Annotated in this window: 43 protein-coding genes and 1 pseudogene; 16 read left to right on the top strand and 28 right to left on the bottom strand. The window is 73.2% G+C overall.

Features of this window, described 5'->3' with window-relative positions:
- Window positions 1-760 (bottom strand): helix-turn-helix domain-containing protein (locus tag VFZ92_RS08085; RefSeq protein WP_330875178.1); only part of this gene is annotated, 760 nt, incomplete at its 3' end.
- 206 nt (window positions 761-966) lie between these two features.
- Between VFZ92_RS08085 and VFZ92_RS08080 the strand changes: the two genes are divergently transcribed.
- Window positions 967-2,541 carry a long-chain-fatty-acid--CoA ligase gene (locus tag VFZ92_RS08080; RefSeq protein ID WP_330875177.1) on the top strand — a complete coding sequence of 525 codons (1,575 nt, stop codon included), beginning with the start codon at window positions 967-969 and terminating at the stop codon, window positions 2,539-2,541.
- A 16-nt stretch (window positions 2,542-2,557) separates the two neighbouring features.
- On the opposite strand, the gene VFZ92_RS08075 is transcribed toward VFZ92_RS08080, so the two are convergent.
- From VFZ92_RS08075 to VFZ92_RS08060, 4 genes are read right to left on the bottom strand one after another with little or no spacing between them, the layout of a single operon-like run.
- Window positions 2,558-3,721 carry an acyl-CoA dehydrogenase family protein gene (locus tag VFZ92_RS08075; protein WP_330875176.1) on the bottom strand — a complete coding sequence of 388 codons (1,164 nt, stop codon included), beginning with the start codon at window positions 3,719-3,721 and terminating at the stop codon, window positions 2,558-2,560.
- A 34-nt stretch (window positions 3,722-3,755) separates the two neighbouring features.
- The gene (locus VFZ92_RS08070; protein WP_330875175.1) at window positions 3,756-4,808 is read right to left on the bottom strand and encodes an alcohol dehydrogenase catalytic domain-containing protein; all 1,053 of its coding nucleotides are present in this window, start codon (window positions 4,806-4,808) and stop codon (window positions 3,756-3,758) included.
- Complete coding sequence (locus VFZ92_RS08065; protein WP_330875174.1) at window positions 4,805-5,287, bottom strand: DUF4334 domain-containing protein; 483 nt, start codon at window positions 5,285-5,287, stop codon at window positions 4,805-4,807. The genes VFZ92_RS08070 and VFZ92_RS08065 overlap by 4 nt, the downstream gene beginning before the upstream one ends.
- On the bottom strand, window positions 5,284-6,909 hold the full coding sequence (locus VFZ92_RS08060) for a succinic semialdehyde dehydrogenase (RefSeq protein WP_330875173.1): 1,626 nt from the start codon (window positions 6,907-6,909) through the stop codon (window positions 5,284-5,286). Before VFZ92_RS08060 ends, VFZ92_RS08065 begins: the two co-directional genes overlap by 4 nt.
- A gap of 180 nt (window positions 6,910-7,089) precedes the next feature.
- Here VFZ92_RS08060 and VFZ92_RS08055 point away from each other — a divergent pair, with 180 nt between their 5' ends.
- Complete coding sequence (locus VFZ92_RS08055; protein ID WP_330875172.1) at window positions 7,090-8,286, top strand: oxygenase MpaB family protein; 1,197 nt, start codon at window positions 7,090-7,092, stop codon at window positions 8,284-8,286.
- 10 nt (window positions 8,287-8,296) lie between these two features.
- Here VFZ92_RS08055 and VFZ92_RS08050 read toward each other — a convergent pair whose 3' ends face one another.
- Both VFZ92_RS08050 and VFZ92_RS08045 read right to left on the bottom strand, forming a co-directional pair.
- Entirely contained in the window at window positions 8,297-8,911 is a 615-nt protein-coding gene (locus VFZ92_RS08050) for a hypothetical protein (RefSeq protein WP_330875171.1), read from the bottom strand.
- A 108-nt stretch (window positions 8,912-9,019) separates the two neighbouring features.
- Window positions 9,020-9,919 carry an SAM-dependent methyltransferase gene (locus VFZ92_RS08045; protein ID WP_330875170.1) on the bottom strand — a complete coding sequence of 300 codons (900 nt, stop codon included), beginning with the start codon at window positions 9,917-9,919 and terminating at the stop codon, window positions 9,020-9,022.
- Window positions 9,920-10,092: 173 nt separating this feature from the next.
- On the opposite strand from VFZ92_RS08045, the gene VFZ92_RS08040 reads away from it, so the two are divergent.
- Window positions 10,093-10,857 carry a GAF and ANTAR domain-containing protein gene (locus tag VFZ92_RS08040; RefSeq protein WP_330875169.1) on the top strand — a complete coding sequence of 255 codons (765 nt, stop codon included), beginning with the start codon at window positions 10,093-10,095 and terminating at the stop codon, window positions 10,855-10,857.
- Here the strand turns inward: VFZ92_RS08040 and VFZ92_RS08035 are convergent.
- Window positions 10,854-12,497, bottom strand: a complete 1,644-nt coding sequence (locus tag VFZ92_RS08035; protein WP_330875168.1) for a methyltransferase — start codon at window positions 12,495-12,497, stop codon at window positions 10,854-10,856. The two genes, VFZ92_RS08040 and VFZ92_RS08035, sit on opposite strands and share 4 nt — an antisense overlap.
- Window positions 12,498-12,514: 17 nt before the next feature.
- A complete protein-coding gene (locus VFZ92_RS08030; protein WP_330875167.1) occupies window positions 12,515-13,684 on the bottom strand; it encodes a 4-hydroxybenzoate 3-monooxygenase in 1,170 nt (389 codons plus the stop codon).
- A 223-nt stretch (window positions 13,685-13,907) separates the two neighbouring features.
- On the opposite strand from VFZ92_RS08030, the gene VFZ92_RS08025 reads away from it, so the two are divergent.
- The gene (locus VFZ92_RS08025; protein WP_330875166.1) at window positions 13,908-14,360 is read left to right on the top strand and encodes a hypothetical protein; all 453 of its coding nucleotides are present in this window, start codon (window positions 13,908-13,910) and stop codon (window positions 14,358-14,360) included.
- A gap of 34 nt (window positions 14,361-14,394) precedes the next feature.
- Here the strand turns inward: VFZ92_RS08025 and VFZ92_RS08020 are convergent, their stop codons facing one another.
- The gene (locus tag VFZ92_RS08020; RefSeq protein WP_330875165.1) at window positions 14,395-15,873 is read right to left on the bottom strand and encodes an amidohydrolase family protein; all 1,479 of its coding nucleotides are present in this window, start codon (window positions 15,871-15,873) and stop codon (window positions 14,395-14,397) included.
- Window positions 15,874-16,250: 377 nt separating this feature from the next.
- On the opposite strand from VFZ92_RS08020, the gene VFZ92_RS08015 reads away from it, so the two are divergent.
- Window positions 16,251-16,844 carry a DUF4232 domain-containing protein gene (locus tag VFZ92_RS08015; RefSeq protein ID WP_330875164.1) on the top strand — a complete coding sequence of 198 codons (594 nt, stop codon included), beginning with the start codon at window positions 16,251-16,253 and terminating at the stop codon, window positions 16,842-16,844.
- Between the two features lie 55 nt (window positions 16,845-16,899).
- On the opposite strand, the gene VFZ92_RS08010 is transcribed toward VFZ92_RS08015, so the two are convergent.
- Complete coding sequence (locus VFZ92_RS08010) at window positions 16,900-17,724, bottom strand: helix-turn-helix transcriptional regulator (RefSeq protein WP_330875163.1); 825 nt, start codon at window positions 17,722-17,724, stop codon at window positions 16,900-16,902.
- 129 nt (window positions 17,725-17,853) lie between these two features.
- Here VFZ92_RS08010 and VFZ92_RS08005 point away from each other — a divergent pair, with 129 nt between their 5' ends.
- Window positions 17,854-18,873 (top strand): NADP-dependent oxidoreductase, encoded by a 1,020-nt coding sequence (locus VFZ92_RS08005; RefSeq protein WP_330875162.1) that lies wholly within the window; start codon window positions 17,854-17,856, stop codon window positions 18,871-18,873.
- 36 nt (window positions 18,874-18,909) lie between these two features.
- Here VFZ92_RS08005 and VFZ92_RS08000 read toward each other — a convergent pair whose 3' ends face one another.
- The 3 genes from VFZ92_RS08000 to VFZ92_RS07990 form a co-directional block, all read right to left on the bottom strand.
- Complete coding sequence (locus VFZ92_RS08000; protein WP_330875161.1) at window positions 18,910-19,341, bottom strand: hypothetical protein; 432 nt, start codon at window positions 19,339-19,341, stop codon at window positions 18,910-18,912.
- Window positions 19,342-19,374: 33 nt separating this feature from the next.
- Window positions 19,375-19,992, bottom strand: coding sequence for a TetR/AcrR family transcriptional regulator (locus VFZ92_RS07995; RefSeq protein WP_330875160.1), 618 nt, complete (start codon window positions 19,990-19,992; stop codon window positions 19,375-19,377).
- 235 nt (window positions 19,993-20,227) lie between these two features.
- The gene (locus VFZ92_RS07990; RefSeq protein WP_330875159.1) at window positions 20,228-21,076 is read right to left on the bottom strand and encodes an LLM class F420-dependent oxidoreductase; all 849 of its coding nucleotides are present in this window, start codon (window positions 21,074-21,076) and stop codon (window positions 20,228-20,230) included.
- Window positions 21,077-21,315: 239 nt separating this feature from the next.
- Here VFZ92_RS07990 and VFZ92_RS07985 point away from each other — a divergent pair, with 239 nt between their 5' ends.
- Entirely contained in the window at window positions 21,316-22,476 is a 1,161-nt protein-coding gene (locus VFZ92_RS07985) for an alpha/beta hydrolase (protein ID WP_330875158.1), read from the top strand.
- Between the two features lie 49 nt (window positions 22,477-22,525).
- Here VFZ92_RS07985 and VFZ92_RS07980 read toward each other — a convergent pair whose 3' ends face one another.
- Complete coding sequence (locus VFZ92_RS07980) at window positions 22,526-22,987, bottom strand: hypothetical protein (protein WP_330875157.1); 462 nt, start codon at window positions 22,985-22,987, stop codon at window positions 22,526-22,528.
- A 331-nt stretch (window positions 22,988-23,318) separates the two neighbouring features.
- Here VFZ92_RS07980 and VFZ92_RS07975 point away from each other — a divergent pair, with 331 nt between their 5' ends.
- A complete protein-coding gene (locus tag VFZ92_RS07975) occupies window positions 23,319-24,452 on the top strand; it encodes a hypothetical protein (protein ID WP_330875156.1) in 1,134 nt (377 codons plus the stop codon).
- Between the two features lie 12 nt (window positions 24,453-24,464).
- Here VFZ92_RS07975 and VFZ92_RS07970 read toward each other — a convergent pair whose 3' ends face one another.
- The 4 genes from VFZ92_RS07970 to VFZ92_RS07955 all read right to left on the bottom strand — a co-directional run bounded on the left by VFZ92_RS07970 (window position 24,465) and on the right by VFZ92_RS07955 (window position 28,569).
- The gene (locus tag VFZ92_RS07970; protein WP_330875155.1) at window positions 24,465-25,292 is read right to left on the bottom strand and encodes a nitrilase-related carbon-nitrogen hydrolase; all 828 of its coding nucleotides are present in this window, start codon (window positions 25,290-25,292) and stop codon (window positions 24,465-24,467) included.
- A gap of 5 nt (window positions 25,293-25,297) precedes the next feature.
- Window positions 25,298-26,437 carry a hypothetical protein gene (locus VFZ92_RS07965; protein WP_330875154.1) on the bottom strand — a complete coding sequence of 380 codons (1,140 nt, stop codon included), beginning with the start codon at window positions 26,435-26,437 and terminating at the stop codon, window positions 25,298-25,300.
- Between the two features lie 21 nt (window positions 26,438-26,458).
- Window positions 26,459-27,457 carry an ester cyclase gene (locus tag VFZ92_RS07960; protein ID WP_330875153.1) on the bottom strand — a complete coding sequence of 333 codons (999 nt, stop codon included), beginning with the start codon at window positions 27,455-27,457 and terminating at the stop codon, window positions 26,459-26,461.
- Between the two features lie 116 nt (window positions 27,458-27,573).
- The gene (locus tag VFZ92_RS07955; RefSeq protein WP_330875152.1) at window positions 27,574-28,569 is read right to left on the bottom strand and encodes a LacI family DNA-binding transcriptional regulator; all 996 of its coding nucleotides are present in this window, start codon (window positions 28,567-28,569) and stop codon (window positions 27,574-27,576) included.
- Window positions 28,570-28,691: 122 nt separating this feature from the next.
- On the opposite strand from VFZ92_RS07955, the gene hisD (VFZ92_RS07950) reads away from it, so the two are divergent.
- The 3 genes from hisD (VFZ92_RS07950) to VFZ92_RS07940 are packed head-to-tail and all read left to right on the top strand — an operon-like array spanning window position 28,692 to window position 31,482.
- The gene (gene hisD, locus VFZ92_RS07950) at window positions 28,692-30,002 is read left to right on the top strand and encodes a histidinol dehydrogenase (protein ID WP_330875151.1); all 1,311 of its coding nucleotides are present in this window, start codon (window positions 28,692-28,694) and stop codon (window positions 30,000-30,002) included.
- Entirely contained in the window at window positions 29,999-30,748 is a 750-nt protein-coding gene (locus tag VFZ92_RS07945) for an SDR family oxidoreductase (RefSeq protein WP_330875150.1), read from the top strand. Before hisD (VFZ92_RS07950) ends, VFZ92_RS07945 begins: the two co-directional genes overlap by 4 nt.
- Complete coding sequence (locus VFZ92_RS07940) at window positions 30,748-31,482, top strand: HpcH/HpaI aldolase family protein (RefSeq protein WP_330875149.1); 735 nt, start codon at window positions 30,748-30,750, stop codon at window positions 31,480-31,482. The genes VFZ92_RS07945 and VFZ92_RS07940 overlap by 1 nt, the downstream gene beginning before the upstream one ends.
- Here the strand turns inward: VFZ92_RS07940 and VFZ92_RS07935 are convergent.
- From VFZ92_RS07935 to VFZ92_RS07905, 7 genes and pseudogenes are all read right to left on the bottom strand, one after another.
- Window positions 31,469-32,155: pseudogene (locus VFZ92_RS07935) on the bottom strand (alpha/beta fold hydrolase); the annotation flags it as partial. The gene VFZ92_RS07940 and the pseudogene VFZ92_RS07935 overlap by 14 nt on opposite strands.
- Window positions 32,137-32,805 carry a carbohydrate ABC transporter permease gene (locus VFZ92_RS07930; protein WP_330875179.1) on the bottom strand — a complete coding sequence of 223 codons (669 nt, stop codon included), beginning with the start codon at window positions 32,803-32,805 and terminating at the stop codon, window positions 32,137-32,139. The gene VFZ92_RS07930 and the pseudogene VFZ92_RS07935, both read right to left, overlap by 19 nt.
- Before the next feature lie 227 nt (window positions 32,806-33,032).
- Window positions 33,033-33,902 (bottom strand): sugar ABC transporter permease, encoded by an 870-nt coding sequence (locus tag VFZ92_RS07925; RefSeq protein WP_330875148.1) that lies wholly within the window; start codon window positions 33,900-33,902, stop codon window positions 33,033-33,035.
- Between the two features lie 25 nt (window positions 33,903-33,927).
- On the bottom strand, window positions 33,928-35,250 hold the full coding sequence (locus VFZ92_RS07920; RefSeq protein ID WP_330875147.1) for an ABC transporter substrate-binding protein: 1,323 nt from the start codon (window positions 35,248-35,250) through the stop codon (window positions 33,928-33,930).
- A gap of 51 nt (window positions 35,251-35,301) precedes the next feature.
- On the bottom strand, window positions 35,302-36,627 hold the full coding sequence (gene hisD, locus VFZ92_RS07915; RefSeq protein WP_330875146.1) for a histidinol dehydrogenase: 1,326 nt from the start codon (window positions 36,625-36,627) through the stop codon (window positions 35,302-35,304).
- Window positions 36,628-37,035: 408 nt separating this feature from the next.
- Window positions 37,036-38,538, bottom strand: a complete 1,503-nt coding sequence (locus VFZ92_RS07910; RefSeq protein ID WP_330875145.1) for a multicopper oxidase family protein — start codon at window positions 38,536-38,538, stop codon at window positions 37,036-37,038.
- Window positions 38,539-38,612: 74 nt separating this feature from the next.
- On the bottom strand, window positions 38,613-41,837 hold the full coding sequence (locus VFZ92_RS07905; RefSeq protein WP_330875144.1) for a BTAD domain-containing putative transcriptional regulator: 3,225 nt from the start codon (window positions 41,835-41,837) through the stop codon (window positions 38,613-38,615).
- Between the two features lie 129 nt (window positions 41,838-41,966).
- Here VFZ92_RS07905 and VFZ92_RS07900 point away from each other — a divergent pair, with 129 nt between their 5' ends.
- The 5 genes from VFZ92_RS07900 (at window position 41,967) to VFZ92_RS07880 (ending at window position 48,058) form a co-directional block, all read left to right on the top strand.
- Window positions 41,967-42,686: a DUF998 domain-containing protein gene (locus VFZ92_RS07900; protein WP_330875143.1), complete on the top strand. Its 720-nt coding sequence runs from the start codon at window positions 41,967-41,969 to the stop codon at window positions 42,684-42,686.
- Between the two features lie 375 nt (window positions 42,687-43,061).
- Window positions 43,062-44,249, top strand: a complete 1,188-nt coding sequence (locus VFZ92_RS07895; RefSeq protein ID WP_330875142.1) for a sensor histidine kinase — start codon at window positions 43,062-43,064, stop codon at window positions 44,247-44,249.
- Complete coding sequence (locus VFZ92_RS07890) at window positions 44,246-44,923, top strand: response regulator transcription factor (protein WP_330875141.1); 678 nt, start codon at window positions 44,246-44,248, stop codon at window positions 44,921-44,923. The genes VFZ92_RS07895 and VFZ92_RS07890 overlap by 4 nt, the downstream gene beginning before the upstream one ends.
- Before the next feature lie 125 nt (window positions 44,924-45,048).
- A complete protein-coding gene (locus VFZ92_RS07885; RefSeq protein ID WP_330875140.1) occupies window positions 45,049-46,299 on the top strand; it encodes a serine hydrolase domain-containing protein in 1,251 nt (416 codons plus the stop codon).
- A 478-nt stretch (window positions 46,300-46,777) separates the two neighbouring features.
- Entirely contained in the window at window positions 46,778-48,058 is a 1,281-nt protein-coding gene (locus tag VFZ92_RS07880) for a phospholipase D-like domain-containing protein (RefSeq protein ID WP_330875139.1), read from the top strand.
- 81 nt (window positions 48,059-48,139) lie between these two features.
- Here the strand turns inward: VFZ92_RS07880 and VFZ92_RS07875 are convergent, their stop codons facing one another.
- Window positions 48,140-48,964, bottom strand: coding sequence for an extensin family protein (locus VFZ92_RS07875; RefSeq protein ID WP_330875138.1), 825 nt, complete (start codon window positions 48,962-48,964; stop codon window positions 48,140-48,142).
- Window positions 48,965-49,094: 130 nt separating this feature from the next.
- Window positions 49,095-49,298: hypothetical protein (locus tag VFZ92_RS07870; RefSeq protein ID WP_330875137.1), on the bottom strand; the 204-nt coding region annotated here is incomplete at its 5' end.

The following is a 49,298-nucleotide window of genomic DNA, read 5'->3' as shown; positions in this document are numbered from 1 at the left end:
TGTCGGCTTTGCCTGCGAAGTAGCGGTAGAGCGCGGAGGGGACCAGCCCCACGGCCTCGGCGATCCTGCCGTTCGTGACGTTGGCGAACCCGTCCCGCTCGAACAAGGGGATGGCGGCCGCGAGAATCTCCGCGCGTCGAGTGCGGGGCACGGGCTGCGTGGGGAGCTCGACGCGGCGGGCGCGTCCGGTGGCGGCTGCGGGGTCGGTCCCTGCCGCGCCCATGGCGGACTTCACCAGCAGTTCTTCGGCCCGGCGTGGTGCGATCGAGGTGTGGTGCATCGTGATGGACCCGATCACGCCGAGGGCCGCCACCGCGCGCAGGTGCTCGTCGGGCAGCGGGTGCTCGCGCCGCACCGCGTCGGCCACCCGCTCCACGACGATCGCGAACTTGCCCCTGAGGACGTGGCGGTCCTCGCGGTTGAGGTACCGGGCCTCCCAGCGGTACACGCCGCCCGAGGCGCGGTGGGCGACGGTGACGCCGGTGATGACGGCGAGCACGTCGGTCAGCGCCGCCGCGGGCGGCACCTCGTCGAGCGCGGCGACGAGCCGGTCCGCCATGACGTTCGCGCACTCGGCGAACAGCGCGTACTTGTTCGGGAAGTGCCGGTACAGGGCCGCCGCGGTGATGCCCACGACGGCGGCGATCTCCTCCATGGACGCGGCGTGGTAGCCGTGTTCGCTGAACACCCGTCCGGCCGCGTCGACGATGAGCTGCCTGCGGTTGCGCGGGCGGACGTCCGCGGTCGACCCGGCGGTCACGACGGCACCTCGGCGGACGGAGGAGGGCACGGAGCCATGCGGGCCAGTCAACCACGAACCGGACCACCGCTCCGGAGCCATCCCGGCACCTGCTCGCGACCACCCGGCCGCCGCGTGACTCTCGATTAACATAATCCTTCTCAACCAGCCACTCGACCGGCATACTGACGCCGCGACCCCACCGATCCGGCGCTCAAGGAGTGGCCATGTCGATCCCCGAGGTTCCCGCCTGGTCCTTCCGCCACCACTGGATGGCGCACGCGGCCACCCACGCGGTGATGCGACCGGACAAACCCGCGCTGCGCCACCTCGGGCGGACCACGACCTGGTCCCAGCTGTCGCGGCGGTCGCTGAGGCTGGCCGCCGCCCTGGCGGACCGGGGTGTCGGCGAGGGCGACCGGGTGGCGCTGCTGACCCTGAACCACCCGTGGTTCGTGGAGAGCGTGTTCGCGGCGAACAGCCTGGGCGCCATGGCCGTCCCGCTCAGCTTCCGGCTCGCGCCGCTGGAGCTGGACCACGTCCTGGTCGACTGCGAGCCGTCGGCCGTCGTCGTCGACGAGCGCCTGCTGCCGCTGCTCGACGCCGCCCCGTTCGCCGCGTCGATCGGCACGGTGGTCGTCGTCGGCGGGTCGGGCGCGACCGACGGCCGCCTCGCCTACGAGGAGTTCCTGGCGGGCGCCGAGCCGATGGAGCTGCCCGACGTCAGCGAGGAGTCGACGGCGCTGATCATGTACACCTCGGGCACCACCGGGGAGCCCAAGGGGGTGATGCTGTCCCACCGCAACCTCCAGTTGCAGGCGCTCACCTGCATCCGGGCGATGACGATGGTCGACGACTCCGACGTGGCCTTCCTGACCGCGCCGTTCTTCCACATCGCGGGCCTGGGCTCGATCGTGGCTAACTTCCTCCTCGGCAGCACCGTCGTGATCCACCCGCTGGGCGCCTTCGACCCGAGGGCGGTGCTCGACGCCTACGAGCGCGAGGGCGCCACCGTCGTGTTCAACGTCCCCCAGCAGTGGGACCTGCTCTGCGCGCAGCCGGACGTCGCCGAGCGCGACCTGAAGCTGCGGATCATCAGCTGGGGCGCCGCGCCCGCGAGCCGGGCGACGCTGCTCGCCATGGCCGAGAAGTTCCCCGGCGCCGTGAACGTGGCCGTGTTCGGCCAGACCGAGACCTCGCCGATCACCTGCGTGCTCAGCGGGGAGGACTCGGTGCGCAAGCTCGGCTCCGTGGGCAGGGCGATCCCGACCGTCCAGTACCGCGTCGTGGACGACTCCATGCGGGACGTCGCCCCCGGCGAGGTGGGCGAGATCGTCTACCGGGGGCCCACCGTGACGAAGGGGTACTGGCGGAAGCCGAAGGAGACCGCGGAGGCGTTCGCCGGCGGCTGGTTCCACTCCGGCGACCTGGTGCGGCAGGACGACGAGGGCTTCGTCTGGGTGGTCGACCGCAAGAAGGACATGATCATCAGCGGCGGGGAGAACATCTACTGCGCCGAACTGGAGCACGCCATCGTCGAGCACCCGTCGGTGGCGGAGGTCGCCGTGGTCGGCAGGGCGGACGAGCGCTGGGGCCAGGTCCCGGTCGCGTTCGTCTCCGTCGTGCCGGGGGCCGACCTCGGCCTGGACGACCTGATCGGGTTCCTCGACGGCAGGCTCGCCTCCTTCAAGATGCCCAAGGACCTGGCGGTGGTCGCCGCGCTCCCCCGCAACGCGGGCGGGAAGGTCGTGAAGGGCGCGCTCCGCACCCTGGACGAGGAGCGGGTGCGGGAACGCGTCTGAGGCCGCCGGCCGGGACCTACAGGCCCAGGTCCCGGCCGACGATCTCCTTCATGATCTCCGTGGTGCCGCCGTAGATGGTGCTGATGCGCGAGTCGAGGTAGTCGTGCGCGATGCGGTACTCGGTCATGTACCCGTACCCGCCGTGCAGTTGCAGGCACCGCCCGACGACGTCGACGTACTGCTCGGTGGTCCAGAACTTCGCCGCCGCGGCGTCGGCCGCGCCGAGTTCGCCGCGGACGTGCCTGGCGAGCAGGTCGTCCACGTAGGACCGGCTCACCCGCACGGCCGTGACCATCTCGGCCAGTTCGAAGCGGGTGTTCTGGAAGGACCCGATCGGCTTGCCGAACGCCGTGCGCTGCTTGACGTAGGCCAGGGTGCGCTCCAGCACGCCCTCGGCGGACGCCACGGCGTTGGCGGCGATCGAGATCCGCTCCTGCGGCAGGTTGCGCATCAGGCCGAGGAAACCCGACCCCTCCTCGCCGAGCAGGTTGGCGGCGGGCACCCGCACGTCCTGGAAGAACAGCTCGCTGGTGTCCTGGGCGTGCAGGCCGATCTTCTCCAGGTTGCGCCCGCGCGAGAAGCCCTCGCGGTCGGCCTCGACGACCAGCAGGCTGATCCCGCGGTGCCGGTCGGGTCCGGTTCGGACGGCGGTGACCACGAGGTCGGCGTTCTGCCCGTTGGAGATGAAGACCTTGCTGCCGTTGACGACGTAGTCGTCCCCGTCGCGGACGGCGGTGGTGGCGATCCCGGCCAGGTCGCTCCCGGTGCCCGGTTCCGTCATCGCCACCGCGACGATGAGCTTGCCCGCGGCGATGCCCGGCAGCCAGCGGGCCTTCTGCTCGTCGTCGGTCAGATCGGTGAAGTAGGGCACCACGATGTCGTTGGACAGCGCCACTCCCGCGAGCCCGTCCGACACCGGGTTGCGCGAGAACTCCTCACCGATCACCGCGTTGAAGCGGTAGTCGGTGATGCCACCGCCGCCGTGCTCCTCGGGGATGGTGAAGCCGAGGATGCCCGCCCTGGCGGCCTCCTCGAACAGCTCGCGGTCGACCTTGCCCTCCGCCCGCCACCGCTCGGCGTGGGGAGCGGCGTGCTTGTCGACGAAGGCGCGGACCGTGTCGCGCAGCAGTTCGTGGTCGTCGTCGTAGAGCGACCGCTCGGTGGGGAAGACACTCGTCATCCGGACTCCAATCCAGAACTCTCGTGCTCGGGGTTCACCGGGGCGGCAGGAGCACCGGCTTCAGCGCCGCGCCCGCCCGCTGGTCGGCGACCGCCCGGTCGAAGTCGGCCAACGGGTACGTCGTCACCAGGTGGTCGAGGGGGAGGCGGCCCCGCCGGTACCGCCGGAGGAGTTCGGGCACGAGGATCGACGGCTCGGCGTCGCCCTCGACGCACCCGCGCACCTGGAGCCCGCGCAGCACCAGCGACCGCACGTCGAGGGTCGCCCGCGAGGGCCCGAGCCCGACCAGGGCCAGCACACCGCGCGGTCGCAGCAGACCCAGCGCTCGGGGGACGGCCTCGGGGCGGCCCGTGGTGTCGAGCGCGTGGGTCACCTCCGGCACCGGGTCGTCCAGGGACGCGACGGCCGTGGCCCCGAACCGCGCGGCGAGGTCGCGGCGGGCCGCGACGGGCTCCACCACGACGACCTCGACGCCGTCGGACAGGGCGGTCAGCACCGCGGCGGCGCCCACTCCCCCGCAGCCGACCACCAGCAGCCGGTCGCCGGGCACGGGGCGCAGGACGTTGAGGACCGCGCCTGCACCGGTCAGGAACCCGCACCCCAGCGGCGCGGCGACCTCCGGCGGCACGTCGCCGACCGGGACGCAGGACCGGGCGTCGGCCACCGCCGCCGCGGCGAACGACGACTGCCCGAAGAACGCCCCGAACACCGGCTCACCGTCGACCAGGATCGTCGGCGACCCGTCGGGCCGCCGCCCCGAGCCGTTGAGCGCCGTCGCCGACGCGCAGTGCGCGGGCAGGCCCGCTCGGCACGACCCGCACCCGCCGCAGGACGCGAAGGAGATCACCACCCGGCTCCCCACCGCCGGGGAGGCGACGTCCGCGCCCCGCCGCTCGACGACCCCGCACCCCTCGTGGCCCAGCACCGCGGGCCGGTTCCCGAGCGCCCGCCGGGTGCTGAGGTCGGTGTGGCACACCCCAACCGCCTCGATCCGGACGACCACCTCGTTCGGGCGCGGACCGTCCAGTTCGGCCTCGACGACCTCGCTGGGCGCGGAGCCGCGCGAGAGCAGGACCGAGGTCCTCACTCGCGTTCCAGGCCGAAGTAGAAGTGCTCGCCACCGCCGCCGAGCACGAGGCTCGGCTTGCCGTTCATCACGCCCATCAGGGTGTTGTCGTCCACCCGCTTGAAGTGGTCGAGGACGGCCATGCCGTCGTAGACCATCGTGGCGGTGACCTCACCGCGGAACTCGACGTTCCACAGGCTGGCCTCGCCACCGCCCGCGGCGGTGTCGGAGTAGAGGCTGCCGTCCAGGGCCTGGCAGATCAGCGGTTGGGCGTCGTCCAGCGCGGTGAAGCGCTTGCCGTACCACCGGCTGCTGGTCAGCATCCGCTCGACGTGGTGGCCGGTCGGGAAGGCGAAACCCCGCCAGGAACCGAGGACCGACGACGCGTCGACGACGTCGAGGTCCGCCCACAGGGCGTCGAGCAGGCGCGGGTCGACCGGGCCCGGCGCGGTGCGCAGGTCCGACCACCGCTGCCGCACCGACTCCCCGGCGCCGTTCACCGCAGCCCCAGGCGGCGCAGCAGGACGAGCTGCCGGTTGGTGCGGTGCACGAAACCGGCGGCGGACGACGTCGGCGGTGGACCCAGCGGCCTGAGCCGCTGCGCGGCGATCGTCCGGCTGTCGGTGTACTTGCGGATCCCCTCGGCCCCGTGGCGCCTGCCGAGCCCGCTGTCGCCCATGCCGCCCATGCCCGCCTCGACGCTGCCCGCCGCGGCGGCGGCGCCGTCGTTGATGTTGACCGCCCCGGAGCGGATCCGCTCGGCCAGCCGGTGCGCCTCGCGGCTGTCGCGCGACCAGATCGACGCCGACAGGCCGTAGGTCCCGAGGTTCGCCAGCGCGACGGGGTCGCCGCCCGCGGCGTAGGGGTACAGCGAGACCACCGGGCCGAACGTCTCCTCCGCGAAGACGGCCATGTCGGGCGTGACGCCGTCGAGCACCGTCGGCTCGTAGAACAGCGGGCCGACGTCCGGCCGCGCACGGCCGCCCACGAGCACCCTCGCCCCCTTGGCCACGGCGTCCTGGACGTGCGCCTCGACGGCGGCCAGCCGCGCGGGCGAGACCAGCGACCCGATGTCCGAGGAGTAGTCGTAGGACCGCCCGAGCCGCAGCGCCCCGGTGATCCGCACCAGTTCGTCGCGGAACGCGTCGTGGACCGCCTCGTGGACGTAGACGCGTTCGACGTGGACGCACATCTGCCCGCTGTTGGTGAAGGCCGCGACCGCCGTGCCCGCCGCCGCGGCGGCGACGTCGGCGTCCTCCCGCACGATCAGCGGGTTCTTGCCGCCCAGTTCGAGGGACGCGCCGACGAGCCGCCGCGCCGCGCGCTCCGCCACCGCGCGACCGGTGGCGGTCGAGCCGGTGAAGCACACGAAGTCGACCGCGTCGACCAGTGCCGTCCCCACCACGGACCCCGACCCGGTCACGACCTGCCACAGGTCGTCCGGCAGGCCAGCCTCGGCCATCAGCGCCCTGGTCCACAGCACGGTCAGCGCGGTCTGGGAATCCGCCTTCGAGACGACGGCGTTGCCCGCGAGCAGCGCGGGCAGCACGTCACCGACCCCGAGGTAGAGCGGGTAGTTCCACGGCGAGATGACGCCGACGACACCCTTGGGCACCCGCACCTCCCTGACCTTCGTCAGGCCGGGCACCATCCCGCGCACGCGGCGGGGTGCCAGGTAGTGCCGGGCGCGGCGCGCGTAGTGCCGGGCGATGGCCGCGACCTGGGCCACCTCCTGCCAGGCGTGGTAGCGGGCCTTGCCCGTCTCCCACTGGACCAGGTCGAGCACCTGCTCCTGCCGCCGCAGCAGCAGGTCGTGGAAGGCGAGCACGACCTCGCGGCGGCGCGCGGCCGACGTCGCGGCCCACTCCCGCTGCGCCTTCCCGGCCGCCGCGACCGCGAACTCCACGTCGGCCGGTGCGCAGGCGGGGACGGACGCGGTCGGCGACAGGTCGTAGGGCGCGACGGCGGTCACCGGTTCCGGTGCGGGCCCCCCGTGCCGCGTCACGTCCCGGCGCACCCACGCGCACCAGCGGGCGACCACCTCGTCGGTCACCCACCCCGGTCGAGAAGCCGCCGCCGTGGCGCGCTCGGGCGCCGCGATCCGGACCTGTTCCCTGGCCATGCGGGCTCCTCTGGAGTAGCGGACCGGTTCGGGTTACCTGGCAGATGCCCTTGCCGACGGGCAGCCAGCTTCGATATGTTAACGAGAAATCTCGTCTCGGATCAAGAGTCTCAACAGCTCCAGTACGGCGAAAACCCTTGCCTCAACTGCATATACCTACCAGGGAAGTTAGGTATGTAAATGAGCGATCTCAGCCGTAGGAACGTACTTTCACTCGGCGTCGCGCTGGGTCTGGTCGGGGTGGCGGGCGTTGCCCCGGCCCTGGCCTCCCCGGCGGGGGCCTCAGCGGCCGGTGCCGACCCGTGGTGGGTGTGGGACGACGAGATCGACCGGATCATGGCGACGCTCCTCGACACCGGCCGGGTCCCGGCGGTCAACACCGCGATGCGCCCGTGGGTCGACAACAACGACCCGCTGCCCAGCGGCCTGCCGACCGACCTCGCCACCCACCTCCAGCGGGCGAACACCCTGCCCTCCTGGGCCGACCGCGCCAAGCTGCGCCTCGCCGCCGACTTCAACCGGCGCAAGGACACCTACCTGTTCATGCTGTACGGCCTCGGCAGCGGCATCATGAGCACGGTGATCCCGCGCGAGGCCAAGTCGGTGTACTGGTCCGCGGGCGGAGCCGACATGCAGGACCGCGCGGCCAAGACCTTCACCTTCGGCTACGACCTGAGCGACCTGAACGCGTTCGAACCGAGCGGCCAGTTCGTGGTCACGGCCAACAAGACGCGCCTGGTGCACGCCGCCGTGCGGCACCTGCTCCCCCGGTCGCCGCACTGGTCGGCGGTCGCCGACGAGCAGAACGGCATCCCGATCAGCAACGGCGACATCCTGGTCACCTTCCACAGCCTCGGTACCTTCGTGCACCGCAAGCTGGTCGAGTGGCGCGTCCCGATGACGGCCGCGGAGGAGGACGCCTTCCTGCACATGTGGCAGGTCGCCATCCACCTGCTCGGCGTGCGGGACGAGTTCATCCCCCAGACGTGGGCCGCCGCCGACGCGCAGGCCGCGCAGGTGCTCACCCCGATCCTGGCCCCCTCCTTCGAGGGCCGGGAGCTGGCCGAGGACCTGCTCGGGCTCACCGCGCAGATCGACCTCGGCGTCACCCGCGGGTTCATCAACGAGTTCGTGCGCTACGTGCTCAGCGACGCGATCGGCGACTGGCTCGGCCTGCGCCGCGACCTCGCGGCGGCGGCGCTGGTCCGCACCGGGTGGCCCGCCTACATCGCGTTCCGCGAGGGGCTGATCCCCGTCGTGCCCGTCGGGTTCTACGTGTTCGACCAGTTCATCCGCGCGCTGGCGATGCTGTTCCTCAACAAGGTCTCCTCGCCGACGACCACCCTCATCACCATCCCCACGGGCAACCGCCCCTGACCCGCCGCGGTCACGTCAGCCCCCAGAACGACAGCCCACCCACCACCGACCCCAGCACCACGCCGCCGACGACCTGCGCGACCGTGTGGTGCCCCAACGCCACCCGCGACCAGCCGACCAGCACGACGGCGGGCGCGAACACCAGTGCCCACGCCCCGAACACCACCACCGCCACGGCCACCGCTCCCGAGGAGACAGCGGCGTGCACCGACACCTTCCACCCCCACCCGCCCGGCACCGGTGCGGCGAACGTGACCGCGACACCGACCACGGCGCTGAGCAGCATCGACTGCACCAGCGCCACGACCCGGTCCGGCGCGTCGCCGAGCACGAGCGCGGCGACGCACGCGCACAGCGACAGCACGCACGTCAGCAGGGGGACCAGGCGGCCTTCCCGGTCGGTCACGTGGTGGCCGTGCCACCGGCCGCGCCGCGCCCCCAGCACCACCACGACCATCGGCAGCAGGGAGCCGGTGACGCCGATCACCAGACCCCACACCACGGACGGCACCACGCTGCGGGTCGCGTGCCACGCCACCAGACCCGGCAGGCTGAACACCAGGACCCACGGCGCGAACACTTCCGTCACGACGCGGGCGAGCAGCGGTGGCGTGGGGGTGGCCATGGCGGGAGCGTAGGTCGCGGCGGTGCCGGACGTGGCGGTGCCGGCCAGTGATCACCGGTTGGTGTGACGCGCTGCCCGGCGGCCGGTCGTTCGGGCGGAGCTGATTCGTCACACGGGTTTGTCGAGCACGAGCGCCGTGTAGCGGCACGGCTCGACCAGCGCGGCCACGTGCGCGTCCAGGACCCTGACCAGGTGCGCCCAGTCCGCAGTGGACAGACCGGCCAACGCGGGGCGGAACCGGACCACCGCCCGGCGCCCGGCCCGCGTGGACAGCACCCGCCGCAGCACCGGCACCGCACGGCCGTAGTGGGCCAGCGCGTGCGGCGTCCAGTCGTGCGCCGCGCGCACGGCGAACCCGACGTCGGCCGCGGTGGTGAGGTAGCGGTCGAGCGGTTCGAACTCCTCGAAGTGCCACGTGCCGCGGACGAGCCCGTCCGGGTCGAGCGCGGTGATCGTCGTGGGATCGGGGTCCCGCCACGTGAAGTCGACCAGCACGAGCCTGCCCCCCGGACGCAGCAGCCGGTGGGTCTCGGCCAGGAACGCGCGCCGACCGGCCGCCCCGAAGTGGAACGCGGCTTCCAGGCAGTGGACGCGGTCGACCGCCCCGTCGGACAGCTCGACCCCACCCGCGACGGCCGGGGGCGCGGTGACGTCCACGACGGCGAACCGGGCGCCGGGCACGTGCCCGAACCGCGTCCTGGCCTCGGCGACCTGCTCGGGCTGGACGTCCACGCCGAGCGCCCGGCAGCCCTGCCGCGCCAGCCGCGCCGTGGTGTACCCGCGCCCGCAGCACGCGTCCAGCACGACCTCACCCGGCCGCGCGTCGAGCAGCGCTAGCGAGCGGCGGACCAGCCTGCGCTGGAACCACCCCAGGCCGCCCAGCGCGAGCGGCAGCGTCGGCCAGGTCAGGTGGCCGACGTTGACCAGGTCACCCCACCCGGCCTGCTCCAGCACCCGGAAGAGCACGCTGTTGTCGTTGTAGGAGTCGGCGATGCCGTCCGTGCTCACAGGTCTTCCCTCCGCGTGGTCGCTGCGTCCGAGTGTGCGGCACCCGGCAGGCCCCCACACGACCGCGCCACTAAGCTGGGCGGCCGGTGGGTGTTCAACAGCGCAGCATCCCGGTTCCACCCGTTGCCCCGCCGAGCGCCGATCGGCGGGCCGCACCGCCGAGGAGTGCGTTGATGACCACCAAACCGGATGTCTCGGTGCCGGAGTTGGCCTCCGAGCTGGCGGAGATGACCAGGCTGGTCGAGGACGAGGACCACGAGGCGGTCGCGCGCCGGTTCACCGACCACCTGGTCGCCAGCGTGGCGGGCTGCGACCTGGCGTTCCTGGCGGTCAGCAGCGACGACGGCTTCGAGGTCGCCGTCAGCACGGGCCAGGCGCCGCTCACCGTCGCGACCGACGAGAACCCGATCCACGAGGTGCTCCGCTACGGCGAGCCGCGCCGACTGGACGACACCGCCGAGGACCAGCGGTGGCCGCGGTTCTCCTCGGGGCTGGCGGCGCACGGCCACCGCGGCTGCCTGGTGCTCCCCCTGCCCACCGAACGCGCGCCCGCGGCGGCGGTGACCCTGCTGTCCCGCGAACCGCGCCGGTTCACCGAGCACTCCTACGACGTCATCATGCTGATCGCCCTGCACGCCGGGGTCGCCCTCGACAACATCGAGGTGCTGCACCGCAGCGGGCGGATGGTGCGGCACCTGACGACGGCGCTCAGCACCCGCCACACCATCGGTCTGGCGCAGGGCCTGCTGATGCGCCACTTCTCCTGCGACACCGACGGCGGTTTCGCCCTGCTGCGCACGGCGTCGCAGACGTCCAACCGCAAGCTGCGGGACATCGCGTCCGACCTGGTGGGAGCGCACGAGCAGGGCCGGTTGCGGGAAGCGCTCGACCACCACGGCGTCACGACGGCCTCGGCACCGGCGCGGCTGGAGCGCTAGCCGCGGCGGCGGGCGTGCACGAGGTGCGCGTCCAGCGGCAGCGCGTGCGTCTCGACCACGTCGGCCAGCAGCGCCCGGTAGTGGGAGGCGGTGCGCTCGCGCCCCCCGGTGTTGCACAGCATGTGGACGTCCCACGGAACGGCCAGCGAGTCGACGGCCCCCGATTCCGGGAGCAGGCGTTCGAGCACCAGCAGGTCGGCGTGGGCGGGCACGTCCCGCGCGACCGTGGCCAGGATCGCGCGGCACCGCTCGTCGTCCCAGTCGTGCAGCACGCGGGACAGCAGGTAGACGTCACCGGTGCCGGGAACGGACTCGGTGAAGTCGCCGGGCACCAGGGTGACGCGGTCGGCGACGTCGGCCAGTCGCGTCCGCGCCGCGGCCAGCGCGTGCGGGCGGTCCATCAGGACGCCGTGCAGCGCGGGGTTGGCGCACAGGACCCGGTGCAGCAGTTCACCGTTGCCGCCCGCCACGTCGACGACCGTGCGCGCTCCGGAGAAGTCGAAGACCCCGGTGACGCCCTCGAACATGGCGTCGCCCGCGGCCATCGACCGGTGGAACAGCTCGGCGAGGTCCGGGTCGGCCGCCATGTGCTCGAAGTGGTGGGCGCCGAAGACCTTCGCGTAGGACTCGCCGCCGCTGCGGACGGCGTCGGGCAGCGCGGCGAACGAGCGGTAGAACGGGCCGCCGTACATCAGCGCGAGCGGGCGCATCGAGCCCGTGCGGTCGGAGCGCAGCAGCGCGCCGAGTTCGGTGAGGCCGTGGCGGTCTCCCGACGTGTGCACGACGCCGAGCGCCGCGAGGTAGCGCAGCAGCCTGCCAAGGCTGTGCTCGTCGGCCCCGGTGGCGGTGGCGAGGCCCGGCAGGTCGTCGATCGTGGCGAGGTGGTCGGGCAGCCGGAGTTCGGCGGCGGTCGCGATGGCCTGCGTCGCCCACGCCCCGGTCAACAGGTGCAGCAGCGCGGTGCCCGCGCACGACTCGCGCCGGTGGGTGGCGAGCAGGCTCGGGAACCGGCCCGCGCAGACCAGCTCCAGCCTGTGGAACGCCGGGTCGGTGCCGTGCGCGTCGCGGAAGTAGAGGACGGTGGAGTTCTCGTAGCCGTTGTGGCCGCCGCCGTCCGGGCGCATCGCGGTGGCGATGGTCGCGCGCAGTCCGCTCAGCAGCACCGGATCGGGTCGCCGGACGGTCAGCGCGACGTGGTTCTCCCTGCCGTGCTCGCGCTCGTCCTCGGCGATGTGCTCCAGCCCCGGTGGCGTCGCCACCGCGAAGATCTCCAGCTCGCGCGGCAGACCGGTGCGGTCGGCGATCGGGGCGCGCAGGATGCCGACCTCAAGCTCGTGCTGCGGTACGCCGTACCGGCTGCTCAGCCGTTCGCGGACGACCACGCTCGGCGTCATCGCGCCGGTCCGGATCCCCCGCGCGGCCAGCTCGTCGGCCAGTCCCTCCAGGGTGTCCGGGAAGACCAGCAGTGCGACGTGGTCGACGGTGACGTGCCCCGCCAGGGTGGCGCGGTGCTCCTCGTCCAGCGATGGCAGGGCCGCGGCGAGGACCGACGCGGTGTCGTTGGCACCGAGCAGGTCGATCGCCGCGCTGACGCGGACGAGGTCGGCTGTCGCGAGCAGCGGTGGTGTTGTCGTGATCATGGTGGTTCCCCGTTCGATCAGATGCCGGTGTAGTTCTCGGCGAAGAGGTTCTGGTGGGCGCGGGAGTCGCGCAGGCCGTCGAGCCGGGCGCGGCGCAGTGCGTGCTGGAAGGCCGCGTCGGCGGTGCCGGCCGCGGGGGCGTGCAGGAGTTCGATCATCCAGCGCGAGAACTCCTGCGCCCGCCAGATGCGCGGCAGGCAGGTGCGCGAGTACGCGGCGAGCGCGGCGTGGTCGTCGCGGACCAGGGCGTCGACGAGCGCGCGGGCCAGCAGTTCGGCTTCCATGATCGCCAGGTTGGCGCCCTTGGCAGCCGCCGGGCTGATCGCGCCCGCCGCGTCGCCGACGAGGAACATCCGGCCGTGCTGGAGGGGGTCGACGACCTCGGAGCGCAGGTGCACGATCCGGCGTTCGGTGATCCTGCCGCGGCGCAGCGGGCCGAACTCGGCGGTCCGCATCCGGGTGTCCAGTGCGGCCCAGACCCGGTCGTCCGTCCAGGCCAGGGGATCGTCGTCGGGCGGTACCTGGAGGTAGTAGCGCGTCACCTCGGGGCTGCGCGCCATGTGGCCGGCGAACCCGTCGTCGTGGACGGCGTAGGTGACCGCCGCCATGCTCTGCGGGGCCTCGGCGAGCACCGCGAGCCAGGCCACCCCGTGGTCCTGGCGGTACCGGGCCGCCGCCGCGGGCACGGCCCGCCGCGTCACGCCGTTGCCGCCGTCGCCCCCGGCGAGGAACCGGCCGCTCAGCCGGCCGGTGCCGGTCGCGTCGCGGTAGGCGATCGTGGCCGTCCGCGCGTCCACGGCGGTGGCGGTGACGCCGAACCTCAGCTCGCCGCCCCGGTCGAGGTACTCCGCGATCAGGTCGGTGACGAGGTCCTGCTGCGGGTACACCGTGTGCGACTCGCCGCGGCCCAGCCGGGCGTAGTCCAGCTCGAACTCGCCGTTCCCGTCGCGGAACGCGCACGTTCCGTGCGACCGTCCTCCGTGGAGCATCCCGGCACCGAGCCCGTGCTCCGCCAGCACCCTGGCGCTGTGCGGGCCGAGGAACCCCGCTCTCGCCCTGGCGCGCACCCGTTCCGCCTCGGCCCGCTCGACGACGAGGGTCTCGATCCCCTCCGCCCGCAGCAGGTTGCCCAGCACCAGCCCCGCCGGCCCCGCGCCCACGATGAGCACGGCTGTGTGGTCGACCACGCCTTCCGGTCCCTTCTCCGCTCCCGAACGCCGCCGCGGCGGGTCCCTGTGCGGCAGCACTGGACCTCACCGGCCGACGCGCGTGCCAGCCGGCTCGCCGCCGCCGAGAAGATGATCACTCCATCGTGTGCGGCCGTCTCGCTCGCGCCTGCCGGCGGGGGTGGCACCCGCGACCGGCGGGTCGGTACGATCCTCGCCGCGAACGGGACCGGGGGGACTGCCGATGATCACGGAGCCGACGCTCGTCCGGATCGGCGAGGCGGCGCAGCTCGGCCACGGGGGTGACCGGGACGCCGCTCGGCTGGCGTTCGCGCGGCTCTGGGAGGAGATCGGCGGCGAGCGGGGTGATCCCCTGCACGTCTGCACGCTCGCGCACTCGATGGCCGACGTGCAGGACGACGTGCGCGAGGAGCTGGTCTGGGACCTGCGGGCGTTGGCGGCCGTCGCCCTGCTGACCGACGAGCGGGTGGCGGAAGCCGGGGTGCCGCTCACGGTCGCGGGCCTGTACCCGTCGCTGCACCTGAACCTGAGCGAGTGCTACCGCAAGCTGGGCGACCTCGACCGCGCCCGCGAGCACCTCGACGAGGCGCGGGCCACGATCGACGCCCTCGGTGACGACGAGTACGGGCGGTTGATCAAGGACGGCCTGCGGAAGGTGGCCGAGGGGCTGCGCTGACCCCACCACGAGGGTCCGCGCGCCGCGGCCGTGCTCAGCGCGGTTCGCCCCGCACGGGCCTGCCGGGGAACGCGGTCGGGTCGAGCACCCCGTCGCGCACCACCGGGGTGCCACCGACCAGGAGGTGCCGCACGCCGGTCGAGGGGCGCACCGAGTCGAAGTAGGTGGCGTTGTCGGTGATCGACCGCGGGTCCAGCACGACGACGTCGGCGTCCGCGCCGGGCGAGAGCCTGCCCTTCGCGCGCATCGCGGGGGCCACGTCGTCCAGGACGCGCGCGGGGAGGTAGGAGCACCTCCGGAACGCCTCCGACCACGTCCACGTCGCCGTCTCGCGGACCATGAGCCGCAACGACTTGGCGAACGTCCCCGCCGTCCTCGGGTGGGTGCTCCCGCCCGCGGGGAGGGGCCACCGGAGGCTCTCGCTGGTCCCGTCGGGCCACACCACCGGCATGGCGTCGCTGGCGACGATCGAGTCCGGGAACGCCAGCGAGTGCAGGAGCAGCTCCCGGTCGACGGCCTTGTCCTCGTCGAGGTACGCCAGGACGCAGGCCGCGCCGGGGTCGGTGGCGCGCAGCTCCCGGAGCCTCGCCTCGTCGGCGACGCGCTCACCGGTCCGCAGGATCGTGATGTCGCGCGGGGTCATGCCCCAGCGGGCGAGCCGCTCCGGTTCGAGGAAGTACGCGCCGACGCCGGTGCTGCCCGCGCCGTAGGGGTAGGCCTCCACCGTGACCCGCGAGCCCGCGGCGCGAGCCCCGTCCAGGGTGGCCAGCACCCGGTCGACGTGCCGCCGGGAGGTGCTGTTCACGTGGCAGTGGTGCATGGCGGCCCCCGTCTCGGCCGCCACGACCGCGATCTCCTCGCTGCCGTCGACCGGGGTCGACGGGTCCGCCTCCACGATCTCCCGCACGTGCGTGAAGGTGGGCACGCCCGCGCGGGCGGCCAGGCGGGCCACCGCGACGAACTCGGCCGGGTCCGAGTGCGGCGCGTACCCCATCAGCACGCCGATGCCCAGCGCGCCGTCGGCCAGTTCCCCCTCCAGCACGCCCAGCCACCGGTCGAGCTGCTCGGGCGTGGAGGTCGCCTGCCAGGCGGGCACACCGAGGACGGACAGCATCCCGCCGCGGCTCGCGTCGGGCTCGACCCCGGCCAGGACCCTGGCCCGCGCACCGGTCCAGGACGCCGAGAAGCCGTGGTTCAGGGGACGCCCGTCGGCCGCCGCGTCGGCGTACGCGCGCCGCAGCGGCATGAGACCGGCCTCCAGGTCGAGCGCGGTCGTGACGCCGTCCATCGCCTGGAGCCGGTGCCCGGCCACGGAGTGCACGTGGCTGTGCAGGTCGACGAAGCCCGGCCCGACCACGAGCCCCTCCGCGTCGATCTCGGTCGCGCCCTCCACCGGGCCGAGGTCGGCGGTGACCGCCTCGACGCGGCCGTCGCGGACGTGCACGTCCGCGACGGCGTCGTGACCGGAGGCGGGGTCCACGACCCGGCCGCGACGGAAGACGATGTCAGTCATGTGCCTGTGCCTTTCGCCGGCGCGGCCGGGGGGGACCCGGTGTTCGGAATGTACTTCGGGATCGCGGATCACGTGCCGCCGGGACCCCGTGGCGACGGCGCGAGAACCGGCTGACGAGTTTTCACACCCTATTTTCCGTCGAATTACCCGGAGAGCACCAATGCGCCGCGTCCGCCCCGATCTCATCGCATCATTCGAGACGGGCTGATCGCCGAAACCTCTATTCGGAATCCCCTGAGCTGCACGGACGCACTACCGACGAATTGAACCAGGAGAAGTTGTCCGGCGTGATCCATATCACTCGAAAGCATCCGAACCGGGTTCTCGAACATCTTCTCCCGCACAGGTTCGATCACGACGCTCAAAGGGGATGTGCCATGCGCAGCACGATGGTTGTCAGGGGTTCCGCCGCGATCGTGGCCGTGGCGGCCGTCGCCGCCGTGTCGGCCTGCTCCACGGGTGCGTCGAGCGGTGGCGGCCGGACCCACGGGCCGAGCGCCACCTCCTCCACCCCCACCAGCGGCGCCAAGGCGCTCACCGGCGGCACCGCCGGGTCCACCTCGGCGCAGGACTGCCGGCAGGTCACCGTGACGGTCGGGGAGCCGCTGCCGTCGGACAGGACGCAGTCGAGGGTGGCGCTGACGATGGTGAACTCCGGGGCGACCGACTGCGTCCTGCGCGGCTTCCCCGGCGTGCGGCTGGGCGGTGCCGACGGCAGGACGTGGGACCTCAGCCGCACCGACGACCCGGTGGTGCCGCTGACGCTGGCGCCCGGCACGGCGGCGACCAGCTACCTCACGTACCTGCCCACGACCGACGCGTCCGGCTGGGAGGTCTCCTCGCTGCAGGTCACGCCGCCGAACACGACCGACACGCAGGCCTTCGTGTGGACGCTCGGCAACGTGGTGCTCCAGGACGGCGCGACGCACCCCGGCACCTACGTCGGTGCCGCCGTCGCCCAGGCGGGCTGAGCCCCGCGACGACAGCGGGCCGGGCGGTCGGCAGGGGTCGGGGGTGGCACGGTGCTCAGGGCGTGAGCGCCGTCATCCTCAGCAGCTCCAGCGCGTCGGCCTCCGGCGAGTGGGCCTCCGCGTGGAAGACGACCACGTGCGGACCCGCGCTCCCGCTGACGCCCAGCCGTTCGCGGTTGAGCTTCATCCGGCCGACCCCAGGGTGGTCGATCACGTACCACGCACCGCGCTGCACGCTGACGTCGTGCCTGTTCCACAGTTCGCGGAAGCGGGCGCTGGCCAGGGTCAGCTCCCCGACCAGCTCGATGGGGCGCGGGTCGTCGGTGTCCGACCCGATGGCCCGCCGGAGGCTGGAGACGTAGCAGTCGGTGGTGCCCTCCCAGTCCGGGTAGAGCGCCCGCTCCTCCGGGTCGAGGAACACGTCGAGCAGCTGGTTCCCGCCCACCCGCAGGCGCGGTGAGAGCGCGACGGCCACGGGGTTCGAGGCCAGGACGTCGAAGTAGCGGCCCTCGACGAACGCCGGGTGCGGCAGGCTCGCCACGAGGGCGGCGACACCGGGCGGCACGGTCTCCACGACCGGCTCGCGGCGCGTGCGCCGGGGTTTGTCGGAGGCCAGGCCCAGCAGGTGGGCCAGTTCCTCGTCACCGAGCTGGAGCACGCGGGCGAGGGACTCCAGGACCTGCACGGAGGGGTTGCGGTCCCGTCCGCGCTCCAGCCCGAGGTAGTAGTCGGCGCTGATGCCCGCGAGCATCGCGACCTCCTCGCGCCGCAGCCCCGGCACCCGCCGCCTACCGCCTCCGGGGATGCCCACCCGCTCGGGCGTGACCAGCCCGCGGCGCGCGGTCAGGTACTCCCCCAGCTGGTTCCGCCTGTCGCTCACACCACCGATTGTGCCCGCGTGGAGCCGATCCCGAGGGGGTGCTGCCACAACCGGGGAACGCGGGCACCCTGGCTGGATCCGCTCCCGGCGCGGTTACTGGAGGGGGAAGCCGCACGAGAGGAAACCTCCATGAGCAAGCGCGTGAACCGGCGGATCGTCCTGGCGGCCCGGCCGCAGGGAGACCCGAGGCCGGGTGACTTCGAGGTCGTCGAGCGGCCGGTGCCGGTACCGGCGCGGGGGCAGGTGCTGCTGCGCAACGTCCTGGTGTCCCTCGACCCCTACAACCGGATCATCATGGGCAACGCCAACAGCGACCAGCCCGCGCTGGACATCGGCGACCTGGTGTTCGGCTTCACGATCGCGGTCGTCGAGGCGAGCGAGCACCCCGCGTTCGCGGTGGGCGACCACGTCGCGAGCACGTCAGGGTGGCAGGAGTACGCGGTGTCCGACGGCTCCGACCTCAGGCCGGTCGACCCCCGGTCGGCGCCGCTGACCGCGAACCTCGGCATCCTGGGCATGACGGGCCTCACGGCCTGGGTCGGGCTGACCAGGATCGTCACGCCGAAGCCGGGAGGGACGCTCGTCGTCACCGCCGCGGCGGGTGCCGTCGGCTCGGCCGCCACCCAGATCGGGAAGCTCAGGGGTCTCCGGGTCGTGGGCGTGGCGGGCGGGCCGGAGAAGTCGCGCCACCTCCTGGAGGACCTGGGTGTGGACGCCGCCGTCGACCACCGGGCACCGGACTTCCCCGAGCAGCTGGCCCGCGCCGTGCCCGACGGGATCGACACGGTCTACGAGAACGTGGGCGCGCCCATGGTGGCGGCGCTGCTGCCGCACCTGAACCCCGGCGCCCGGCTCGCGGTGGGCGGCGTCATGGCGCAGATCACCCGGACGGGCGGGTTCGAGGGGCCGGACCGCCTGCCGGACCTGATGCGGGCCGTGCTGTACAAGGACCTCACCGTCCGCGGCTTCTCGGTGCCCGACCACGTCGACGCCTACCCGGAGTTCCTCGCCGAGGTGGCCCCGGCGGTCGCGTCCGGCGAGGCCCGCTACGCCGAGCACGTCGTCGAGGGGCTGGAGACCATCCCGTTCGCGTTCCAGGACATGTTCCACGGCCGCGTGACGGGGAAGATGATCGCGCGGATCGGGTAGGCGCCGACGTCGGGTGACCACCGCGCCGGTGCGGGCTCACGCGGTCGGCTTGGTGAACCACCCGGCGCAGGTGAGCAGGAAGCCCATCACGGCCAGCGCGCCGAAGAGGACGCGGGCCAGGACCACCCCGGTCGGCGAGAGCAGGGTGGCCTGGGCGCCCGACTCGACCGCCGCCGGGGCGACGATCAGCAGGAACCCCCGCAGGGCGACGAACCAGCCGAACAGCGACACGGTGACCGCGAGCGGTCCGCGCCAGCTGCGGTGGCCGCCGATGACGACCAGGCCCGCGCCGAGCATGAGGGCGCCGAGCAGCAGCACCAGGGCGGGCTGGGCGAACAGGTCGTCGACGATGTCCAGCCCTCCGGGGAGGCGGATCGCGTAGACGGTGGTGAAGGTCGCGACGTAGGGGCCGATGACGCGGGCGAAGGCCCTGCTTCGCTCCTGCGCTTCGACGGTGGCTGCGGGCACGGCGTTTCTCCTCGTCCTCGGGTGTTCGGGGGGCTACCGGTCGCCCGTGACCGGCGGGCGCCGGTCCGCGTCGGGCCGGTAGCCGAGCTGGTGGAGCACGGCGCGCAGGTACCCCTCGACCTCGTCCGCCGTGCTGGTGTCCGGCCGGACGGCCAGGTGCTGCCACACCGCACCGGTGAGCACGTCCAGCAGGACGTCCGGATCGCTGTCGGCGGGGAGCTGCCCCCGGTCGCGGGCGCGGGCGAGCGCGGCACGACGGGCGTCGTCGCGGTGGCGGCCGAACCGGTCCTGGTAGGCGCGGGCGAGTTCCGGGTTGTCCTCGATCGCCCCGTAGAGGCGGCGCAGGAGACGGCGCTGCCCCTGGTCGGCGAGGACGAGGCCCCACCCGGCCACCAGCTGCTCGACGTCGCGGATCTCCGGGCTCCGCGAGGGGTTGCCGTAGGCGGCCTCGACCGCGGCGACCAGGAGCCGGGTCTTGTCCGGGAACCGCCGGTAGACCGTGGCTCGGGTGACCCCGGCCCTCCGGGCGACCTGCTCGATGCTGGCCGCCTCCGCGCCGCGCTCGACCAGCAGCTCCAGCGCGGCGTCCAGGATCGCCGCGTCGGCCTCCCTGCTCCGCGGTCTGCCGGGAGCGCGGTCATCGATTCCCATGCCAATTACAATACAGTGCAGACCTGTATCGAAACAAGGAGCTGCCGCACGTCCCTGGCGAACACCACGCGCACCGCGCCGAGCGGGACGAGCGCGATCCCCGGCGGGCACGGGGCGGCGCAGGAGCCGACGACGCTGATCGGCACGCCCGCGAGGCCGGCGCCCGGCACCCGCGAGAGCGTGGTGGTCGCGTTGACGACGCCCGTTGAGTCCCCTGTGGACCGACCCGGTCGGTTCAGCCGATCCCGAGCCGTCCGGCGAGCCCGGCCACGAAGGCCTCGACCTCCTCGGGCGACCGGTCCGGCAGGCCCCACACCGCCTCCGTGACACCGGCGTCCTCCCAGGACGCGAGCAGTTCGGCGGTCGGCTTCGCGGTGGCCAGCACGTGCACCTCCGGTGAGCCCGCACGACCCGCGGCGGCCCACTCCCCGCGCAGCCGCGCGATCTTCTCCGGCACGTCCCGCTCGGTCGGCGTGGTCATCCAGCCGTCGGCGTTGGCCGCGATCCACGCCAGCGTCCTCGGCCCACCGCCCGCGCCGATCACCAGGGGGATGTGCCGCTGCACCGGCTTGGGGTACGCCCAGCAGGCCCCGAAGCTCACGAACTCGCCCGCGTAGGAGGCCTCCTCCTGCGTCCACAGCGCCCGCATCGCCTCGACGTACTCCCGCAGCACCGAGCGCCGCTTCCCCGCGGGCACGTGGTGGTCGGCGAGTTCGTCGGTGTTCCAGCCGAAACCCGCGCCGAGCGTGACCCGGCCGCCCGAGAGGTGGTCCAGCGTCGCGATCGTCTTCGCCAGCGTGATCGGGTCGGACTCCACGGGCAGCGCGACCGCGGTGGCCAGGCGGATGCGGCTCGTCGCGGTCGCGGCGGTCGCCAGGCTGACCCACGGGTCGAGCGTGCGCGAGTAGCGGTCGTCGGGCAGCGTCCGGTCGCCGGTTCCGGGGTGGACGGCCTCCCGCCTGACCGGGATGTGCGTGTGCTCCGGCACGGAGAAGCTGTCGAACCCCGCGGCCTCGGCCGCTCTCGCCGCGGCGCTCGGCGTGATCCCGCGGTCGCTGGTGAACAGGACGATGCCGTGCCGCATGGGGTGCCCCGCCTCTCGCGCTGTCGGCCCACCGGTGGTCGGCCGTCCGGGCGACGCCCTCAAACTAGAACACGTTCTCGTTTCGGTCAACGGCCGTCGACTACGCCGCGAGGATGACGGAACCCCGACGTCATCCCGACGCGGTACCGGAAATGCCCCGGCCGACCGACGCGGCGGACCCGCGGGCGCGCCTAGCGTTCGCGGCGCCCGACCGAACCGATCCCAGGGGGACCCGAACCGTGTTCCAACGCCTCATCCGGCACGGCGGTGCCGCCGCCGTCGTCGGACTCCTCACCGTCACGACGTCCGCGGCGGCCACGCCCGCGACCGCGCCGCACCTGCCCGAACCGACCGGCCGCCACCCGGTCGGCACGACCTCGCTGCACCTGACGGACACCTCCCGCCCCGACCCCTGGGTCCCCGAGGCCGGGGCGCGGGAGCTGATGGTCAGCCTCTGGTACCCGGCGTCGTCCTCGGCCGGGCCGCGAGCCCGGTACATGACGCCGGAGGAGTCGGAACTCCTGCTGGCGGACGGCGGGATCACCGGCGTGCCGCTCGACGTGCTGAGCACGACGCGGACCAACGCCGTCGCCGACGCCCCGCCCGCCGGGCGGTGGCACGGGCTGCCGCTCGTCGTGCTCTCACCCGGCTACACCAAGTCCCGCGCCACGCTCACCTCGCTGGCCGAGGACCTCGCGAGCCACGGCTACGTGGTGGCGGCGGTCGACCACACGTACGAGAGCGTCGGCACGAGCTTCCCCGACGGGCGGGTCACCACGTGCGCGTCCTGCGAGGTCCCGCACGACCCGGCGTTCTGGGACGCGCTGGGGGCGGGCCGGGCGGCCGACGTCTCGTTCGTGCTCGACGAGCTGACCGGTCCGGACCCGGCGTGGCGGGGTGCCCGGCTGATCGACCCGTCCCGGATCGCGATGGCGGGCCACTCCGCGGGAGGCGCGAGCACCATCACCGCCCTGCTGGCCGACCCTCGGCTGCGGGCCGGGATCGACGTCGACGGCACCACCCAGACCGCGATCCCGGACAGCGGCCTGCCGCGGCCGTTCCTCTTCCTGGGCAGGGAGGCGCAGTACACCCCCGGCACCGGCGGCGCCGCCGCGAGCTGGGAGCGCGACTGGCAGCACCTGACCGGGTGGAAGCGCTGGCTCGTCGTGACGGGTGCCGTGCACGCCTCGTTCACCGACGTCGGCCTGCTGGCCGAACAGCTCGGCCTCGACACCGGCGCCGCACTGCCCGCGACCCGCGTCTCGGCGATCACGAGGGCCTACACCGGGGCCTTCTTCGACGAGCACCTGCGCGGCGAGCCGCGACGCCTGCTGAACGGACCCTCGTCCCGCTACCCGGAGCTGAAGTTCTGCTCCGTGGCACCCGCGACCTGCGAGTAGGAGGCGCCTGCTCGGGACGGCCGGGGACGTCCTGAGCAGGCGCTCGACCTCACCGGGCGCCCAGGTGCTCCCCGCGGCCGTCGGCGGCGGCGCGACGGAGGTCCGCCAGTTGGTCCTCGGTGGCCCTGGTGAACCGCTCCACTTCCCCGGCACCGCCGAGCTGGACGATCGATCCGAGCCACAGCTCGGCTCGCTGGCCGTCGCGGACGGTCTCCCAGCACCAGGTGCGGTAGCCGAAGGACGCCATCAACGTCGCGTCCCAGTCGCACTGGGTGCAGGCGTTGAACCCCAGCCACGGGTCGTAGCTCGCGAAGTAGACCGGGGTGGCGCTCGGCAGGTTGAAACCGTCGCAGCCCGCCGGGGTGGCCATCGGGGCGGGAGGTGCCACTTCCGGTGCCACGGCTGACGTCGTCGCTGTTCCGGCGGACGCCGCGGGCACGGTGACGAGCACCGTCGAGCCCAGGGCGAACAGCGTCGCCACCGCGACCAGTGCCGTTCTGATTGCCTTCACCTCATCCTCTTTTCGCGCGTGGGGTTCACCCGTTCGACCAGCTCTCGCCGGTGTCCGGGTCCGCCGCGTCCGAGCGGCCGTGACAACACCCTCGCGGCCGTGGATCCAGCACCCGCCCAATCCGCGCAGAATCGCGGAGCCCGCGCCCAGGGGGTCGGGTCCGCGGTGGCGACCGGCCGGTGGTCCGGTCCCCGGACGCGACGGCGAGGACCAACGCCGTGACCGCGGGACCTGTTGGGCGGCACCGGCTCGAAGATCGCTATCTTGGCGCCGTGAACGATGAGGTGGGGTCGCGTCCACGCGGCGGCACGAGCGGTGGGTGTTCCGGCGCATGACGGCTCCGCAGCCCCTGGTGCGGCGGACCGAGCGGTGGTTCGTCCAGCAGGGCGCGCCGACGATGATCGAGGGCTACGGGTTCTTCTCGCACGTGCTGCTGAGGATGTTGCCGACGCTCGCGTTCGTCGCCGTGGCCAGCCTCGTGTGGCTGGTGCCCCTCGGTGCCGCGGGCTACGGGCGGTGGGTGCTGCTCGGGGTGATCCTGGCCAGCACGGTCGCCGTGTCGGCCGTGCTGTCGCTGTTCGTGCGGCGGATGCCCGTCTTCACCCGCAACCGCACGATCGCGGTCCTCGTCGGCTACGCCCTGGTGCCCGTGGTGGTGCCGGTCCTCCAGGAGGCCATCGAGGACACCCCGGACAGCGATCCGGTGCAGCTCGCCCTCTTCTTCGCCGGGATGTTCGCCGCGACGGGGCTCGGCGCGACCTACGGGCTCGTGCCGCTGCTGAAGGCCGCCGTGCGCCACACGGTGCAGGACCTGCGCACCAGCGTGAACCTGCTGGGCCGGGCGCTGCCGCCGCTGCTGTTCGTGACGCTGTTCCTCTTCTTCACCGGTGAGCTGTGGCAGGCGATGAACCGGCTCGACTGGCCGCGGCTCAGCCTGATCGTCGCGCTGTTCGTGGCGCTCACGGTGCTCGCCGCGGCGGCCCGCCTGCGCGAGGAGATCGGCCGCGTGGAGCACGACCTGAGCCCCTCGGTGCTGTCGGCCGCGTGCGAGGGCACCCCGCTGGCGGGGGTGTCGCCCACCGAACCGGTGGAGGCCGGGAAGCTGACCGGTCGCCAGCTGCGCAACCTGCTGCTGATGCTCGCCCTGCGCCAGCTCGTCCAGGCCGCGGTGGTCGGGTTCGCGCTGTTCGGGTTCTTCGTGGTGCTCGGCCTGATCGTGGTGCTGCCCGAGACCGCGGAGCAGTGGATCGGCGGACCGGTGGCGTACGCGCGGTGGCTGCCCACCGTTCCCGTGGCGCTGCTGCGCAACGCCACCCTGTTCGCCGGGTTCGGGAGCATGTACTTCGCGGTCATCTCGATGAGCGACGCCGAGCACCGCAAGCAGTTCTTCGCGCCCGTCGTGGAACAGGTGGAACGCACGCTGGCCGTCCGCGCCGTGTACCTGGCCGTGCGGTCGCGCTCGTAGCGCCGGAGGTGGTCAGCCGTCCGGGTGGTACAGCTCCGGCCTGCGGTCGCGCAGCGCGTCGTTGTGCGGACCCAACGACTTGTCCCGCGCCGTGACGGGGTCGAGTGCGGCGGTCAGGACGACGGGGGCGGCGGTCTCGTCCGTCGCCGTGGCGGGACCCGCGAGGAGGTAGCCGGTGTCCGCGCAGATCAAGCTGCCGCCGATCCAGCGCACACCGCGCTCCTCCCCGCAGCGGTCGGCGACGACCACGTGCACCCGGTTCACGCCCGCCGCCGCCTGCGCCTTGACGACCTCGATCGCCCGTTCGCCGTCGGGCCGGGGGTCCAGGGGCCAGTTGGCCGGAACGGCGAGGACGTCGGCCCCGGCCAGGGCCGCCAGCCGGGTCCACTCCGGGAACTCCAGGTCGTAGCAGATCACCACCGCGACCCGGCCGACCGCGGTGTCCACGACGGCCGGTGGCCGGTCGCCCGCCCGGAAGAACTCGGGTTCGCGGCCCCACAGGTGCGCCTTGCGGTAGCGCAGCCGCACGCCGCCGTCCTCGACGAGGACGGCGGCGTTGTAGACCTCTCCGTCGGCGCCCAGCTCCGCGAAGCCGCACACCAGCACGACGCCCAGTTCCCGCGACAGCGCGCGGAGGAGCGCCACGGTCGGCCCGTCGAGGTCCTGCGCGGCGGCCCGCGCCTCGGCGGCGGTGCCGAAGGCGTAGCCGCAGACCGCCAGCTCCGGCAGCACCACCAGACCGGCACCCCGCGCCGCGGCCTCCCGCACCGCCGCGACGAGGTGACCGTGGTCGTTCGAGCCGATCACCGCGGGGATCTGGCAGGTCGCCACTACCACCACGGGTCTCAGTCGTCCTCGGTCGCCGTGACGAGCACCGCGGCGGGCGCCACGTAGCCGTTGGGGTCGACCACCCGGCCCGCTCCACGGGCCGCGTCCACGACCTCCGGCGCCCACTCCAGCACCGCCCGGCCGTCGCCGCCGGTGACGACGAGCAGTTCCCCGTCGCCCTCCAGCAGCGTGATGGACCGCCAGGCGCCCGCGGGCACCGACAGCGAGTCGAGCCTGCCCAGCTCCACGACCACCTCGTCGGCCCCGGAGTTGAGCCGGACCGCCCAGCGGCCCGCCTTCGCCGTGAGCACCTGGGTCTCGTCGTGGCGGTGCCGCAGCACGCCCTCGCCGGGCGTCGCGCGCAGCCACGCCACCGAGAACCCGTGCGGCTCGTGCAGGCGGGGCACGGCCCGGCGGTCCTCGCTCAGCCCGTACCCGATGACGAGGCTCAGCTCGGCGCCACCGCCGGGCAGGCGCGAGCACAGGAACGGTTCGCGCGCCCACGTCCGGTCGGCGGTGTGCGTGACGCGCGTGCGGAACTGCTCGACCGTGAACGCGTCGAGGTCGTCGATCTCCTCCTGGCTGATCGGCGTCACGAGCGCGACGCCCTCCGGCACCTCGTCACCGAGCACGGTGTCGATCAACCGGTTGTCCGCCGTCAGGTGCAGCCCGTGCCCGGCGGCCTCGCGGAGCACCGACGGGCCCCAGATGATGCCGCCGGTGTCGTCGCGACCGAGCACCGTCAGCAGGATCCCCTCGTCGTCGCCGACGTTGGTGAACCCTCGGAAGATCCACGTCGGCACCGAGATGACGTCGCCGTCGACCGACCGGTACTCGCCCTGCGTGCCGTCGGCGCCCCAGCGGAGCTGGTACTCGCCGCCGAAGTTGATGAACACCTCGGCGGTGAAGTGCAGGTGCAGGCTGTTCGTGACGCCGTTGGGCATACCGGCCGCGCCGAGGTTGAACCCGTGCGGCTCGCGCAGGTTCACGAACTGGTCGGCGCTCTGCGAGACGCCGGGGCCGATGAACGAGTAGTTGTCCTTGAGGTCCGAGCCGGGGGTCCGGCAGTCGATGAACGCCGCCTTGCAGGGCACCCAGTCGGACCGCAGGACGGTGCGCCGAGCGACCTCGTCGGGCGGGACAGCGGTGTTGCGCATGGGATCCGTCCTCACGTGTGCTCAGTAGATGTTGGGCTCGGCGAGCGCGCCGTCGCCGCGGGTGCCGTTGATCTGGGCGCGCAGCGCGATCTCGTCGAACACGCGCACCTCGCGCACGATCCGACCGCCCTGCACGAGGAACTGCGAGACGCCGAGCAGGTCGACCGGCGCGCCGGTGGCGGGTCCGAAGGCGGGAGTGCCGTGGTAGGTGCCGTGCATCGTCCACATCACCGCGACGCGCAGGCCCGCGTACCGCTCGGAGTGGTTGGTCTGCACGTCGCGCACGGAGAAGCGCGCGCTCGGGAACGGGGCCACGAGCGAGAGCAGGTCGCGCTGGTAGCCGTCGGCGCGGACGATCGTCTGGTCGCCGATCGTGTGCAGGAACAGGTCCCGCACGGCGAACTCCGGGAGCCTGTGCAGCCGCCGCTGGTTCCAGACCTCCTCGATGAACTCCAGCACCATCTCGCACTCGGGGCGGAAGTCGTCCGGGCGGGGGCCGCTGTCGCCCACCGCGAGCACGTCGGCGGGGGCGGGTTCGAGCATCGAGCCCTGGTACTTGCGGAACGCGAGACGGCGGGCGACCTCGTCGGGGTCCTCGCCGCGCTGGAGGCAGGTGGCCAGTTCGTCGCGCACCACCCACTCCTCGACCATCCGGCCCCTGCGGTAGAGGCAGTTGGCGATCGTGCGCGTGCGGACGCGGACCTGCTTGCCGTTCACCAGGTACGGGTCGCTGGAGAACACCAGGTGCGAGCTGAGGAACGCGTCGTCGCCGCGCGCCTCCCACACCACGTCCTCGGCCTGGCCGATGTGCTGGGGCGAGCCCGCGATCCGCATCAGGCTGCCCTCGATGACCCCGTCGCGGCCCACGACGGTGCCGAGCCCGCCGTGGACGATCGAGTCGGGCTCGTAGTTGTCGACGATGTACGAGACGTCGCGCTGCACCCAGATCCGGTCGGTGACCTCCCGGATGAAGTCGTCCGGGTCCTCGTACGGGCGGTAGGCGACGGGGTCGAGCGGCATGGACTGGTCCTCCCCTTGCGCGGAGCGGGCCACCGTGGCGCCCGCGTGCGGACGCTTTCGACTGTATACGTATGCATTTGATGCCACAAGTGGACGCCGTGCCGAGCGGGAGCGGCTCAGGTGCGGGGTGATCCCGTGGTCGCCCGCGCGACGTAGCGCGACGGGTAGACGGTGTGCCGGGGCTGGGCGTCCGGCTGCTCGACGCGCGCGACGATCAACCGGGCCGCCTCGCGGGACATCTCGTCGAGGTCGTAGGCCACGGTGCTCAGCCTGATCAGCGCCCAGCCGGACGTCGGCAGGTCGTCGAACCCGACGATCGACACCTGGGCGGGCACGGCGACGCCCATCTCGGCCGCGGAGTTCAGCGCGCCGAGCGCCACGACGTCGTTGCCGCACAGCACCAGCGTGGGCGGGTCCTCGCGGTCCAGCAGGGTCCGCGCCCCCTCGAAGCCGGTCGCGAAGTCGAACGGGCCGTGCAGGACGTCGCGGTGGGCCAGGGTCAGCCCGTGCTCGTCGAGGACCGAGCGCACGGTGTTCTCGCGCTGCTCGCCGGTGCTGGTGTTGCGCGGCCCGAAGATCGCGCCGATCCGCCGGTGCCCGCTGCCGATCACCTCGCGCAGCAGCTCGCGGATGCCCGCCTCCGGGTCGACGGTGACGGAGTCGGCCCGCACGCTCTGCGCGGTGCGGTTGAAGTAGACGAACGGCACGCCCCGGTCGCGCAGCCTGGCCGGGAGCAGCGAGTCGACCGTCGTGGTCGCGAGCACCACGCCGCACAGCCCGTGGCCCATGACGTGCTCGGTCACCGGGCCGCTCTCCGACGACTCGGTGATGAGCACCAGCTCGTAGCCCAGCCGCTCCAGCTCCCGGTGCATCGGGGCGATCACGTGCCCGTAGAACTGGTTCTCCAGGTCGGTCACGACGAGCCCGACCCTGGTCGAGCGGCCGACGGCGAGCGCGCGGCCGATCGGGCTGGTCGAGTACCCGAGCGCCACGGCGGCGTCGCGGACGCGCTTCTTCGTGGCCTCGGAGACCTTGGGGTCGTCGCGCAGCGCCCGCGAGACGGTCGGCTGGGAAACACCGGCGAGCCTCGCCACGTCCCGACTGGTGATCATTCCCCCGCCTCCTCTGGATCGGCGCAGCATAGCCGCCGCCCTCGTCCCGACATCGCCTTGACGGCGACCCGCCCACGCAGGTTCAATGCCGGGCATACGTATGCTAACCGAAGTGGAGACGCATGGCGCACGAGCTGAAGAAGGCGATCCCGACGAGTGCGGGCGACCGGTCCGGCGCCGGTGTCGCCGAGCGCGTCGCGGCGATCATCGCCGACGTCCGGGACCGGGGCGATTCGGCGGTGCGCGAGTACTCCGCCACCTTCGACGACTGGCGGCCCGAGTCCTTCCGCCTCGGCGAGGACGAGGTGGCGCGACTGGTGGCCTCGCTGCCCGAGCAGGTGATCGAGGACATCGCGTTCGTCCAGGAGCAGGTGCGGCACTTCGCGACGGTCCAGCGCGAGTCGATGCGCGACGTGGAGGTGGAGACGCTGCCCGGCGTCCTCCTCGGGCACCGGCACGTCCCGGTCGGCTCGGCGGGCGCCTACGTGCCCGGTGGCCGGTACCCGCTGACCGCGTCCGCGCACATGACGATCGTGACGGCCAAGGCCGCGGGCGTGTCGCGGGTGGTCGCGTGCACCCCGCCGATCCGCGGTGAGGTCCCCGCCGCGACGGTCGCGGCGATGAGCATGGCGGGCGCCGACGAGATCCACCTGCTGGGCGGGGTGCAGGCCGTCGCGGCGATGGCCGTGGGCACGGAGTCGATCGAGGCGGTCGACCTCATCGCGGGCCCCGGCAACGCCTACGTGGCCGAGGCCAAGCGGCAGCTGTTCGGCGAGGTCGGCATCGACCTGTTCGCCGGGCCGACGGAGATCCTGGTGGTCGCCGACGGCACGGCGGACGCGCTGACCGTGGCCGTGGACCTGCTGTCGCAGGCCGAGCACGGCCCCGACTCCCCCGCCGTCCTCGTGACCACGTCGGCGGAGCTCGGGGCCGAGGTGCTGCGCCTGGTCGAACGGCTGCTTCCGGGGCTGGTGACCAACGACCTGGCCGGACCCGCGTGGCGCGACCACGGCCGGATCGTCGTCTGCGACGACGAGGACGAGATGTGGCGCGTCGCCGACTCGCTCGCCTCCGAGCACGTCCAGGTGTTCACCGCCGAGCCGCGCCGGGCGCTCGACCGGATGCGGAACTACGGCGCGCTGTTCCTCGGCGAGGGCACGTGCGTGTCCTACGGGGACAAGGTGATCGGCACCAACCACGTGCTGCCCACCATGGGCGCCGCCCGCTACACCGGCGGGCTCTGGGTCGGCAAGTACCTCAAGACCGTGACGTACCAGGAGGTGCGCGACCCCGCGAGCAGCGCCGCGCTCGGCCGGGTCTGCGGGCGCGCCGCCAGGGTGGAGCTGTTCGAGGGCCACGCCCGGTCCGGCGACCTGCGCGCGTGGAAGCACGGCGGCGACGGGTTCGACTGGATCGACGCGGTGCTGTCGTGATCGGCCGCACCGCCCTGGTCACCGGCGGCGGCACCGGGCTGGGCGCGGCCGTCGCGGCCCACCTGGTGGCGGCGGGCGCGCGGGTCGTCGTCGCGGGCCGCCGGGCCGAGGTGTTGCGCGCCACCGCGGAGCGGCTCGGCCCGGCCGTCCGCGCCGAGGTGTGCGACGTGGCCGATCCGGCGTCCGTGGCCGCGCTCGCGGAGCGGCTGCGCGACGAGGAGGTCTCGGTGCTGGTCAACAACGCCGGGGTGGCCGGGCCGGTCGCCCCTCTGGTCGACGTCGAGCCCGACGAGTGGGACGACGTGTTCGCCGTGAACGTGCGCGGTACGTACCTGGTGTGCCGGGCGTTCCTGCCCGGCATGATCGCGCGCGGCGAGGGGGACGTCATCAACGTGGCGTCCGTGTCGGGCAAGCGCCCGCTCGCGCGCCGCACGCCGTACTGCGCGTCGAAGATGGCCGTGCTCGGCCTGACCACCACGCTCGCCTTCGAGGTCGGTCCGCTCGGGGTCCGGGTGAACTCCCTGTCCCCCGGCCCCGTCCACGGCGAGCGGATGGACCGCAACTTCCGGTTGGAGGCCGAGAGGACCGGCACGTCGGTCGACGAGGCGCGGGCCGAGTTCGTCCAGCGGGCCGCGCTCGGTCGGATGATCACCGAGGACGAGGTGGGCGCCGCGGTCGTCGCGATGCTCGCGATGCCGGGCCTGTGCGGCTCCGACGTCGACCTGTCGGCCGGGATGGTCGCCTGATGGCCGCCTCCCTCAAGGCCAGGCTGCGCGCGGGCGAGAAGCTCGCGGGCGCGCTGGTGCGGATGCCGTCGGAGGACGTCGTCGAGATGCTCGCCGTCGCGGGCCTGGACTTCGTGCTCGTGGACTGCGAGCACGGGCCCGCCGACGTCGGTTCGCTGCGGCACCACATCGCGCTGGCGCAGGTGCACGGCGTGCCCGTGCTGGTGCGCATCGGCGAGGGCGAGCACCACCTCGCGGCGCGCGCGCTCGACCAGGGCGCGCAGGGGATCGTCGCCCCGCACGTCGAGTCGGCGGCCGACGCCGAGGCGCTGGTGCGGGCCGTGCGCTTCCCGCCGCGCGGCACGCGGGGGTTCGCCACCTACCCGCGCGCGGGCCGGTTCGGCACGGTGTCGGCGGCCGACCACCGCGCCGCGGCGGAGTCGACGCTGGTGATCGCGATGCTGGAGTCGCCCGCGGCGATCGGGGACGCGGCGGCGATCGTCGCCGTCGCGGGGATCGACGGCTACCTGGTGGGCACCGCGGACCTGGCCGCCGCGCGCGGCCCCGACGACCCGTCCGTGGCGGACCTGCTGGCCGCGGTGCGGGCCGACCCCGGCACCGCGTCGGTGGTCCGCGTCGACCTCGCGTCGGGTGCGGCAGGCGCCGCCGAGGCGTTCGCGGACGGCGCGCAGGTGGTCGTCCACAACGTCGCGCACGTGCTGATGGAGACGTTCCGGGCGCTCAGCCTGCGGTGAGCCACTCGGCGAGGACCCCGCCGACCCCGGCGGGGTCCTCGACCGGCGCCAGGTGCCCGACGCCCGGCAGCACGACCAACCGCGAACCGGGCACCAGCGCGTGGATCTCCTCGTGCCGCGCGACGGGGCACAGCCGGTCGTGCTCGGCCGCCACCACGAGCGTCGGCACCCGCACCGCCGCCAGCCCCGGCCGCTCGTCCACACGGGTGGCCTGCATCGCCAGCTGCCGGTCGAGCGACTCCTCCCCCACGTCGTCCGCCATCGCCAACGCCCGCTCGTCGTGAGCGGGCGTGCGGGCGTGCAGCAGGACGGGGAGCAGGTCGCGTTGCAGGTCGCGCGCGGTGGCCCCGGCGGCGAGGGCGGCGCGCTGGGCGGTCCACGCCCCCCGCTGCTCCGGGGTGGGGGCCCGCGCGTTCGTCGACACCAGGCACAGCCGCGCCACCCGTGACGGCGCCCGGCGCACGAGCGCCATCGCGACGATCCCGCCGAGGCTCAGCCCGGCCAGCGCGAACCGCTCCGGCAGCTCGGCCAGCAGCGCGTCCACGCAGCCGTCGACCGTCGGGTGGTCCAGGCGTCCGTGGAGCGCGGGCAGGTCCGGCCACAGCCGCGGCGAGCAGTTCATGCCGGGCAGCAGCACCAGGGGGTCGGTCCCGCTCACCCCTTGACCGAACCGTTGTTGAGGCCCGCGACCAGGTACCGCTGCGCGATGAACGCGAACGCGACGACCGGCAGCGTCAGCAGCATCGCCGCGGCGCCCGCCTGCTGGAGCATCGGCAGCGTCTGGCCGAGCTGCGTCGCGATGAAGACCGGCACGGTGCGGGCGGACACGTCGGTGAGGATGTTGGCGGTCAGGTACTCCTGGAACGCGAACAGGAACACGAAGATCCCCGCCGTGAGGATGCCGGGCCCCATCATCGGGATCATCACCCGGCGCAGCGTCGCGAGGCGCCCGCACCCGTCCAGCATGGCCGCCTCGTCCAGCTCCTTCGGGATCTCGGCGAAGAAGTTGCGCAGCAGCCAGATGGTGAAAGGCTGGTTGATCGCCACGAGCGCCGCCGCCACGGCGAACGTCGTGTCGTAGACGCCGAGGGCGCGGGAGATGTCGTACATCGGCAGCACGACCGCGAAGCGCGGCAACGCCCGGAACACCAGCGCCAGCACGAGCAGCACGGCGCTGACCCAGCTCGGGAAGCGGGACAGCGCGTACGCGGCGGGCAACCCGATCACCAGGGCGACGACCGTGCTCAGGACGGCGACCACCAGGGTGTTGACCAGGTAGTCGGCGAACAGCGTGGTCTGCCAGAGGTCGACGAACGCCGTCATCGTGGGCTCGTAGGTGAAGACCGGCGGGTTCAGGAACGCCACGTCGGTCGGTTTGGTGACCGCCATCGCGGTCCACAGCACCGGGCTGACCATCGCCCAGCAGACGAGGACCAGCACCCCGCCGACCAGGTAGGTGCTGGCGGACCTGCGCGGACGGCGCCTCGCCGACGGCGGCGCACCGTCCGATCGGGACGGCGCGAGCGCGGGACCCTGCTTCTCCAGCGTGGTCATGCTTGCCTGGCCTCCTTGGCGATGCCGCGGATGAAGGGGTAGAGCAGGATCACGATGAGCAGGATCAGCAGCACGTTGATCGCGCTGCCGAGCCCGAGCTGCTGGCCGCCGTCCTGGAAGGCGACGTTGTAGATGTAGAGCATGATCGACTCGTTGCCGATCTGCGTCGCCTGCGGCGAGAGCGGGACGAGCTGGTCGAACGTCCGCAGCACGTCCATGATCGAGATGATCGCGACGAACCCGAGCACGCCCCGGATGCTCGGGATGATCACGCTCCAGTGCGTGCGGAACGTGGACGCCCCGTCGATCCGCGACGCCTCGATGACCTCCGAGGGCACGCCCTGGAGACCGGCGATGATCACCAGCATCGAGAACGGCAGCATGAACCAGATCGTGTCGAGCGCGATCACCAGCCGGTTGGGCCACGGCTCGATGAACCACAGCACCTCGTGACCGGTGACCGCCGACACGAGGTGGTTGACCACCCCGCCGAAGTTCGCGTCGAACAGCCAGGAGAACATCGTCGCCCCGACGATGTTGGGCACCACGTAGGAGATCAGCAGGAAGCCGAGCACGAACGGCTTGCTCCGGCCCAGCCCGTTGACCATGACCGCCAGCAGGTAGCCGCCGACGATCAGCGTGGCGACCACCACGGCCGTCAGCCCGACGGTGAACAGCACCGCCCGACCCAGTCGCGGGTCGGACAGCGCCGCGGAGTAGTTGTCGAGCCCGACGAAGGTGCCCGCCTCGCCGTAGTTCACGCGCTGGAGGCTCCACTCCACCGTCCGGTAGAGCGGGAGGACCAGCAGAGCCCCCATCACCAGCACGCTCGGGGCGATCAGCCCCAGGAACTCTCGTCTGCGCATGACGGACACCTCGCTGCCGGATTCGCTACTTCTCGTACTCGGCCAGGATCTTGACGGCGATCTGCTGCATCTGCGCGGTGCCCTCCGCCACCGGCGTGTTGCCGAGCACCACGTCCGCGACCACGGTCCGGGTGTCGTTGCTGATGCGGGAGGTCCACGGGTGCGGCTCGGCGGGCGGGGCCTTGCCGATCGACACCTGCGCCGCCTCGGCGTACGGGCTGCTGCCGGGCGTGACGATGCCGTCGCGCGCCGGGTACGCGGCGGGCACGGAGGCCTTCGACGCGTCGGCGCTCACCGAGGAGGCGATCATCTCGAACAGCATCTTCGGATCGGCGGCGGCGTTGGTCGGGATCGACCAGCCATCCACCGAAAGGGTGTTGTAGAGGACGTCGCCGCCCGCGACCGACGGCGGGGGCGCGAACGCGAACTGCTGGGCGAACCTGCTGTTGGACGTCTGGGTCAGGTCGTTCATCCGGCCGGAGAACATGATCGCGACCGCCGCCGACCCGTTGTACATCTGCTGCTGCACCCTGGGCTGGTCGAACGTGGTGACCTGCGGGTCCATGAACGGGGCCAGCGACCGCAGCTCCTCGAACGCCTCGGCCGCCTCGGGCTTGTCGAAGTTCGGCGTCATCGTGGCCGCGTCGACGTAGTCGACGCCGAGCGAGCCGAGCGCGGAGTCGTAGGCGGTGGCGATGTCGGAGCTGGCGAGCAGCGGCAGCGCGACCGGGTACTTGATCTGCCCGGCCTGCTGGATCTTGCCCGCGACCTCCCGCAGCTCGGCGAAGGTCGTCGGCGGCTTGAGGCCGAGCGACTCGAAGACGTCCTTGCGGTAGGCCATCACGTACATCTGGGCCTGCATGGGCAGGCCGTAGAGCTTGCCGTCGTAGGACATGGCCTGCCGCATGGCCTTGTTGATGTCGCTGAGCCCGTACTCCTGGTCGAACTCGGCCACGAACTCGTCGAGCGGCCTCAGCTTCTGCTCCCCGGCGTACTTGGGGATGATGAAGCCGTAGGTCTCGATGACGTCGTAGGTGCCGGTGTCGCCCGCGAGCGTCGCGGTGGTCTTCTGCACCTGGCCGCCGAAGTCGATCGGCTCGTGCTTGACGGTCACCTGGTTCTTCGAACAGCTCTTCACCATCGTGTTGGTGAACGGGTCGATGGCGGAGGAGTTGTAGGCCAGCACGTTGACCGAGGTGGCCTTCGACGGAGCGGGGAAGTCGCACTCGACCTGGGCCGCGGTCGAGGAGGACGTCCGGGACCCCGCGCCGCAGGCCGAGAGCAGCAGGGCGGCGGAGATCGTGGTGGCGAGCGCTCTCATCACCACGGTGGTGCGGGGCTTGGGCATCGCGGGGCTCCTACCGTCCAAAGGGGTTCGTTGAGGATTCATACGTATGCACTAGTCGGCGGCGTCGATCATGCCCAACCGGAGCAGCGCGCTGTCGCGGTGCGCGACGAGCGCCTCGAAGTCGGACACCGCGACGGTGGGCTCCGCCTGGATCCGGGTCGACTCCCGCGTGGCGCGCTGGTAGGTCACCTGCTTGAGGAAGCCCGCGACCGACAGGCCCCCGGTGTGCCGCGCGCCGCGCGCGGTGGGCAGCACGTGGTTGGTCCCCGACATCCCCTTGTCGGCGTAGACGACCGTCGACCACGTGCCCAGGAACAGCGAGCCGTAGTTGCGCAGCGCCTCCAGCCACCAGTCCAGGTCCTCCGCCAGCACCTCCAGGTGCTCGGGGGCCAGGATGTTCATGACCTGCGCGGCGGTCTCGCGGTCCTCGACCAGGTAGATCGAGCCGTGGTCGCGCCAGGCCGCGCCCGCGATGTCCCTGGTGGCGAGGCCTGCCAACTGCTTCTCGATCTCCTGCGGCACCTCCCGCGCGAGCCGCTCGGAGGTGGTGGCGAGGCTCGCGGGCGAGGTCGGGCCGTGCTCGGCCTGCGCGAGCAGGTCGGAGGCGACGAGCGCGGCGTCGGCCGTGTCGTCGGCGATCACCGCGACCTCGGACGGCCCGGCGAGCACGTCGATGCCGACCCGGCCGTAGAGCTGGCGCTTCGCCTCGGCGACGTAGGCGTTGCCCGCGCCCACGATCACGTCGGCGGGTTCGCCGTCGAGCAGGCCGAAGGCCATGGCGGCCAACGCCTGCACGCCGCCGACCGCGTGCACGGAGTCCGCGCCGGTGATGCTCGCCGCGTACAGCACCGCGGGGTGCGGCCGACCGTTCAACGAGGGTGGCGTCGCGGACACGACGTTGCGGACACCGGCGACGCGGGCCACGCCGACCGTCATGAACGCGCTCGCGAGCAGCGGGAACCGGCCCGCGGGCAGGTAGGCGCCCACGTTGTCGACCGGGATGAAGCGCTGCCCGCACACGACGCCGGGCACCACCTCCTCCTCGAAGTCGACCAGGCGGGCGCGCTGCATCGCGGCGAACCGCCGCGTCCGGTCGGCGCCAGCGTCCAGGGCCTCGCGCAGCGACGCGGGCAGCTGGTCGGCCGCGCGGGCCACCTCGGCGGCGGGCACCTCCAGCGAACGCCCCTCGTACCCGTCCAGCTCGACGGCGTAGCGCAGGACCGCGTCCACCCCCTCGCGCTCGATCCGACCCAGCATCTCGGAAACCTTCGCGACGACCTCCGGATCACGCCGGACGGGGCCGCCGGATCCCGCGGGTTCCTTGACGACCACGAGGCCGCCACCGATCCTCACCTTGTCCGCATCGCTCAAATGCATACGCATACACTAGGTGTAGACGCAGGCTGTGGCAACACTCACGTCGGCAGCCGTTCACACCGGTCCGCCCCGGCGCCGACCGCGCGGGTGCCGTTCCCGACGCCCCGCCACCGTCGACGCACCGCAGGGGCGGGCGACGCCGGCGAACGGCCACGTCGTCGAGGGACCGCTGTGCGGGCCCGCCGGGTAGGCGCGAACCCACCGGGCCAACGCGACCCCACCGGGTAGGCGCGACGAGACCCAGGCCGACGCGAGCCCGCCGGGCCAACGCGAACCCACCGGACAGACGCGACGCCACCGGGCCAACGCGAACCCACCGGACAGACGCGACGCCACCGAACCGACGCGAGCCCGCCGGGCGGACGCGAAGCCGCCGGGTGGACGCGGAGGCGTCGGTGGACAGCGTTCTCAGGAGTGCTGGTGCTCCTTCGGCACGACGCCGACCTCCTCGCCGTCGCCCAGGACGACGAACTGGCCCATCATCCCCTCGTCCTCGTGCTGGAGCAGGTGGCAGTGGTACATGTACGGCACGTTCGGATCGGTGTGGTCGCTGAACCGCATCGCCAGCCGGTAGCGCTTCCCCTGGACCAGCAGGACGGTGTCCTTCCAGCCGCATAGCGGCGGTTCCGGCGTCCCGCCGTCGACGGACAGGACCTGGAACCGCACGTCGTGGACGTGGAAGTTGTGCGGGAAGCCGTTGTCGTTGGTCACCTCCCACACCTCGACGGTGCCCTCGCGGACGCCGAAGTCGATGCGGTCCATCGCCATCGACCGCCCGTTGATCTGGTCCGAGGCGAGCACGAAGGAGCGTTCCCGCGCGACCGCCGCGCCCGCGAGGTCCGGGGCGGTGCCGAGCACGGCGGGCAGCGCGGAGTCGTCGGACAGCGATCCCGCGGCCCGGAACTGGCAGACGTCGAGGCGGTCGTCGAAGCCGTCGAGCCGTCCCAGCGCGCCGCCGTGCTCGGACGGGTAGGAGCGCAGCTCGACCCGCTCGCCCGGCGTGAAGGCCACCACGACCTCGGCCCGCTCCCCCGGCGACAGGGAGAGGCGGTCGGTCTCCCACGGCTCGGCGAGCAGGCCGCCGTCCGTCGCGACGAGCGAGAAGCGCCGGTCGTCGGAGAACCCGAAGTTGTACAGGCGCGCGTTGGACCCGTTCAGCAGCCGCAGCCGCACGAGCCTCGTCGTGACGTCGAAGTACGGTCCGATGGCGCCGTTGACGAGGATCTCGTCACCGATCACGCCCAGCGAACCCCCCAGCGGGACCCGCTGCTCGAACTGGTTGTCCCCGTCGAACGCGCGGTCCTGGACGATCATCGGGACGTCGTCGACGCCGTACTCCGACGGCAGGTCCAGCGCCTCGGTGACCTCGTCGTCGACGATGAACAGCCCGGTCAGGCCCCGGTACAGGTGGTCGGCGGTCGCGCCGTGCACGTGCGGGTGGTACCACAGCGTCGCGGCGGGCTGGTCGATCGTCCACCGCGGTTCCCAGGTGCCGCCCGCCGGGACGGTCTGGTGCGGGCCGCCGTCCATGGCCGCGGGCAGGTGCATCCCGTGCCAGTGCAGCGAGGTCTCCTGGTCGAGGCCGTTGCGCACGGCGAACTCGACCCGGTCACCGCGCCGGGCGCGGATCGTCGGGCCGAGGTGGGTGCCGTTCACGCCCCAGGTGCGGGTGGCGGGACCGTCCTTGAACCGGGTCTCGCCCGCCCGGACGTCGAGCGCGAACACCCGCGCCCCCGACGCACCGGTCTCGGACGTGGCCAGCGGGGGGATCGGCAGGGCCGCGTCGAACGCGATCTTCCCGACGGTGTCCTGCCTGGCGGTGAGGTAGTAGGCGCCGAGTCCGCCACCGCCGAGGACGGTCGCGCCCCCGAGGCCGAGGCCGAGGACCTTCAGTACCGTGCGACGTCTCATGGTGCGACGATCCCGCCGGTGGGGCCGTCGTCGCGTCGGCGAGAACTACGTAGATCCCCGGTGCGGCACGTCGCCTAACCCCCACCGCCCGAGCCGGACCGCACCTCCCCCGAGGCCGGGTCGACCGCGGCCACGGCCTCCCGCGCGTCCAACTCCCAGCCCTCCGCGTACGCCGCGGCGAACCCGTCACCGCCCAGTTCGGCCCGTCCCCGGCCGGTGAGGTCGACGACCCGCGGATCGGTGTGGTCGTGCGCGCCCCGCAGCCGGGCGGCGGCCCCGAGCAGCACGGCCGACCCGTGCCACCGCCCGCGCGTCCCGGCGAGTGCCGCCGCCGTCACCGCCACCTGCGCCAGGACCGGCAGCTCCCGCGTCGCCCGCGCGGCCGCGCACGCCTCCCGCAGCGCCTCGTCCGCGCCCTCCAGGTCGCCCCGCGCCGCCCGGAGCGCCGCCCGTGCGCCGCTGACGACGGTCCGGGTGTGGTCGGAGGAGAACGCGGTGGCACCGTGCGGACCCCGGTCGGCGTCGTCCAGGAGGGCGCTCGCCCCGGCCAGGTCGCCGAGCCGCACGCGGAGGTCCGCCTCGTGCGCGTCCACCAGGACCAGCATCTCCGCCGAGGACGCGTGCAGGGCCCGTTCCCGAGCGGCCCCGATCACCGCGAGCGCCACGTCGGTGTCGCCGCGCCGCAGGTGCAGGTCGATCCAGCGCAGGTCGTCGTAGAGCCGGTCGCCGAGGCTGAGCGAGCCGAACTCGTCGGCCAGCGCCCTGGCCTCGCGGAGGTCGGCCAGTGCGCCGTCGAGGTCGTCGTACCGCCGCGACCGGGCGCGCACGGGCAGCGTGGCGGTCTGGCCCCACCGGTCGCCCGCCCGCCGGAAGCGGGCCAGGGCCGCCTCGACGTGGACGCGCATCCGGTCGAGCGCGCCGTCGTTCTCGGCGATCTCGGCCAGGAACATGTGCGCGAGTCCGGCCAGCCACCCGTCGTCGCCGTCGGCCAGGCGCTGGAAGGTCGCGAGCGCCGCCGTCCCGTCCTGGAGGAAGAGCAGGATCGGGCCGAACACGCGGTGGTGGCTCGGCAGGTCGGGGTGCGCGAGCAGGCGGTCGGCCAGCTCGCGCATCTCGGCGCGGTCGTCCGCGGCCTCCCCGGTGGGGGTCCCCGACAGGACGTCCGCCCGGTTGAGCAGGTGGACGGCTCGGGCGCAGTCGCGTTCGGGCGAGGGCCGGCCGCCGGGCACCGCCAGGACCTCGCCCAGCCAGTGGGCGCCGTCGTGCTGGCGGGCGGACATCTGCCAGTACCAGGTCAGCGACAGGCAGAGGGTGAGCGCGCCGTCGGCGTCGTGCCCCGCGCACAGGTGGCGCAGGGCGGCGAGCGCGTTGTCGTACTCGGCGCCGATGGCGGCCATGGCGGCCACCTGGTCGGGCCCGCGCAGCCGGGGGTCCTGGCGGGCCACGAACCCGGTGACGTGGGCGGCGGCCAGGTCGTGGGCCGCGCGGAGGTCACCGGTGCCGGTGAGGCGGTCGGTGCCGTACTCGCGGATGGTGTCGAGCATCCGGTAGCGGCCGGTGTCGGGCAGCAGGTGCAGCAGCGACCGGTCGACCAGGGCGGCGAGCAGTTCGGGGACCTCGGCCGCGGGCACGGCCGTGCCCGCGCAGACGGCGGTGGCCGAGTCGGGCGTGACACCGCCGGGCAGGACGGAGATCCGTTCCGCGACGGTGCGTTCGTGCTCCCCCAGCATCTCCCAGCTCCAGGCGATGACAGCGCGCAGGGTGCGGTGCCGGGCGGGTGCGGCGCGGCTGCCCGTGGCCAGCAGCCGGAACCGGTCGGAGAGCCCGTCGGCCAGGGCGGGCAGCGCCAACGTCCGCAACCTCGCGGCGGCCAGTTCGAGGGCCAGCGGCATCCCGTCCAGGCCGCGCACCACGCGCACCACGTCGGGCAGCGTGGTGCCGTCGACGGCGAAGCCGGGGCGCACGGCGGTGGCGCGCTCGGTGAACAGCCGCACCGAGGCAGTCCGCCGAGCCCGGTCGAGACCGTCGTCGTGGGCGGGCAGCGCGAGCGGGCCGAGCGGCAGGAGCGACTCGCCGTCGACGGAGAGCGGCTCACGGCTCGTGGCGAGCACGCGCAGCCGGGGGCAGCGCGGCAGCAGCGCCGCGACCAGGCGTGCCACGGCGTCGACCAGGTGCTCGCAGTTGTCGACCAGCAGCAGGCCCGTCCAGCCCCCGAGCGCGTCCACGAGGGCGTCCAGCTCACCGCTCCGCGTCCCGGCCTCGAACGGCGCGCCGCCGCGCGACCCGATCCCGGCGAGCACGGCCGCGCCGACCTCGGCCGCGTCGGTGACCGGGGCGAGGTCGATCATCCGCGCGTCGTGGCGGCGAGCGGCCTCCACGGCGAGGCGCGTCTTGCCCGCGCCGCCGGGCCCGACCACGGTCACCAGCCGCCCGGTGGTGAGCAGCGCGTCGATCCGGGCGAGGTCGTCCTCGCGGCCGATGAAGCTGGTCAGGGGCGCCGGCAGGGTGCTCGGCCGGACCACCGGCGTGTCCGGCGGCCGGGAGCGCAGCAGGCGCGCGTGCCGGTCCCGCAGCGCGGTGCCGGGGTCGGCGCCGAGGACGTCGGCCAGTGCCTCGCGGACCCGTTCGTGGACGGCCAGCGCCTCGGCCTGCCGCCCCTGGGCGGCGAGCGCGTCCATCAGCAGCCCGGCCGCGCGCTCGTGGACCGCCTGCTCGGCGGGCAGCCCGGCCAACCTGGCCTCGGCCGACTCGGCCCGCCCCAGCGACAGCTCGGCGTCGGCGAGGTCGACGACCGCGTCGACCGACATCCGCGCCCACCGCGTCGCGACCGCGGGCGCGACCGCGGCGACGACCGCCGGTTCGGTTCCGGGGTGGTCGCCCCACAGCGCCACGGCCTCGGTGAGCGCGGCGACCGCGGCCTCCGGGGCACCGGCCCGCAGCCGGTCCCGGCCGGTGGCGGCCAGGTGTTCGAAGCGCAGCGCGTCCACGTCGGCCGGGGCCACCACCAGCCGGTACCCGCCGTCGGTCTTCACGACCACGTCCTGGGCCGCACCGGTCGGGGCGAGCGCGCGGCGCAACCGGGAGACGAGGGTGTGCAGGGCGGAGGCGGCGCCGGACGGCGGTTCCTCGGCCCAGACCGCGTCGACCAGCGCGTCCGGTTCGACCGCGCGGCCACCGGCGAGCGCGAGCCGGACGAGCAGGCCCCGCAGCCGGGCGCCGGGAACGGGCAGGGCGCCCGCACCGCGCGACGCCTCGAACGCGCCGAGCAGCGTGACGCGCAGCCGCGCACCCCCGTCCATCCCCCGATCTTCGCGCGCTCACGCGCCCGACCCAAATCAGGGTGGCCGTGTCAGCGCCGTGTGCGCCCCGTGTCAGGCGTCTGCCCCACTCTTCCGCCCACCGCACCAACCACGAGGAAGAGGGAAACCGTGAACGACGTCGAGTCCGGTCCAGCAGTCCACCAGTCGCTCCCGTCACCGTCGACCCGGAGGCGCCGCCGAGCGGGCGCGGCGCTCATCGCGGGCAGCGGCGTCTTCTTCACCGCCGAGTTCGTCGCGGCGGCGGCGTGGAGCGACCCGCCCTACAGCTACACGCACCACTTCATCAGCAACCTCGGGGTCCACGGCCCCACGACCGCGTTCGGCCAGTTCATGTACTCCCCGCTCGCGTGGGTGATGAACACCGGCTTCGTCCTCTTCGGACTGATCACCCTGGTGGGCGCGGTCGCGCTGGGGCCGCTGCCCGGCCTGCGCCGCCTGCTCGCGGTCGCGACGGCGACGATGCTCGCCGCCGGTGGTGTCCTCCTGGGGTTCTTCCCCGGATCCGGTGAGACGCCGGAGGGCGGCGCGCCCGACTTCCACGGGATCGGCGCCTTCCTGGCGTTCATCGGCGGCAACGTGCTCGCCATCCTCCTCGGCGGGTCGCACGGGCGGCTCGGGTTCCCGCGCGGGCTGGGGAGGGCGCTGGTGGCGGCCGGGATCGTCGGCCTGGTGTCGATCCCGGCCTACCTGGCCGTCCTCGACTCGGGAGCGGGTGTCCTCATCGGTCTCGTCGAACGCGGCGTCGTGTACCCGTTCCTGATCGGTTTCATCGTCCTGGGGGCGGCGCTGCGGAAGCGCGGGGTCACCGACGACGAGGTCCGCCGATGAGGACCTCCAGCACCGCGTCGTAGGTGTCGGCGGGTTCGCAACCGCGCCGCTTCAGGGTCACGTCCAGGTTCGCCGGTTCCAGGCTCACGGCGCCGTGGATCGCGTTCCACACCCGCGCGGCCTGGACGGGTTCCGCGTCCAGGGTTCCCCGGTGGACACCACCGACTCCACGCCGGTGACCACCAGGTGGTGCTGCTGGGGGTGCCGCGGTGCGAAGGCCCGAGCGGCGGGCTCGTTCCGGTCCTGCCGGACGCGGTCCCCCGACTCGGCCACGCCGGTGGCGCGGATCTCGACGACCGGCACGCCCGCCGCAGCCCCGGCCCCTCCGCTGGTCGACGCGGAACCGGCGGTGGGAGCGTCCCTATACTCCCGATCATGCGAGGAGCGGTCGTGACCGGGGTTCGCCGTCTGGTCGACCGGGTCGGGTCACTCCCCGCGGGCGGGCGCGACGTGCTGATCACCGCCGCGGTGGTCGCGGTGTCGTTCACCCCCGGTGTCGCCGACAAGGGCACCTGGCTGGGCTGGGCCGATCCGCAGCGCCCGTTCGGCCCGCTCGCGGTCGCCCTCGTCCTCGCGCACTGCCTGCCGCTGCTGGTCCGCCACCGCGCGCCCGCCCTGTGCCTGCTGCTCGTCTCCGCCGCGTTCGCCGCCTACCAGTGCCTGGGTTTCCGGCCGACGTCCGCCACGATCGCCCTGTACGTCGCGCTCTTCGGCGCGGGCGTCCACCAGCTCCGCTTCCGGCGGACCACGGCGGCGGCGTGGCTCGCGGGGTACGCGGCGCTGTCGGTCTCCCTGATCGCGCTCGGCGCTCCCACCACCGCGGTGGAGTGCGTCGAGTACGCACCCCTGCCCGTCGGGTGCTGGCTGCTGGGCGCGTGGGCCCGCGGCAGGCTCGACGAGCAGGAGCGGCGACGCCGGTTCGACCTGGAGTCGGCGGTGCGCGAGGAGCGCGAGCACATCGCCCGCGAGCTGCACGACGTGGTGACCCACCACGTGACGGCGATGGTGATGCAGGCCGACGCGATGCTGTACGTCCCGGCCGACGACCGGCCGAAGGTCGACACCGGGTTGAGGGCGATCGGCGGGACCGGGCGGCGGGCGCTGGGCGACCTGCGCGAACTGCTCGGCGTGCTCAGCCCCCGACACGACGCCGACCCGGCCCCGCGCGCGCCGACCGCGGCCCTGCTCGGGGAACTCGTGGAGCGGACCCGGCTCGCCGGGCAGCCCGTCGACCTGGTCGAGGTCGGCGCGCCGCCGGTCGTCGAGGGCGTGGTCGGGCTGGCCGCCTACCGGGTCGTGCAGGAGGCGCTGACCAACGCGCTCAAGCACGCGCCGGGCAGGAGGACGGCGGTCCGGGTCTCCTCGGCCGCCACCGACGAACTCGCGATCGAGGTGACGACGGAGGGTGCCGCGGGCGCGGTCACCGCGTCGACACCGGGCCGCGGGCTGACCGGGCTGCGCGAACGGGTGCGCCTGGCGGGCGGTGACCTCACGACGGGGCACACCGAGGACGGCGGTTTCGTCGTGCGCGCGAGGCTGCCGCTCGGTTCGGAGGCGGCGTGAGCACGCGGGTGCTGGTGTGCGACGACCAGCCGCTGGTGCGCACGGGGTACACGACCGTCCTGTCCTCGCAGCCCGACCTGGAGATCGTCGGCGAGGCGGCGAACGGCGTCGAGGCGGTCGAGCAGGCCCGGCGGCTGCGCCCCGACGTGGTGATCATGGACATCAGGATGCCCCTGCTCGACGGCATCGAGGCCACCCGGCGGATCGCGGGACCGGACGTGACCGAGCGCGCGCGGGTGCTGGTGGTGACGACGTTCAACCTCGACGAGTACGTCTTCGAGGCGCTGCGCGCGGGGGCGAGCGGGTTCCTGCTCAAGGACACCCCGCCCGAGGAGGTGATCGCGGGCGTGCGCACCGTGGCGGCGGGCAACGCGCTGCTGGCGCCCGAGGTCACCCGCGGCCTGATCGGCCGGTTCGGCGCGCGGATCCGCGACGACGGCGCGGACGGCCGGATCGAGAAGGCCTTGCGGGACCTGACCTCCCGTGAGGTCGAGGTGCTCCGGCTGGTCGCGGAGGGCCTGTCGAACTCCGAGATCGCCGACGCCCTGTTCCTCGGCCGGGAGACGGTGAAGACCTACGTCTCGCGCATCTTCGCGAAGCTGGGCCTGCGCGACCGCGTCCAGGCCGTCGTGTTCGCCTACCGGATCGGTCTCGCCACACCGGACGAGCGGTAGCGCCATCCCCCGCGGGAGCCAAAGTTCGGCTCACCGCGGGGTGACGTGCCCGCACCCCGTTCGCTCCTAGCGTTCTCCCCATCGCCGAGGCACCCGCCGCAGGCACCACGACAAGGAGAAGCGCCATGACCGCGAAGACCACCCGCCGCTCACGCCGACGCCCTGCGGCGGTCACCGCACTGGTGTTGACCGTCGCCGCGGTCTGCCCGGTGGCCGCCGCCGCGGACACGTCGTCCGCCGCGGAGCGGTCCAGGACCGGGATGCTGGAGGCCGCCGCCGAACGGGCGGTCGCCGCCGGCGTCCCCGGTGTCGTCGTCCGGGTGGACACCGGGCGCGGGCCGGTGGTGACCGTCGTCCGGCAGGGCTCCTGGAGCACCCCCGACCACGTGCTCAGGGCGGGCGACTCGTTCCGGATGGGCTCGAACACGAAGACGGTCACCGCGGCGCTGGTGCTGCAACTGGTCGCCGAACGCAGGCTGCGCCTGGACGACACCGTCGAGCGGTGGCTGCCCGGCACGGTGCCGAACGGCGGGAACATCACCCTGCGGATGCTGCTGAACCACACCGGCGGGCTGGCCGATTCGGCCTACACCGCCAGGTCGCTGCACCTCATGACCGGCCACGACACGAGCAGGCCGACCTCGGAGGAGGTGCTCGCGCTGGGCACGGACCTGCCCCCGGTGGGCGCACCGGGCGGGGCATGGTCCTACAGCAACCCCGGTTACGTCGCGCTCGGCCTGGTGCTGGAGAGGGCCACCGGGCGCTCCTTCGCCGACCTCGTGCGGCAGCGCGTCACGGGCCCGCTCGGGATGCGGGACACGTACGTGGCGACCGGTGCCGCACCGCGGCGCGGCACGGCTCCGCTCGCCCACGGCTACGAGCCCGACGCAGCCCACCTGCGGCCCCTTACCGAGCCGCTGGGCCTGCCCGAGGGCTGGGGGTTCGTCGGTCCGGCAGACGACGAGCACGTCGACACGACCGCGATCGACCAGTCGTGGGGCGGCGCGGCGGCCGCGATCGTGTCCACCGCGGCCGACTGGGCCAGGTTCGACCGGGCGCTGATGTCCGGCGGGCTCTTCCCCGAGCGGCTGCTGGCCGAGATGCGCACCACCGTGCCGTCCGAAGGCCCGGACCACCGCTACGGCCTCGGTGTGGACGAGTACCGCTCGCCCTGCGGCACGGTCTGGGGCCACGACGGCGCGCTGCCGGGCTACCGCAGCGACAACTACACCGACGAGTCGGGGCGGCGCACCGTCTCCGTCCTGAGCACCACCCACTTCGGACTGGTGGTGTCCCCCGAGGCGAACGCCGCCGAGGCGGAGCTGGTCGACGCGGCCATCTGCACGATGCTGGGCAAGCCCGTCCCCACCAGCTGACCCCGCGACCGCCCGAGGGGTTCGCCCGGGGGACGGGTGCGCCACCGCCCGCCCGGTGGTGAGGTCGAGCGGCACCGAGACGTGGTCGTGGACCACCAGCCACCCACCGTCGGCACCGAGCCGCCCCTGGCCGCGTCCACAGGCGACAGCTCCACGAGCCCGAACCCGGCGACCCCGCTGAACTCCCGGTCCAGGTCGTCGAGGCGGTCGGGGACCTCGCAGGTGATCGCCCCCGAGGACGACGAACTCACCGCGTGGACGTGCGGTGCGCGGTGCCCCGGCTGCCGCGCTCCGCCTCGGAGCGGCCTGCGCGCGACAGCGCCCTGCACCGCGACCGGGTGCGGCGCGCACGGTGGTCGAGGAACCCCGCCCCGCGCTGCTCCGTCCGGACGATCGTTGAACCACGGGGCAAAGGTGTGTGACCGCGTGCGGATCGCTGGTAGGCAGGTTGATCACCCGGAACCCGGAGGAGTGGTTCATGCGTCCTTGGAAGGTCTTCCTGCTGGCGACGGCGTTGGCGGTGTCACCCGTCGCGGCGCCCCCGGCGACGGCCGCGGTCGAGCCCGATCCGCTGGTCGGGCACAGCGTGTTCAACGACCCCGCGGGCACGCCCGCCGCGCGGAACGCGATCTACGCGCAACTGGGGCGGCTGATCGACCGGGTGCCCGCGGGCGGCGAGATCCTGGGGTCGGTGATGGACTTCGACCCGCCGAACACCGCCGACACCGCCGACGACCCGGACCTCGTGGACCGGTTGATCGCGGCGTTCCAGCGCGGGGTGAGGGTCAAGTTCATCACCGTCGCGCACTCGGCCGACACCCAGGCCACCACCAGGCTCCGGGCGGCGCTCGGCGCGAACGACGCGGCCGGTTCCTACGTGGTGCACTGCAAGGACCAGTTCCCGAACGGCCCGGATCGCGGGTGCATCGCGACCCGCGCCAAGGAGTGGTCGACGGGCACGGTCAGCGCCTACAACCACAGCAAGTTCTTCACGTTCTCCAGCGTCGTCCTGAACGGCGGCACGTCGATCCCGAACGTGGTCTACCAGTCCTCGTCGAACCTGACCCGCTGGGACGAGAACGAGGCGTACAACAACGCCTTCACGTGGACCGACGCCAAGACGTACGCGGCGTACCGCACGTACTTCGAGGACCTGCGGCGCTACCGGTACACCGCCGCCGGGAACAACGACTACTACAGGGACACGGGATCGGGCACGGACTACCGCGTGTTCTTCTTCCCCCGCAGGGAACCGTCCGGCCAACCGTTCGACGACCCGCAGACCGACACCATCCACAACACGCTCCAGTCGGTCGCCTGCTCGTACACCGAGAACGGCACGAAGCGCCAGACCGACGTCCGGATCGCGATGCTGGACTTCAACCGGCCCGCGATAGCCCAGAAGCTCGCCGAGCTGAGGGGGAAGGGCTGCTGGGTCGACGTGGTCCTGACCAACGCCAACGACGCCGTGCTGAACGCCCTGAAGGGCGCGAAGATCCAGACCACCCGGTGCAACTGGAACAACGGGCCGGGCCTGGACGTCCGCGTGCACTCGAAGTACATGCTGCTCGACGGCGCGTACGACGACGACATCGTTCCGCGCGTCTACACCGGCAGCCACAACTACTCGTACTCCGCGCTGCGGCAGGCGGACGAGCAGGTCGTGCGGATCATGGGCCGCACGGTGCACGACGAGTACCTGCGCAACTTCTGGAGCATCCGGGACACGTGCCGGTCGCACGACGGGATCATCGTGTAGGACAGCGGAAACAGGTGTGGTTCCCGGTCGCGCACCGGGAACCACACCTGCGCTCCAACCGCCCCGAGCGGGATCGCCGGGTCAGATGTTCTGGTTCGCGAACCCCTTGGTCGCGATCTTCGACAACATGCCCTGCCACACGGACGAACTGGTGTGCGGGTCACCGGTCACGGCCAGCGCCGACTTGAGGCCGTTGAACGCGTTCTGCGTGTTCGGGCCCCAGATGCCGTCGATCGCCAGTCCCGCCGCGCGGAAGTTGTTGCACGTGGCCTGGACGAACTTCGTGTCGGCCTCGGAGTCCTTGAGCACGCGGACCGGCATCCCACCGAAGTCGGCGTGGATGTGGTCGGCGTGGTCGGCGTTGTACCAGCCGTCGAGGACGTAGCGGAACCGGCGGCGGCACACGGCCTCCGTCGCGAGGTAGCGCTTGCGGGTCGCGGCGGTGCCCGACGCGTGGTGCTGGTCGAGCGGCGAGGTGGTGTTGCCGCCGGACCAGCGCACGTGGTCGAGGTCCATCGCGGTGCCCGCGCCGTGCTGGCCCGCCTTGTTGACGTAGAAGCCCGCGGACACGATGTAGCTGATCGAGCCGTAGCCCGACGACAGCGACCGCAGGTCGCGGATCCACGCGACGAGCGCGTTGTAGAACGCGTCGGTGGCCTGCCAGTTGCGCGCGGTGGTGTTGCCGCGGTTGGAGCGCCAGTAGTAGACGGGCGTCCCGTCGATGTTCTGGAACGTCATCATCGCGAGCGCGCCGACCCCCGGCGCGAACTCGGACTCGTGGTGCTGGTCGTTGATCTTGGGGTCGGCACCGGCCAACCCCGGCGCGAGGGCGGACAGACCGGCCAGACCCGCGACGGCCGCCGCGCCCGTGACGAAGCCGCGCCTCGAAAGGTTCTTCTCGAACACCCCAGTACTCCTCCGTGTTCTTGGCCGGCGGGGACAGGGGTTAGGGCCTGCCTCGCCAACCGGCGCGAAGGAGCCTAGGGATCGTGTTCACCGCGGGGAACCGCGCACGACCTGCGGTTTTCCTTTTCCTTTACCGCCTGTGCCCTCCGAGGGGGGAGCGGTCGTCCTCCCTCGCGTCGAGGAACCCGCCTGCCTGGTGGCGCCACAGCTTCGCGTACACCCCACCCACCGCCAACAACTCCGCATGGGTCCCCTGCTCCACCACCCGACCCCGATCCAGCACCACCAACCGATCCATCCGCACCACCGTGCTCAACCGATGCGCCACCACGAT

This window comes from Umezawaea sp., from assembly GCF_036375055.1.
In the GTDB taxonomy this organism is placed as follows: domain Bacteria; phylum Actinomycetota; class Actinomycetes; order Mycobacteriales; family Pseudonocardiaceae; genus Umezawaea.
Note: the sequence above shows the minus strand (reverse complement) of the source record. Positions and strands in the feature narration are given on the sequence as shown.

What these genes read in the sequence shown, in the direction of transcription:
- VFZ92_RS07955 (WP_330875152.1), bottom strand. Translation starts at nt 28,569, where the DNA reads ATGATCACCAGTCGGGACGTGGCGAGGCTCGCCGGTGTTTCCCAGCCG.
- VFZ92_RS08055 (WP_330875172.1), top strand. Translation starts at nt 7,090, where the DNA reads ATGAGCGATCTCAGCCGTAGGAACGTACTTTCACTCGGCGTCGCGCTG.
- VFZ92_RS08040 (WP_330875169.1), top strand. Translation starts at nt 10,093, where the DNA reads ATGACCACCAAACCGGATGTCTCGGTGCCGGAGTTGGCCTCCGAGCTG.
- VFZ92_RS07920 (WP_330875147.1), bottom strand. Translation starts at nt 35,250, where the DNA reads ATGCCCAAGCCCCGCACCACCGTGGTGATGAGAGCGCTCGCCACCACG.
- VFZ92_RS07930 (WP_330875179.1), bottom strand. Translation starts at nt 32,805, where the DNA reads ATGACGGCGTTCGTCGACCTCTGGCAGACCACGCTGTTCGCCGACTAC.
- VFZ92_RS08060 (WP_330875173.1), bottom strand. Translation starts at nt 6,909, where the DNA reads ATGGCCAGGGAACAGGTCCGGATCGCGGCGCCCGAGCGCGCCACGGCG.
- VFZ92_RS08080 (WP_330875177.1), top strand. Translation starts at nt 967, where the DNA reads ATGTCGATCCCCGAGGTTCCCGCCTGGTCCTTCCGCCACCACTGGATG.
- VFZ92_RS08005 (WP_330875162.1), top strand. Translation starts at nt 17,854, where the DNA reads ATGAGCAAGCGCGTGAACCGGCGGATCGTCCTGGCGGCCCGGCCGCAG.
- VFZ92_RS07885 (WP_330875140.1), top strand. Translation starts at nt 45,049, where the DNA reads ATGACCGCGAAGACCACCCGCCGCTCACGCCGACGCCCTGCGGCGGTC.
- VFZ92_RS07975 (WP_330875156.1), top strand. Translation starts at nt 23,319, where the DNA reads ATGACGGCTCCGCAGCCCCTGGTGCGGCGGACCGAGCGGTGGTTCGTC.
- VFZ92_RS07905 (WP_330875144.1), bottom strand. Translation starts at nt 41,837, where the DNA reads ATGGACGGGGGTGCGCGGCTGCGCGTCACGCTGCTCGGCGCGTTCGAG.
- VFZ92_RS08035 (WP_330875168.1), bottom strand. Translation starts at nt 12,497, where the DNA reads ATGATCACGACAACACCACCGCTGCTCGCGACAGCCGACCTCGTCCGC.
- VFZ92_RS07995 (WP_330875160.1), bottom strand. Translation starts at nt 19,992, where the DNA reads ATGGGAATCGATGACCGCGCTCCCGGCAGACCGCGGAGCAGGGAGGCC.
- VFZ92_RS08015 (WP_330875164.1), top strand. Translation starts at nt 16,251, where the DNA reads ATGCGCAGCACGATGGTTGTCAGGGGTTCCGCCGCGATCGTGGCCGTG.
- VFZ92_RS07940 (WP_330875149.1), top strand. Translation starts at nt 30,748, where the DNA reads ATGGCCGCCTCCCTCAAGGCCAGGCTGCGCGCGGGCGAGAAGCTCGCG.
- VFZ92_RS07925 (WP_330875148.1), bottom strand. Translation starts at nt 33,902, where the DNA reads ATGCGCAGACGAGAGTTCCTGGGGCTGATCGCCCCGAGCGTGCTGGTG.
- hisD (WP_330875146.1), bottom strand. Translation starts at nt 36,627, where the DNA reads ATGCATTTGAGCGATGCGGACAAGGTGAGGATCGGTGGCGGCCTCGTG.
- VFZ92_RS08075 (WP_330875176.1), bottom strand. Translation starts at nt 3,721, where the DNA reads ATGACGAGTGTCTTCCCCACCGAGCGGTCGCTCTACGACGACGACCAC.
- VFZ92_RS08050 (WP_330875171.1), bottom strand. Translation starts at nt 8,911, where the DNA reads ATGGCCACCCCCACGCCACCGCTGCTCGCCCGCGTCGTGACGGAAGTG.
- VFZ92_RS07910 (WP_330875145.1), bottom strand. Translation starts at nt 38,538, where the DNA reads ATGAGACGTCGCACGGTACTGAAGGTCCTCGGCCTCGGCCTCGGGGGC.
- VFZ92_RS07990 (WP_330875159.1), bottom strand. Translation starts at nt 21,076, where the DNA reads ATGCGGCACGGCATCGTCCTGTTCACCAGCGACCGCGGGATCACGCCG.
- VFZ92_RS07965 (WP_330875154.1), bottom strand. Translation starts at nt 26,437, where the DNA reads ATGCGCAACACCGCTGTCCCGCCCGACGAGGTCGCTCGGCGCACCGTC.
- VFZ92_RS08020 (WP_330875165.1), bottom strand. Translation starts at nt 15,873, where the DNA reads ATGACTGACATCGTCTTCCGTCGCGGCCGGGTCGTGGACCCCGCCTCC.
- VFZ92_RS07880 (WP_330875139.1), top strand. Translation starts at nt 46,778, where the DNA reads ATGCGTCCTTGGAAGGTCTTCCTGCTGGCGACGGCGTTGGCGGTGTCA.
- VFZ92_RS07895 (WP_330875142.1), top strand. Translation starts at nt 43,062, where the DNA reads ATGCGAGGAGCGGTCGTGACCGGGGTTCGCCGTCTGGTCGACCGGGTC.
- hisD (WP_330875151.1), top strand. Translation starts at nt 28,692, where the DNA reads ATGGCGCACGAGCTGAAGAAGGCGATCCCGACGAGTGCGGGCGACCGG.
- VFZ92_RS07960 (WP_330875153.1), bottom strand. Translation starts at nt 27,457, where the DNA reads ATGCCGCTCGACCCCGTCGCCTACCGCCCGTACGAGGACCCGGACGAC.
- VFZ92_RS08025 (WP_330875166.1), top strand. Translation starts at nt 13,908, where the DNA reads ATGATCACGGAGCCGACGCTCGTCCGGATCGGCGAGGCGGCGCAGCTC.